This is a genomic window from Microcoleus sp. PH2017_09_SFU_O_A, from assembly GCF_020738625.1.
Lineage (GTDB): Bacteria > Cyanobacteriota > Cyanobacteriia > Cyanobacteriales > Microcoleaceae > Microcoleus.
Map to the genome: position 1 here is coordinate 1 of NZ_JAEQCF010000066.1, position 54,095 is coordinate 54,095.

The following is a 54,095-nucleotide window of genomic DNA, read 5'->3' on the forward strand; positions in this document are numbered from 1 at the left end:
TTCTCCTTTCCCTGGAACTCAAAGAAGTCCCGAACAATTTTTTTTCAATAATAAAGGAACAAATGGAGTCATATTTTAATTGGTATCTCGGTAAAAAAATGAGTAAGATTACTCATTGACAACAGTGCTTTTAGCTTAACTTGTGAGTAATGTCCCAGTTTAGGTAATAGCCTCACAAATTTAGCGATATCTTATGAATTTCAAGGAAGATATTCTGAAGCGGAAATACTATAGCCTTTCTCAAAAAGATGAGGTATGACTGACAGCTTATATAACCCTTAAACTAAGAGGGCCCAAGCCCAACAACGTACCTCATCTTTGTGAGAACCGCTATATATTTGCAAGTATTAGAAATAGACAAACGATCGCTCCAAAAATACCATTTTAGTTTGGCTATTTCTCTCAATAACTTGGCCGTACTGTATCGTTCTCAAGGTAGGTTCTCTGAAGCTGAACCGTTGTACTTACAAGCAGTAGAAATAGACAGGCGAGTGCTTGGAGAAGACCATCCTAGTTTAGCCACACGCCTCAATAATTTAGCTTTACTTTATAAATCTCAAGAAAGGTACTCGGAAGCGGAACCTCTATATGTACAAGCCTTAGAAATATACCGACTATCACTCCCTGAAGACCACCCTAGTTTAGCCATTGATCTCAACAATTTAGCCGAACTTTATAAATCCCAAGGAAGGTACTCGGAAGCGGAATCGCTGTATTTTGATGCAGCGGAAATTATTCGCACCAAATTGCCAGAAAATCATCCTAAAGTTCTCATGTGTTGGAAAAATTATGTTGGATTGTGTCGGGAAGGCATCAGCAAAGGAGATTTGACATATGAGAAATTGCAAGAACATCCTTTCGGGGAACAGTTATTAGCAGAACTTCAGGAATAACAGAAAATTGTATCACTTCCGGTAGTATCGGAATGATATCATAGCGATTGCGATTGCTTCGCTAAGAGCTCGCAATGACATACTTATGTATTTTCCCACTCATCTACTTACGGACTGTAACGAAGTATTCTGATGAAAATCTGCTTTCTGGACTCTTGCGTAAGTGCAGGTTAAGATGGTGGAGATATCAGTAGGAATTAATGCCAAATTGCTATGTTAGTCAAGTCGCTGTCAATTAAACCCCTCTCCAGATTATTAATGGTTTGTGTTTTTGCGATCGCCCTTCTCCTCCTGGGCCCCCATCCAGCCAAAGCCGAATCGCGAGAACAAGCCGTCGATCGATTGACAGACTTCCTATTCTACAGGGTAAATCCTCAACTAAACAATCGCAAACTCCAAACGGACGATCGCGAATATAGCAATCAATGGCAAAAATTACGCGAGGCGATCGATCCGCGAGTCAAGTCGGTACAAGAAGTCTGCTTTAGGCCCGCCCCAGGAGAGACAGGATGGGAATTCACCACAATTAACGGCGAAACTTACGAACAGACTTACGATCGCCTTGCAGATACAATTTTTTACAGCCGCCATCCTCAACGGACTGGACAGCAAATCCCCAAAAGCGATAAAATTGGCATCGGCGAATGGTCAGCAATTCGACGCGAGATGTTTCTTTCTAATTGTGGACTATAAGACTGGAGCGCATCACTATGCTAATTAAATCGCGATCGATCGAGTCAATCTCGAAGTTTTCCGCAGTGTGTATGTTAACTTTTGCCATGTTTCTCGGCCCAAATCTAGACTGTGCTACAGCGCGGGATTTAGAATCACGAACTCAAGCCGTGGATAATCTTACGGATTGGTTTTTCTACAAGGTTAATCCTCAATTAGGCGATCGCAAATTGCGATCGGACGATTCTCCTATCTACATCCGCGAATGGAATGCGATTCGCCGTACAGTCGATCGCGAAATGATTGCTACACCAGGAGATTGCGCCGGTGATGCTTTCTGGGACTTCGACTATCGTTCTCACGGGCGATCGCTTGTTAGCGGAGCCCTCGAAGAGGATCGCGTTGCAGATACAATTTGGACTATCCGCGATCCATCGGGTGACAAAACTCGCGCAGATGTTTCTAAACAACAATGGAAGAAGCTTCGCAACTTAATATTTAGAGAGCATTTTTGCTATTAACGTGCAAGATTTATTAGTAAAAAAAATAGGAATGAATAAAAATATTGCGCTCAATTACAAATATTGTTAAAATATAGAATATGCACCCTAGGTTGTATATTTTTCTATCAAAAATCAACGAAAACATTCTATAGCAAAACAAAAGGATAAAAAAATGGGCAGAGTTACCGCAACAATAACCGTGACCAATCACATTGATGAAATCCTGGGAGAAAGAGGGTTCATCCCCCCAGAGCAAATACGCTCTATCACCATCGATAACGTCTTAGTCGATACAGGAGCAACTCGACTCTGTTTGCCAGCAGATATTATCAGTCAGTTAGGTTTAACCCTAGTTGGTGAAATCCAAGGAAATACAGCAATAGGAGCCAGACAATTTCGTCTGTTCAAAGATGTCAGTATTGCTGTGGCTGGCAGAGAAGGCAGATATGATTGTGTAGAAATTCCCGCAGGAGAAGAACCTTTACTAGGCTTAATTCCCCTCGAAGATTTGGGTTTAGAACCGGACTTGAGAAATCAGCGGTTGATTGTTTTGCCGGCAGAGGGAATGCAAAGCTATATTCGAGTGTAGCTTTCACAGGAATTATACCAATTTCAAACATCCTTGCTACAATAATTGATGTTGAGTTTGTTTTATAAAATATTGTCTATGGTGCGTCGCTCGATAGATTTTTTGCCTCTTTTTGGATACTATCGAGGACGACACACCCTACCAATATCGTTGGTGCGTCGCTCGATCGATTTTTCGCCTCTTTTTGGATACTATCGAGGAATCCACACCCTACCAATATCTTTGCATTGGGAGCATCTCATTTTTATAAAAAGCATTTTTTTCTTATAGTGCGAGCGTCCCCGCTCGCGTATCGTATAATACGCGAGCGGGGACAGCACTATTAAATGCAAAACTGAGATGCACCCGTTGCATTGATTTCTCATTCTTGGTATTAGCTATGGATATCCGTACTGAAAAGCCAGAAGATTTAGCAACTGTTCGCAATGTCAATATTGTGGCATTCGGGCGAGAAAATGAGGCAAATTTAGTCGATCGCCTGCGGGGAATTGCATCTACATTTTCCTTGGTTGCGGTACAATCGGATCGAGTAGTCGGACACATTTTCTTCAGTCCGGTTGTCATCGCAGGAGAATGTTCTAGCACTTTGTCAATTCTGGGGTTGGCGCCAGTCGCAGTTTTACCAAACTATCAGCGGCAAGGTATCGGATCGCTGCTGATCCGCGAGGGTTTAAAACAGTGCGCCCGATCGCACTTTCAGGCAGTGGTTGTGCTGGGATCTCCTGATTTCTATTCGCGTTTCGGGTTCGTTCCTGCTAGTAGCAAGATGTTGCGATGCGAATATGATGTACCTGATGAAGCTTTTATGGTGTTGGAGTTAGAAAGAGGTGCTTTGCAGGATTGCAGCGGAACGGTGAAATATCGATCGGAGTTTAGTCTGTGCGAGTAGCCAATAATACCACTTGCCTAGGTCTTAAAATTTATTTAAACGCTGCCTTTTCCCCTCTCCACCTTTGAACCGTGCAGCACAAAAGCCGGAGTCAGAGCAGATTTGCCCTTCAAAGAAACAGATCCCAAAGCCTCGCAATCGAAGTTTAGCCCGATCGACTCAAACACCCTTTCGCCAATCAAAATTTCATTTTCCCCCGCCTTGCTCATCAGCCTAGCAGCCGTATTCACCGTATCGCCGAGGATATTAAACTCCCTGCGCCCTCGCGGTTCCCCAACCTCAGCAGCAAACACAGGGCCCCGAGACAGCCCAATTTGACAGCTTACTTTCACATTTTCACCGCCGATAACGATCGGAGGTAAACTGGCAATTAGATCCCGAATTGCGATCGCCGCACTCGCCGCGCGACGTGGATCGTCGGTATGAACGTCCGGTACACCAAAATAAATCAATATATCCGAACCGTCTAAATGCGCCGTTACTTTTTGCAAGACGCCCCCTTTCGCGGACACCACAGCATCAATTAGCGCAAACACGCGAGAACAGCCCAATACCAGATTAGCTTCCTCCGCTGGCGTTGCTTTGTCCACCAACTCCGGTAAACCGATCAAGTTGACAAACATCACCGTCGGTTCGGGAAAATCCGGCGGGATTTTCCGCCTGTCGGCATTTTCAACCAGCAGTCTCAAGATGGTTTTGGGAATATAACTAGCAAGGGGTTCAACCCGCTTCACAGCTTCCTCGATTTCGCTCACCAAACCCGATACCGTGCGATCGAGCAATATCGAACTTGGCATCCGCCGCCCAGTCAAAGTAATATCGTACTCTCCGAGTAGATCGTCCGTGAAATCATCTGCCACCAACAAATAACCGGGCTTCCACGATTCAAAACGAAATTGCTCCCCCAAAGACGAACTAGCAGTTTCAGTCAAACACACCCGCCCCACAGTCCCAGAACCCTCAGCCTGCTTGGCTTGCTGGACTGAATGCCCCAGCAGTACGTGAGCCATCCGCAGCGGTGTACCGATATCAGCACTAATATAGCGACCGCAATGGATACCCACCCGCATCCTCAAAGACAAAACACCCCGTGCCGTTTCGATATTGGCAAATTTAGCCATCGCCCGCTGCATCCGCAAACCCGCCCGCACCGCCCTAGCTGTATCCTCCTCTTGGTCAATCCCTCCCAGAAACTGCACCAGCAGCGCATCTCCTGTAAACTCCAGCAAATCCCCCCCCGACTTGCTGACGATTTCAATCATTGAGGCAAAATAGTCGTTAATCACCCCCAACAGCGTTTCAGCGCCCTTGCGCCCCTGGGCTGTGTTTGCTTCCAACAGCGACGTAAACCCAGCTAAATCTGTGAATAGCAAAGTGCCTGTTTGCCATTGGTAGCGAACCTCCCCAGGGTTGGCCGGAGATTCGGACACGGGCCTGGGCACGTAGTCGTGGAGGATGTAGCGGAGACTCCGCAGGTGCTCGAAAACCCCCATTAACGTCGCCGGCGATGGATCTACCCACGCACCAGCGTAGAGTTCAGACGAAAGGAGAGCTCGCAGTCGCAGTTCGATCGCAGCCAAGGGAGGATTGTAAGTTAATGTATTAATTTCCACCTAGTCTATTCTTAAAAAATAAGGTAAGTTCGATCGATCTCAAGCCAAAACCAATAGCTAGACCTATACCATTATCATAAGTTTCCCGTGACCCGATACCAGCCCAACTCAGAACACCGGATAGAAATTTCCCAAAGTCACAGCTTGATCGCTCCCGATTTGATCCGAGTTGCTCGATCGGCCTATGGTATGTATTTGAAAGTGCATTCCGAGCAGATGCAGCGTCCTGCCGGTGTAGTTGTCAGTCAAGGAAGCGATCGAGGTCAGCTAATTTTTGCTTCGCATCCCGTTTTGTTGCCCGGTGAACGTTTTGTTACTTTTGACGAAATTGAATCTCAAATGTATTAGGCAGTTGATAGTTGACAGTTGACAGTTGACAGTTGGTAATTGGTAATTGGTAATTGGTAATTGGTAATTGGTAATTGATAGTTGGTGATTAGTAATTGGTAATTAGTGATTGGTAACACCTTAAAATAATAACACATCGCACAATTGGAAAAATCAGGTTCGTAGTGAGGACTTTAGTCCGCATCAAAATCAGAGAATTTGGATTAGTTACTACAAAGATGATTAGTAATTTACAGGACACAATTTAACAAATAACAACTAATAAATCCCGACATTCAACAGTCAACAGACAACTTAATGGAAATAATATTTAATTCCCTTGTCACCGCGATCGTCTTTGTCATCGGCTCAGCGATCGGCAGCTTTCTAAATGTGGTAATCTATCGGTTGCCTGCGGGTTTGTCGGTGATACATCCTCCTTCTCGCTGTCCCAAATGTTTAAATCAACTCAGAACTTACGAAAATATACCCGTGTTCGGTTGGCTGTGGCTGCGGGGACGCTGCAATCACTGCCGCAGTCGGATTTCTGCCCGCTATCCCCTGGTGGAAGCAGCTATGGGTTTGCTGTTTTTGCTGATCTATTGGCGGTTTGGGGTAAGCGTCCAAACGCTGGGGTTTTGGACTTTGTTTAGCTGGCTGTTGGCTTTGTCTTTGATAGACTGCGATACAATGACTTTGCCTAATTCTTTGACTCGATCGGGTTTGATACTCGGATTGGTTTTCCAAATCGCCAAGGGTTGGTGGCCGACATTTAGCCCGATCGACTCCGTGCACTATCTGGTACTAGACGGAATTTTGGGAGCAGTTGTCGGATTGTGGCTGTTTGACGCGATCGGACTTGCAGGATCGATCGGCTTCGGGCAGACTGCTATGGGTGGCGGCGATACCAAATTAGCAGCCTTGATGGGAGCTTGGCTGGGCTGGAAACTCTTGCTGCTAGCGACATTTATCGCTTGTTTAGCCGGGGCTTTGGTTGGTGGTGGGGCGATCGCGATCGGATTGCTCGATCGTCGTCAACCCATGCCCTTCGGCCCGTTTCTGGCTCTCGGTGCAGCCATTACAGCTCTCTGGGGCGAACCGATCTTATCTATTTACTTGCAGTTCTTTTTCCCGAATTAGGGTTTGCGATCTACGGTTAGGGAGCGCGATCGAACATAATATCAGTTCAACTAAATCAGCAGGAGTCCCGCGCTCTACTTCCAGGTGAGCGTCGGGAGGAATGCGCGTGAGTGAAGAGATCCGCCCCAAACCAAATCGGTAGCTTTAGAAATCGGAGGGTTCGGGGCGGTCGACTCGCTGTACAAATTATTTCTGCCACACCACTTGCTTTTGCCGTATTCACGAGATACAATATTTTCAGAGTTAGTGAAAGTAATGCCTCAAATAATCACCGCCAAGTTAAAACTCAACCTGAATGCCGAGCAAAAAGCTTTGGTGTCTCAGATTGCTTTAGCCTACCGAGATGCTTTGAACTATACTTCACAAGTCGCTTTTGATACGGGTAAAACCAGTAACGGTCTGAAGTTGCAAAAAGCCGTCTACAACGAGTTGCGAGTTCGTTTTGGACTCGGTGCTCAGATGGCTTGCAACGTACCCAGACAAGTGTCTGGAACCTACAAAACTCTTTGGACTAAGGTAAAACAATCTAACGATGCTATTGCCAAAGGTTATACCAAGAGACGGTACAAAGGGTTGGACAAACCCCCTAAATACATTAAGCCGAACAGCAAGTGAGTATTATCACGCTGCAAGGTAGAATAGTAGTCCCGTATGATGGCTACAACAAGCATCTAGATTTGATTGCCAATGGTGCCAAGATTGGGGCAGCCAAAATCGTCTATCAGCGTTCTTCTAAGACTTACTACTTAATGGTAAGTATTGAAGTAGAAGTACCTGAAATTAACCCACTAAAAATAACCAGAGTTTCTGGTGTTGATGTGGGTATGCGCTACTTAGCAGTAGAAACAGACTTACAAAACAAGTCGAAATTCTACTCAGGAAAAGACCCGAGACACAAAGCCAACCGTTATCACAAAGCCAGACCAACTCTTCAGCGTAAAGGCACTCGTTCGGCCAAGCGCAGACTAATCGCTTTGTCAGGAAGAGAAAGACGGTTTATCGCTGACGTGAACCACCAAATTAGCAAGGAAATTGCCAAGCCTAACAGCCTGATTGGACTAGAAAACTTGACCGGAATTAGGGATAGAACTAAGTCTAAATCCGGGAAAAAGACTAGCAAGAAGCAGCGTAGAGCTAATAGAAATAAGGCGAAATGGTCCTTTGCCGAATTGCACGGCTATATTGACTACAAAGCCCATCTAAATGGTTCGTTAGCAACTAAAGTTCCGGCAAATTATACATCGAAGAGTTGTCCTAAATGTGGACATACTTCGGATGCTAATAGACCTAACAAAGGGCTATTGTTTCGCTGTGAATGCTGTGGTCACGAGTTACACGCTGATTTGGTTGGTGCACGAAACATTGCAATGAGAGCGTTGCTTGTCCGGCAAGACTGGATGAGTACGGGGAGCTTGTCAGCATCCCCTAATGTATCGGGCAGTGAAACTAAAGCTGAGATTCTATCTAGGTTTTCGGAATTGCGGTGGAGTTCAGATACAAGCCCACATCATAGCGGTACCCCGCTTGATGATGGGTAGTTGACAAATTGGTAAAATTATCCCGTGTCTTGGATTACACTCAAAACCACTAGCTTTCGTTGGGAAGCCGAATTAATGCAGCAGCTCCTGGCGGCTCATCAAATCCCGGCTCGAATTGTAGACTTGGGCATAGCCTCTTATTTTGGAGCTGGAAGTGCTACAGCTTTGCAAGTTCTTCCCCAACACCAGCGCACTGCGTCGCTGCTCATCAGTCCTGTTGAAGATGAGCCAGAATAAGAGTGATTAGTTATTAGTCATTAGTCATTAGTCATTAGTCAATAGTCAATAGTAGATAATTGATATCTTTGAGACGAGCATCGGAATAATAACCTTCAGAGTACAGCGCGAGCGTCCAGCAGGGGGAACGCGAGACATTCGTAGTTCAGCGCGATCGGGCAGTCTATAGTATAATTCCTCTGTAGTGCGGACTTGATATTATGACAAATGGCAATTCCCAATTACCAATTACCAATTCCCAATTCCCAATTACCAATTCCCAATTACCAACTACCAATTACCAATTCCTAAGTTTTAATGTCTCTATTTGATTGGTTTGCAAATCGACGAAAATCAGTACCGAATTCCCAAGAACGGCCGGAACGAGAAATTGCGGACGGACTTTGGAATAAATGCACAGCTTGCGATGCCCTTAGCTATACCAAAGACCTGCGAGCAAATCAAATGGTTTGCTTGGAATGCGGGCATCATATCAGAGTTTATAGTGACGATCGCATCGAGCAGTTGATCGACCCCAATACCTGGGTGCCCCTTAACGGAGGTCTGCACGCCACCGATCCGCTGAAATTTCGCGATCGCAAAAAGTATAGCGATCGACTGCGAGAATTTCAAGAAAAAACAGGCCACCTAGACGCAGTAGAAACAGGCATCGGCAAAATCGAAAATTTGCCCGTTGCCCTCGGAGTCATGGAATTTCAGTTCATCGGCGGCAGCATGGGCTCAGTTGTCGGAGAAAAACTGACTCGCCTCATCGAACACGCCACGCGGGAACGCTTACCCGTACTCATTGTCTGCGCTTCCGGCGGTGCGAGAATGCAGGAAGGAATGCTCAGCCTGATGCAAATGGCTAAAATTTCCGGGGCTCTAGAGCGTCACCGGGAAGCGAGACTGCTTTACATCCCAATTTTGACCCACCCGACCACCGGGGGCGTCACCGCCAGTTTTGCCATGTTAGGAGACATTATAATTGCAGAGCCAAAAGCTACTGTAGCCTTTACGGGCGGCCGGGTAATCGAGCAAACTCTGCGCGAAAAGCTGCCGGAAAATTATCAAACTTCCGAATACTCTTTCGCCCACGGTTTTGTAGACTTGATCGTACCCCGAACTCAATTAAAGAAAACTCTGGCTGGACTCATCAGCCTCCACCAGCCCCAGCCTTTCTTGGCAGACTCGGAATTCCCCGCCCACGATGCTACCGAAAGCCACCACGCTGTGGCGACACCGACTCACGCTTTCAAGCTTTCTCCCTAAGCTGCTGCGCCGGATGACTCCTGTGGCGAACCGATCAAAATTTTCGACCAAAGTTCAAGCCCCATAAGACACCTGTGGAGTAAATCTCAAATCGAAAAATGGAAAATCGCCCCGTCTGTTGGTGAGTCCGCCAAAGACGAAAATGTCAGAGGAATTCCCCAAAAACCGTGGTTTCTACGAAAAACATGAAGTTTGGTAGCGAGAAATGCACGCAGATACGGGGTTTTTAGTCCTGCGCGCCCAAGTCCTATTGATAATAAAGACGCGGCAATGGGATGATATTGGTTGGAAGTTGATGGAGTGGGAAGCTTGGCTGAGCAAAAATGCTTAGTGTTAATTAGTGATTAGTTAGCTGGCGATCGCACAAAATCTCAGAACAAACTATCAGGTCAGGAACTCAGGGAATCAACGCCACTGAGCTTGTAAGAAATTACAAGCTGTTCTGACCAGACCCCTCGATCGCGAGGAGACGTTATTCAGGTCACGACACCGGAGAATGCGACGCCAGTTTTCCGCTCTGTCATCTGCAATTAAACAGTTTTAAAGTCACTGAAACAGTGTTGCAGGTCTAACAAGCCAGAGGGGCAACCATACCCCTCTAACCCCGAAAGGGGATTCAAGGCGGTTGAAACCGCGCCCGTCGTTTTCCTCTCAGGTCTAAAGACTCTGAGTTTCCCACTTACCGAATATTTTTTATGACAGCTAACAGCGCTTTGTTAAATTGTCCAGCTTTCATTCAACAGCAGTCAACTCAATTCTGATCCGTCAGCGACCTGAAAATTATGGGTTTTGCAGACCTGTCCATCGCAGAAATAGCAGAAGACTTCAACGTCCCTGTTGAAGACGTGCTCCGCTTGTGTGATGAGCTGGAAATTGCCTACAAACACCCTCAAACCCGTTTGGCTTTGGAAGATGTTAAGGCAATTATGTCCGCTCTCGAAAAAAGGCGCGACTCAAAACGAATTGCAGATTAGATCGATCGCAAAATTCCTCTACCTTTAAAGGTATGGCTGCACAAACTTTCGCCAGTTGTCACCAAAGAAAGGAATTTTGAACAGAAATCTGTTTGCCAGCTATACTCTCTTAGCGTTCAATAATTTGCCGGATTTTTTTAAGGAGAACCATGCTTAAAAGATATTTCATTGCTCTGACCGCTGTATTCTTGACATTTCAGTTATTTGTCAGCAGCGCGATGGCTGTCGAACTGAGTGCTGAGCTTCGCACTGTAACTTTAAATGACAAGGGCACTCCAGTAGTGCTGAGCCTCAAACAAGTCCAGCAAGGCAAACGCCAGTTCCAAAATACTTGCGCTCAATGTCACGCTTCCGGCATGACAAAAACTGACCCGAACCTCAATTTGAGTCCCGAAACTCTGGCTTTGGCCAACCCACCCCGCAATAATATTGAGTCGCTGGTGGACTATATGAAAAATCCCACGACTTATGACGGGTTTCAAGAAATTTCGGAACTGCATCCGAGCATGAAGAGTGCCGATATTTTCGCTGAGATGAGAAATCTCTCCGATGAAGATTTGTACGCGATTGCCGGTCACATTCTGTTGCAGCCGAAAATTATCTCCCGCCAGTGGGCTGGTGGCAAAGGCGCTCGTTAATTAGTTTGAAATTTGAGATTTTGGATTTTGGATTGAGAGGGGCTGGGATTTGGCAAGGATTGCTGGCTCGCCGTTTTTCTATCGAAAATCTGAAATCTCAAATTTACTTCTAGTTGATTGATTCTCCCCAGTCGAACTCGCTGACTTGAGCTAGCGGACTGGTTGATACTGACGAAAGTCAGAGCGCAACAAAAAAAATTCGATTGTACGAGCAAATGTTAGTGGATTATTGACTTTTCTACGCCTTTATGATGCATCGTGGTGTTTTTCTCTGCTTTCTGTTGGGGATGTTAATTATTTTGCCGCTCCTGCTGCTGGCTCCTCAACCTGTTTTGGCTGCTGGCGATTCTTATGTAACTCGCTATTTGAAAGTTAGCGAACCTGTACCACTGGAATTGGACACGGAGGGACACACTCGGTTGTTTTCAGCTCAGGATTTGTCTGTCGGCAAGGTTTTGTTCGAGCAAAATTGCATGAATTGCCACGTCGGAGGAGCAACTTTGCCCGATCCGATGATCTCTCTGTCTTTGGCAGATCTCCAGGGGGCAACGCCTCCTCGCAGCAACATCAATGGTTTGGTGTCATATCTGAGAGAGCCCATGACTTATGACGGCAGTGAGGAAACTTTTTGGTGCCGCCAAGTACCCGAAAGCTGGATGCCACAGACTGAGGTTGAAAATTTGGCTGCTTTTGTGATCCGGGCGGCTCAGAAAGCTCCAGGCTGGGGCGTGGATAATTTTGAGAGTTGAACTGCCACTGCCAAAAAGTGGTAAATTACTCGGGAGAAAGGAATCGTGCGTGTAGTCGCGATCGCGCCTGTTAAAACAGGTAAAATAACTAAAGAATCAATCTTTGTCTGTCCATTAGAGGAGAACTGCGTTGAAAAGACTCTTATCGATCGCCTTGTTAGCGTTCACAATTTTCACTTTCGGCTTCGGCAGCCCTGCTCTGGCTGGAGATGCTGTTAAAGGATCTAAAATCTTCAGCAACAACTGTTCTGCTTGTCACATCGGTGGCGGGAACGTCGTTATGGCAATGAAAACCTTGAAAAAAGGCGCTCTTGAGAAGTATGGCATGAATTCTATCGAAGCTATTACGACTCAGGTAACTAAGGGCAAAAATGCTATGCCTGCTTTTGGTGGCCGCTTGAAGCCAGACCAAATCGAGGATGTAGCAACCTACGTGCTCGAACAATCTGAGAAAGACTGGAAAGGCTAAACTGCCTCTTTGAAGTCGGACAACCTGGGCGGACTTGATTTAATTTAAAACTTGTCTTCCCGATCGCACCCTCTCTCTCCCTTTGGTAAATAAATCTCGGTTTGCAGCGATCTTAACCTATTTGGGAAAGCCCGCCACAAATCAGATTTTTATTAGCCCAAGGGCGGGGGAGGGAATTTTATTTTAGATTTTAGATTTTAGATTTTAGATTGAAGATTTTAGATTGAAGATTTTTTAGATTGCTGATTTTGTATAAATTGTCAAGCACATGACATTAATATTTCTTACGAATGGCGACAAGAAACCCCCTTTAGGATCTCAGAGACGTAGGGTGCATCGCTACGAAGAATTCTCGCCCTCCACCGGGCTGCCAGTCAACGACGCACCCTACAATTTATAACGGGGATGAATAACCCGGATTTGGTATTACTAAATGCTGACTTTGGATAAATTGTCAAGCACTTTACATTAAGATTTATTATTGCTGTGGTTCATCAATGAAAAGTGTGTGCTAGGATGTAACACCTTATTAGAAAAGCCTTGAAATCAAAATTAAAGTCGATCGCGAAAGTGGACTCTACATCAACCATGAACGTAAAAACATCAGCAAAAGTCAAAACTCTCGGAGACGCAGCCTCTAGTGCGATCGAGAAATATTTCCGCAAAGCAGTAGCGCACGAGGCTGAAGTTCTCAAAGACAAAGATGCAGAAGAACTTCATCAAATGCGAGTCGGAATGCGGCGTTTGCGATCGGCTGTAACGGGTTTTGCTCCGGTTTTAGACTTGCCAAAAGCAGCTTCTGAACGCAAAATTGGTAAGGTGGGGCGGATTCTGGGAACGCTCAGAGATTTGGATGTGATGCTCGAAAGTCTCCAAAACCGCTATTACCCGAATTTGCCGACTGACGAACAGGAAGTTTTGGATGAGGCTTTGTTGAGTTTGCTCAAACAGCGCCGTCGGGCTTTGAAACGGGTGAGGGCTGTTTTGGAACACAAAAGTTACCAGTCGCTGAAAGAGTCGATCGAGAATTGGGTAGAAAAACCGCAGTTTCGGGCGATCGAACATTTGCCAATTGCTGAGGTTTTGCCGGATTTGCTGTTACCTCAAGTCAGCGAATTTTTCCTGCATCCGGCTTGGCTGCTGGGCACCGAATATCAGGATGGCAAAGTTAAAGTTGCTGATGATTTGACTGCTGAGGCTGTGGAAGAAAAGCTAGCAGCGGAGGGAACAATTCTGCACGATTTGCGGAAGCAAGCTAAGCGGGTTCGCTATTTGATGAATCTGTTTGGCGATTTTTACGGCCCGACTTATGAAGCTTATGTCGAAGATGTAAAAGCTGTTCAGGAATGTTTGGGCGATATTCAAGACTGTGAAGTTTTAGGGGAGTTTCTGACAGATTTTGTCGATCGCGATTTGCAAAAAGAGTTGCCGAAACTGGCTGGTTTGTTCGCAGAAAAACGCTACGGGGCTTGGCAAAAATGGCAGGTTTTGCAGCGCAAGTATTTGAAATCGGAAATTAGGCAAGATTTGCGATCGACCTTAATTCATCCTGTGGTTGATGATGCTGCTAAGGTGCATTCGCCACACCCAAATTAGGTTTTTTGCTTGCAGACAGCGGGGATTAGAAGCCGGACACGGCATTACCGTGTCCCTACAAATATGACCTAAAATAACAGATATTCGTAGGGAAACGGCACTGCCGTGTCCTTCATCGTGTAACTCAAGAAAGGGCGATCGCTCTTGCGGATGAAGTTAAAGAAAGGGCGATCGAACTTGAATGCTAACTCAGTTAAGAGGAGATATCTGTGAGGAAGCACTGTTAAGGATTACCTCAGCAATGTCTTGACGTGTAGCACCAAAGGTGAGCAAAGTGCGAACAAGAAGATCGAGGGAAGCGGAAGGATCGCCAGATTCCATTTTAGCAACCCTTGACTGGCTAGACTTAATTCTTTGGGCAAGCTCGTGCTGCGTCATCTGTTGGCTAATCCGGTTTTGCTTGATGGCTTTACTAAGTGCAAGTTTCATTTCGATGAATGCTGTTTCTTCTGGCGAAAGTCCGAGAAATTCCTCTACAGTGCCAATAGTCCATCCGGCTGCTTCTAAGCGTTGGCGTTTAGCTTGATCCATAAAAATACCTTCCCGATATCAATTCAAATTAGGTCGTATTGTTTCAATCGTTTTTTACATTTTTATATTATAAATTTCGGTGTTTTATTTGTGGTTTTGTTAAATACATCTAAGAGAATAATAGCATCTACATCAATTCGATAAATGATGCGCCAATCCTTGCTTGTCTCTGAATCGCTTATACGCAGCTCGTGACAACGCTCTCCGATACTTGGCATAGGACGAGATAATGGCATGGATAGGTTTTCGCCATCCTGTAGCTTTCGCAGCAGAAATCCGGCTTGAATACGCGCATCAGTAGAAAAGGGGGGTGTTTTTACTTCACCACTAAGCCAGACAATGGGTTTACTTTCTGAATCTACCATCTATAGTTTAGGTTGTTTTAGATTAAATGTCAAATCAGACATAGTGGCAATATACCCGATATCATCAAAGATTGTCAAAGCCGTAAAAATCGCCTATAGTGTTGGATCGACATAGTTAGGAATACTCAAAAAAAGAGCGATCGCGCTTTGGGAAGGAAAAGGGCGATCGCTTTTAGTTGGAATAGAAAAATAGCAAGTATAGCCTTTCTCAAAAAAGTGAGGTATGAATTTTGACCTGAAAAGCTTGACAATACAGGGTTTCTGCATACCTCATTTATCTGAAAACTGCTATAACTATTCCTGTCTTTGGATAGTTTGAAGGTTATCTTTTGCTTATTCTTCACCAGGATAGTGTTCTTTATAGCCATAGTGACGACCGTTAGTATCTCGGGGGCACTCTTTTACACAATACTTATTTTTCTGTCCTCCATTGCTTGCTAGGTCAAATTTCCACAGTGTTTCTATTGTATCCTTGTTCGCAAGTTCTTGGCGTTTAGTTGGTTTTGATGTTAAAATACGTTTCTCTGTGTCGCAATATTCAACTAAAACCTCATCTTCTTCTAAAAGAAAATGATTGTGTAATAGAGCGATACCAAACTTGGATAGACGACCGTGCTTTTCAAGGACTAACCTTATCTCGTCTAAGCAAGCTTCGTCTTGTTCGGAAATAGGGTCAATTTCATCAATGTTGAGAAGTTCGTTCAGTTGTAGTGGCTGAATAGAGTCTAAAGTTTTCATAAAAAAGTACAGCAATTTTTGGCTTAATTCATAATAATCTCTTTTTATGATTTTTTTGTCGGATATTGTCTGGTTTTATCTGCAATTTTATATAATTTTTCCGCTTTTACAGGTCGAAAAATATCGGAAAATGTCGGTACTATCGGAAAATGTCGGATATAATCAAAAAAAAACCGCCTACCAACCCAATAATGGACTCTGAAGAAATCTTAAAATTGGCCGACAACCTTGTTTTCACCAAAACTGGAAAACACCTCGACAACGTACAAGAGGCTATATTGCTCGGTGCTTGGCAAGGTCAAAAATACCCTAAAATCGCACAGGAAGCTCATTGCAGCGAAGGTCATGCTAGGGATGTTGCTTCGGAATTATGGAAAATACTTTCAGATGTATTAGGTGAAGCAGTTAATAAGTCTAATTTTAAGTCCACCTTGAAAAGACAGCAATTTTCCATTGTTTCATCACATTACTGGAAAGACGTTGTACAAATTGGTAACGTTAACTTTTGTCCAGAAACTTCACACTCTCCAGAAGTTCCAAAAGATCGATCGCCCTCAACCCCCACTCCAGAAAATACCCAACCCCAAACTCGCCAAGACTTAAGAGACGCACCAGATATCAGCTCATTTTACGATCGCACATCCGAACTCGCCACCCTACAACAGTGGATCGTACACGATCGCACCCGCCTAGTCGCAATATTAGGACTCAGCGGAATTGGCAAAACCAATCTCGCACTCCACCTCCTCCCACAAATCCAGCATCAATTTGAATATATAATTTGGCGAAGTCTCGGCACATCCCCAACCCTCCACAATACCCTAAAAAGCCTACTTAAATTTTTATCTAATCAATCCCCACCCTTAGCAAGGGGGGGCGAAGGGGGGGGTTTGCCAGCCAGCACCGATGAACTACTATCGCTGCTAATCGACAAATTGCGATCGCACCGCTGCCTCATCATCCTAGACGACGTACAAACAATTCTCAGCAGCCGACAAATAGCAGGAAATTATCGACCAGAATATGAAAATTACAGCACACTATTCAAACGTATCGGCGCAACTTGCCACAACAGTTGCTTAATTATAAATAGTTGGGAACCGCCTAGAGAAATTGTCGCATTAAACAGAGAAAACGCCCGCGTTCGCACCTTACCACTCAACGGTTTAGGTGCAGCAGCAGGCGAAATACTCCGAGAAAAAGGTTTACTAGAACCGGAGAAATGGGAAACTCTGATTAACACTTACCGAGGCAATCCCTTGTGGTTAAAAATAGTTGCAGCCATGATTCAAGAATTATTTAGCGGTAGAGTTGCTGAATTCTTAAAATATGATATGCTATTCTTGGGAGAGGAATTGAAAGCAAGATTGCAGCAGCAGTGCGATCGCCTATCGGAATTAGAGAAACAGGTCATGTGCTGCATCGCGAATGAAATCGAGCCTGTTTCAATTTCTAAATTGCTAGAAAATGTGCAATTATCGCCAGACGATTTATTCAATGTACTGCAATCTTTGGGAAATCGAGCATTGATTGAAAAAGAAGCACAGGATAATCACGCGCTGTTCAGTTTATCGCCAGTGGTGAGACAATATGTGAAAAGTGAATATTGTCGCGATGGAATGGCTACATAGAAATTAGCGGAACTCTTATGTAGGGAAACGGCATTGCCGTGTCCGGCAGGTAGTTATGGAAATTACAGATAATTTATAATTAATAACTCTAGTAAGACCTTTTAAAATTGGGATAAAATGTACACCAAAAAGTTAGTATTTGTAGGTACGTCGCTCTCTTTCAATCCCTAAATTTAATCGAGTTTTCGAGTGGCGACGCCCCTTACACATCGGGGAAAACAAACCCAACAATTGTTATATTGTACGATTGTTGAAAATCATTTTTTTGTTTCCCACCTTTCTAGCATACCTGGGGTTGTATTTATTTGCCAGCCCTTAAATCAAATTTTTCCAGTTTCCAAGGGTATCTTTTTCGGACAAATATCATCGTCGTACCAACCAGTCAAAGCCACGGCCAAAGCATCCGCCGCATCATCAGGTTTCGGAATATAACCCAACTCCAACTCCCGCGCCACGGCCTCTTGCACTTCCGATTTATCAGCATTGCCACGCCCTGTCAAAGCTTGCTTAATTTGAGCAGGTGTAAACTCAAACAGCGGCACTCCGCACTGAGCCAATACTAGCGTCAAAACGCCCCGTGCTTGGGCTACAAGTATAGTATTTCCCATTTTGTAAAAAAACAGTTTTTCGGCAATTGCTAAATCTGGTTTTACCTCATCAATTACCGTGTGCAAATCTTCATAAATTGTTTTTAGGCGCTGTCCCATTTCCTGCTTAGGCGTTGTTTTAATCACGCCACAATCAATCAGGGAAACGCTATTTTCGTCTTGTTTACCGGGGATAATATGACAACTAATCGCGCCGTAACCGAGATTTGCCAAGCCGGGGTCTAATCCTAAAATTCTTGTCTTCATTCACAATTATTTATTTTTTGTCTCGTGTTAAACCCGATTAATTACACCCGAAAACCTTGCGTAAAGATTCTCGGTTTCAATTATTATATCCTTCAATATAAAGTCCGGCAATCTGTTTAAATTATACAACAAAATTCTTGATTGCGACGATAGTTTTATGCTTTTATTGGACAATATATTGGATTAATATAATACGATCAATGATAGTATTCACAATTTTACTTCTTTATTTAAATACTACAAAGCAAAAATAAGCGTCGATTCATAGGAGACTTTATGGCATTATACTTACATTGTAATGCCAGAATGCAGCCGACTGCAATCTTAATCTGTAATGCTAATATATCGAGGCTGATTCTTGATTCGCTCAATCCAAGTTTTAATTGCCGGAAACCCCGTCAAATCAAATCCGCCTTCGGCAGCAACGTGAGTGTAAGCAAATAAACCTATGTCAGCAATAGAATAGCGATCGCCCACAAAAAACTCATTTTTTTCTAAATGCTGTTCCATCACCCCCAAAGCAGCATAACCCGGTGCTTGTTTCTGTTGCAGTGCTGCTTGATATTCCTCAGCTTTCCCTGTCAAATACCAAAAACGAGAAGTTGCAATAAAAGGTTCGTGACTGTACTGTTCAAAAAACAACCACTGCATGACTTGAGCGCGTTCAAATTTATCGCTGGGGAAAAACTCAGTTTCTTCGCTCAAGTAAAACATAATTGCATTCGATTCAAAGAGAAATTTACCCGGTACAATCTCTAAAACCGGAATGCGGCCATTGGGATTTTTGACCAAAAATTCGGGTGTGCGACTTTCTTTTTGGAGAATATTAATTTCTGTGCGATCGAAGGGAATATTGAGCTGAGTTAAGAGCAAGCGAACTTTATAGCAATTTCCCGAAGGGGAATATTCGTAGAGTTTGAACATAAGTATTCTTGTTTTGAACTAACCGCAGATTAGACAGACGAAGAGAAGCAGAAAAAAGAAAGAGAGAGAGATTAATATATCCGACAAGGATTGCGATATATAGCCTTTCTCAGAAAGATGAGGTATGATTATAAATGGAGTTTTTGATGCGACCTCGCTTACTATATAATAAATATAAGAGGGCTGAAGCCCAACAACGTACCTTACTTTTTTGAGAACCGCTATATCATTCATACTGCTTTCAAGCTTGATATCATATGTCGCTGGAGTAACTTACCAACAATGGCTATACCCCGTTCAATTTCTTCAGGCAAAAGAGAGAAATTCAATCGCATTGCTGGATAGCCTTTGCGATCGGGAAAAAATGCTGTACCGCAAGCAATCAAAATACCCTGAGATAAAGCCTCTTGACAAATTTTTTGCACTGACAGGCAATTCGGTAAATGCACCCATAAAAACAATCCACCTTCAGGGACTGTCCAACTGGCTTCCTGGGGAAAGTAACGCTCCAAAGCTTGCAGCATGGCATTTCGACTCTGCAAGTTTTGCATCCGAATCTGATTCAAATGTCGGCGGTAATGACCGGAAGCCAGATATTCACTAACTATAGCCTGAGAAATAGTTGATACGTGAAAATCGTGCAATAATTTTTGTCTCATAATCGCCTGATAGTTGACATCTGGAACGATAATCCAACCAACTCGCAGACCTGGGATTAGAGTTTTCGAGAAAGTCCCAATATATGTTACCAGGTTTTGCTGGTCAAAGGCTTTGATAGGCGCAGGAACAGGCTGAAAATTTAGTCCTTCGTAAGCGTTATCTTCTAAAATGGCACATTCATATTGACTGGCTAATGCTAATAACTGCTGGCGATGAGTTTGAGAAGTTGTCAGCCCAGTAGGATTGTGCAGCGTGCTGATCGTGTAAATTAATTTAGGGCGGTGAGTCTGGAGACAAGATTCTAGGATAGCTAAATTCATCCCTTCTCCAGTCATGGGAATGCCGACAATTTTAGCTCCTATATCTTCTAAAATAGCAAGTGCTCCGTGATAAGTTGGTGCTTCTACAATTACCCGATCGCCAGCTTGGACATAGTGACGCATCGCTAAAGACAATCCCTGCTGAGATCCGTTAGTCAGAATCAATTGTTCTGGAGCAATATCGAGTCCTTGTTGCACCAACATTTGAGCAATTTGTTGCTGCAAAATCGGCTGTCCCCCAGGAAAACCGTATCTGAAGAGTGTATCTCCGGCTTCGGTGACGGCTCGTCTGGCGATTTTTTGCAAGTCTTGCAATCCCCAAGGACGGGGAAAACCCGAGCTAAAGTCAGTAATTCCTGTTTGCGATTGTACCTGAATTGAAGCCAAGAAGCGATCGCAAAAACCGCCTCCATCTTTGTCTGGGACGATCGCATCTTGAAGCGACGGAAAAGCCGTTCCCAGTCTCGGCGTGGGCACTGTTTGATGGCTGACAAAGTATCCTGAGCCTTGGCGAGCATAAATCAAGCTATCTGCTTCTAAAACGCTGTAAGCTTCAATGACTGTCAATCGGGCCACTTGCAAGGTGTTAGCTAGCGATCGAATTGAAGGCAAGCGTTGTCCAGGTGGTAATGTCCCAGACTGGATCAGTCGTCTGAGGCGATCGCGAATCTGCAAGTAAATCGGTTTGGGAGATTGTCTGTCTAGGGGTATTTTCACAGCACATATTCGCTCGTGACACTACAGGGCGATCGCAATTTTCAATTCAATGAAATACAAGACACCGCTCTGCCGTGTCCTAACCGAAAACCGCTATAGCCACACTATAAGCGATTACTCTGTCCAATGGCCCAGTACAGTTTTCAGATATTTTACCAAAACAGTTGGTGGATTGAGCAACTGTACCGATCAAAGTTTCCCAAACCGTATCTTCACAGATTCCAGTTTTTTGATTAAAGTGAATTAATACTTCTATTTGAGAGCAAAATGCTTTTGTAAAAATCGTTTTTTAGGAGTGCGAGTTTAAGAGTTCGCTTGCTCATCTAGCAAGTTGGTTGTGGGAACACAACCTTAGGGATAATTTGCAGTTTTCAAGGAACTTATAGCCCTTCTCAGATAGGTGAGGTATGTTGTTGGGCTTCAGCCCTCTTTGTCTAAGCGGTTATATAAGCTGTCAGTCATACTTCATCTTTTTGAGAAAGGCTATATTTAACCCGTTCCTAGGATATTGAGGGAAAATTTGTGACTTTTTGATTGTTAATTATCAAGGAGATGCTATGCTTCAAAGATATTCCGAATGTGCAGCGCCAGATCGCATAATCCTCATGAAAAACGAGGTGTACAGGTTGCCTCAAAATCATCAAGAAATTCAAGTCTTGTCAGGAATTGCTTGGATCACACTTGACAAACAGGACATCATCTTGCACAGTCCAGAAAAATCATCGCTTCCACCGAGCAAAAACTTTGCTGTCATCTCCGCTCTCAACAATATGCCACTGATTTTGGCAGTCTGGTAAGACAGTTGACAGTTGACAGTTGACAGTTGACAGTTGACAGTTTGAGAGCGACATCTACCCTTAAGTCCGAGTATTGGAGTAATGAATAGTCTGATTTTAAGGGAGCATCCCAATTTGGTAAAAAGCGTTTTTTACACAGTGCGAGCGTCTCGCTCGTGGCAGGGTTCGCGAGCGAGACGCTCGCACTGCTGCGATCCAAATATACTATTCTGATGCAACTGTCCGCCATCTGAAAGCAAAAATGGGATGCTCCCGATTTTAATTTCTTCTTACGCCTCTGCACTTTGTTAAAAAAACAAGTCTACTTCACAGGTAAAAAATGAAACTACACTGGAAACATCTTCAATTCGATCGAGAAACAATCGGGCTAATTTACGGTTTCCTAGGCGTAGTTGGATTCAGCTTAACACTGCCAGCAACCAGAGCCGCAGTGCAGGATTTAGACCCTATTTTTGTAGGCTTAGGACGCGGATTAGTAGCAGCTATACTAGCAGCAGTTACTTTAAAAATAACACATCAGGCTATTCCCTCTAAACGGCAATTGTGGAGTTTATTAGTTGTCGGATTGGGAGTGGTTGTCGGATTTCCGCTATTATCAGCCTGGGCAATGCAGCGAGTACCTGCCGCCCACGGTGCTGTAGTATTGGGAATCTTGCCATTGACAACAGCAATAGGGGGAGTTTTGCGATCGGGCGATCGGCCATCTTCTCGGTTTTGGGTTGCTAGTATCGCCGGAAGTTTAACCGTTGTTTGTTTTGGAATTATTAGTGGTGCAGGGCAACTCCAAACCGCAGATTTAGCTTTATTTGCATCAGTCATTGCTGCTGCTTTTGGTTATGCCGAAGGTGGGCGATTAGCTAAAACTTTAGGTGGATGGCAAGTTATCTGTTGGGCATTGATAGTTATCGCTCCCTTCGAGGTTTTGCCGACAATATTTGTGGTTTTAAAACAAGGATTAGTCGCTGCACCGACGGCGTGGTTGGGTTTTGCCTATGTGAGTTTTGTCAGTCAATTTGTAGCATTTTTTGCCTGGTATGAGGGGATGGCCATTGGCGGAGTTGCCAGGGTAGGGCAAATTCAGCTATTGCAACCATTTTTGACTATTCTGGCATCCGCTATTTTGCTTGGTGAAACTGTTAAGCCGATCGCCCTAGGCAGCGCTTGTTTAGTGGTAGCCTGCGTCGCAGCGGGTAAAAAAGCATCAATTAAGCAGGCAGCAAATTTGTGATGTGCAGGAAATTTGCGTGGGGCGCGATCGTTTAACTCATAACACAAATTAGACGATTTAGGCAAGATTCGTCAACTGTTGTTTGCTAAGATGATTTTTGTTTGTTTTGGCGATCGGCAAAACCAGCAACTTCAGCCAGCGTATAAAGTGGCCTGCCCTTCACCTCCTCATAAATCCGCCCAATATACTGGCCCAAAATCCCAATACTGACCAACTGCACCGCACCCAAAAAGAAAACCGCCATAATTATAATTGTCAAACCACTTAATGCCGCACCCGGAGAGAAAAGACGCCAGTACAAAACCAGAAAAGCCATTAAAACAGACACCAAAGCCGAAAATAAACCCAAATAAATCGACAGTTGCAAAGGAACCTTTGAAAAAGAGACTAAACCGTTCATCGCCAAAGCAAAAGATTTGCTGAAGGTATACTTAACATCGCCAGCAAAACGCGGATCTCGTTCAAACTTAACCGCAGTTTGTTTGAAACCAATCCAAGCCCGCAGTCCCCGAATGTAGCGATTGCGTTCTGGCATAGCATTGAGCACATCCACTACACACCGATCCATCAAACAAAAATCCCCCGTATCTATGGGAATATCAACATCAGCAAGATTCCGCAAAATGCGATAATACATATAAGCAGGCAACCGCTTAAACCAACCTTCTTGACGGCGTTGAGTGCGCTGAGCGTAAACAACTTGATACCCGAGACGCCACTGTTCTACCATATCTAGAATTAGCTCTGGCGGGTCTTGCAAATCGCCGTCCATGATGACTACAACTTGACCGCTAGAAAAATTTAATCCAGCAGTTACAGCTATTTGGTGACCGAAATTGCGCGCCAAACTGAGGTAACAAATTCGCGAGTCTTGTTCGTGCAATTCTCGCAAAATTTCCAGAGAGCGATCGCGGCTGCCATCATTGATTAAAATTAATTCTACAGCGCCGTCCATTCGATCCATCACAGCACTAATTCGTCGGTACAATTCTGGGAGATTTTCTTCTTCATTATAGATGGGAATTATCAAGGAATACTTAGGTATATTGTTCATCTCAGTTTGTGTTGTAAAATCTGGTGTCAACGGTTAAATCAAATAAATCAAAACTTTATTTTTTCACAAACACGCTCAGCGGCTCCATCGACCATTTTTGTGCGTAAGTTTGATTTTTGAGGACTATCTCTTTTCCTTGTTTGCCGTCATTTTTTGTAGACTGGTAAATTATCGCACAAGGGATAAAACTTTTGTAAGGTTCGGAATTTAATTTTTGCTTGACAACAGGATCGATAGTAGAAATATGTTCAATGCGAGGTGCTGGTTTTCCCGGCTCTGGAAACATCACCCACAAGGGATATTCCCAGGCATTTTTAGCCCAAAAAGAAAGTCCTATATTCGTGCAGTTTTGAGCTTTAACAAAATCTACTGCTGTATTGTAAGCAACCTCGATATTCGGGCGGCTTGTAAAGTAAAGATCGTGTCTGCTGCTATTAAAAATGTTACCATCTCCCACGAGAGGTCTAAAGTTGTTGTGAAAAACCCACGGTAGCGACATTAAAATCAGAATTGCCACCAGATAATTTGCGTTTTTATGATTTGATAATTGCGATACTACCAATCCAAATATTGGCGAAAATAATACAAATATTGACAGGTGATGGCGGCTGTGCCAAGGTTGTAATTTCAGAAGGAAGCAGATAAGTAAAAATGTCATTATTACAGCAATCAAATAAGTTATCACTATTTTTGTTTTTTGCCAAATAGGATTTTTAAGTATAAGTGTAATGCTGGCAAATATCAGCCCAAAGTGAATGGGATTGGTAGCTGTATTTTCATTAAATGAGGGTGTGGCGATCGCAAATACTTGTCCGGGAGGCCAAGTGATGCGTGCGTCGTTTGTCGCTACGCCCAGTATTCGGTGCAGCACGTTAATCACTCCGACAATCGCACCGTTAATCCGGGAAATCCTCGTACCAGCTTGCATACCTAAATTTCTAATGACATTTGACAGGAAAGTTGGCAGAGTAATTGCTTCAATTTTATATTCTTTGGTAAAACTTTCTGGCGCTCCGATCGCATAACCGAACAAATCGTAATTTCGCCAAAAGTGACCGACATTCAATACAAAAGTCACACCGGCTATTATCAAAATAGGTTGCAGCATTTTCCCCCGAAAACCTTGAATTCCTCCTACAAAAAACCAAATAATAAAAGGCAAACAAAATATATAAGCTGTCGTTTTTGTCAAGAGAGCCAGACCCAAACTCGCACCGATTTTGAAAGTATTAATCCCTGTTATTCCTGCCGAGAGTCCAGCTAAACCGCAGGAAACAAAACACACTACCCAGAAACATACAGCATAATCGTTTTGAGTGCTAGAACCCTGAAGGATACCCATCGGCAAAGTCGCAGCAAAGACTGCTGCAAAAACTTGACCCCGCCCATTTGCCCCCAGTTGCTTAGCAATTAAAGAAACTGCGATCGCACTTCCCACCATACTCAACCACTGTACCAAATTAGCAAAGCGATCGCCCCCGGTTAAAATCTGAAAGTGCATAATCGCAAACTCAGCCCCAGGCGGGTGATACAACTGCGGCACGTAAGAAGTGGGATAATGCTCGACACTGCGGTTTTGCATCCAGTGAGCAACCCGACTCATGTGATAAGTCATAGAATCCCAATTGTTAGGCGGTGCAACTACAGCAACTAAACCAACCGCAGCAAAAATAAAAAATACACCGCCTAGCAACCCGACTAATACACTAGAAAATTTCTCCTCTTGACTTTTCTCAAAAATTGGCTTGACAGGTTTAAATTTTAGATAAACCATCAAGCCGAGAATATTTGCTACCAACCACAGCCCAAACACCCACTCAAAAGTCAGCAACCTAAATAAACTCAAAATTTCAGTAGACAAAGCAACTATAACTCCCCAAACAATTGCTGCGGACAAAATAGCACTGCGCCAACACTTATCTATTTTCTGAAATATAAGCCACAAAATGCCCAGAGTCACCAATGGAATCAAGCCAAATATATTTGTTATCATAGATTTTGAGGTGGACTCTAAGACAGGGTACTCAGGGCCCGGAGGCTAAAAACCTGGTTTGTGAGTAGATTCATCGTTGTCTTTCCCCAATATTTCTACGAGAAACCGAGTGATTTCTGTAAGTCATATAACAATTACCATCATAACCACCGATAAATTAAAAAATTCATGACAAGTTCTAACTATCTGTGGCAAGCAAATCAAGACTTAAGCGAAGCTTGTCTGCAACATCCCTTTCTCAGAGGCATTGCTGACGGCAGCCTCCCCCAAAATAGTTTTGCATATTATGTTGCACAAGACGCATTTTTTCTGGGAGCATTTGCTCGCGCTTACAGTATCGCTGCGGCAAAAGCACCCGACTGGGAGGGATTTGAAATCCTCCACAATCTCGGGAGTGGCGTTTTAGAAGAACTTCGCTTGCATCAAGGATATGCAGCGAAATGGGGTGTAAACTTGCAAGAGGCTAAACCGGGAATTGCTACCCGCCGCTACACGGATTTTTTATTAGCAACTGCCTGGGGAAGCGGTGTCGGTTTGACAGTAGCGGCGATGACTCCTTGCTTGCGGTTGTATGCTTTTTTGGGACAGCAGTTAGCCAAGCCTAATATACCAAAACACGCCTTGAGCGACTGGATTGTCACCTATAGCAGCCCTGAGTTTGAGATTTTAGCTTCACGGCTGGAAAGTTTGGTCGATCGCTATGCCGAATCTATACCGGAAGTAGAAGCAACCTATCGCTACGCTATGTTGTGCGAAAGAGACTTTTTTCAGGCAGCTTGGGAGGTAGATTCAACAGTTGACAGTTGACAGTTGACAGTTGACAGTTTGAGAGCGACCTCTACCCTTAAGTCCGAGGATTGGAGTAATGAATAGTCTGATTTTCATTTTTCTGGTAAATTAAGTTTTTTCAAGAGATGCTCGCCAACTATCGCCCCTAAGCTACCCACAGCCAACCTGCAAATCTGACGGAAACGTACAGCAGAAATATACCAAACAATCCCATCAACCCGTAACCCCAACGAGGCTTAGCTGCTAGCAACAAGCCGAGAGCTATTGAAAGCGGCAGCATACCGTAAGCGTAGCGGTTTACCGATCGCAAAGCTCCGGAATTAAGCAGCAGTGCTAAAGAGCAAAAACCGTAAGTCAAAACAATAGTGGTAAGCCTTTTGTGCAAAAACCATAATAAATAGCCGCTGCCAAAAATCATCACAATTCTACTGATAGCAGATACCTTCAATTTGAGAGCTTGAATCAATACCTCGAACCAACTCGGCTGAACCCATCCCTTTTGAACATGAACAAATGCTAAAGCATCTCCAAATCTAATAGCACAATATATACTAAATGAAAATATCCCAAGAGCGCTAGCCAAACCTGCAAAATAAGCAAGTGGAGGTCTTTTTTCCCTCCAAGCTGTCAGCAAAAAAGCAGGTATCAGTGCTACTCCCGGCCCCCTAGTAGCAGTTGTCAAAGCTCCCCAAACAGCAGCCCAAATATACTCGCCCCTCTCAAAAGATCGCAAAGCAGATGCTGTCAGAAACAGAAACAATCCTTCTGTATACATGACAGTGCAAAATAGCGAGAACGGACACCAAGCTAGCATAGCGGTTGTCCATTTGGCAACACCAGTATCGTATCGCTGTTCTACCCAAAAATAAATCAGCACTAATGCGCCCAAAAATGCAAAAGAGTTGATTAATACCCCTGCTGCGTCCGATCGCATTCCGAGGGTCATCAGCCCCCGAATTAGCAAGGGAAACAGCGGATAGAAGGCAACAGAATGTTGCTCTCCGTCATCGGCGTAGGAGTAGCCTAGGGTAGCGATTTTGGTGTACCATTCGCCGTCCCAATGGGAGAACAACTCCCAGCCACTTTTGGGAATAAAGCCCGCCACAAAAGGCGTTGAGTCCTGAGACTGGTAGAGCAGCGAGTGATGGTACAGGAAGGGGGCAATTAGCTGCATCCCGATCGCAATTACCGATCGGCTCAGCAACCACATAGTAATTACAAAAATTAACCCATCTCTGCTTTTAGTGCCTGCTTGACGCGGACTTACTTCTAGCCCTAAATCAGTATTTGTCATCGCTAAAACAGCGCCAGACTGTTGATTTTAAATACAGTATAGTCGGCTGCCTATCGATCGCCAAATATATACGTAAGTACAGCGGTACTGCTAATTTTAGCGTCCCAGTTTATTGGGAATACCTTCGCAGCCGCCGGGAATAGTCTCTCGCGACTTCGAGCCGCACCAAGCGCAGCAGTAATAGCGCTGCTCGTCCGACAGCCGCTTGACAGCAGTGAAATCAGCACGTTCAACCACAGCGCCGGTATATTCACCCGTTTGATAGTTGGCAAATTCCGTGCGGCTGCGGGGAGATGCCATTTCTGCCGAGCCGTAGAATAATTTGGTGGCTCTCATGTCGGCGCGAACGAGATTGGCGTCGTACAGAATAGCGCGCGAGAGGTTTGCTTTCACTAAATCGCACTTGCTGAGATTGGCTCGGACAAGGTTGGCTTCGCTCAACTCAGTCCACCGTAAATCCGTGCCAGCGAGGTCAGCACCAGCTAACATGACGTTTAAATCGATGACGCGGAGGCCGTGATCTCTGTCTTCAGCGTAGCCACCATCGCCGTCAAGGATGGGGCGGCCTAAAAGCCGATCGCGCTTCAGAGGAGTAATCAGTCTCGACTGCGACAAAAACCGCAGAATTTTCGCTTTACCTTCAGCATCCACACTGCTCATAATTGCAGCGGTGCGGCCTTCGGCGATCGCCCTTTCCTGCGGCCAATCTTCCAAAAACCCTTGCTCGTCAAGGGCTAAGTCGGAAACCCCTTGAAAATAAGCATCAATCGTTTGCTGCTGGGTAATGCGATTTTGCTGAATCGTCAAATCCTTCGAGATCACGTACTGGCGCCAAGCCACGTAAACGCCCAAAATTGCGATCAAAATTTGACCCAAAGCACCAATTAACTCGCCGAGAGCTCCGATAGCATCCCAGTTGATTTGGATGTTGCGGCTTCCCGGTTCAGTATTAGTACCGCTGAGCATCAGCAAGCCCACAATCCCAGCTAACAGCCCGAAGCAAGAGATGATCAGCGTGCGCCAAGTCGGCGGAATTACCTGCACCCAAATTTTGCCCCAACTCGGCCACATCATCCGCAGCGATATGCCGATCGCACCGACGGCGCCTATTAAGCCGATCCAAATGCTATCGTTAGCCAGTCCTACAATCATCGCTGCGATCGCCGCCAGCGTCAGCACCGAACCAGTCATCTCAGCAGTCGTTTGTGCGGGCTGCTGCGGCAATAAAACCCTGCGAGTTGGAGGAGGCGGCGGTAGCGGTTTTTCCGGTTCAGCAGTAGCAACGATTGTCGCTGATTCTGGCGGCACAGTAGGGCTTGCACCGTTAGGGCTTTCTACAGTCACGTTCGACTTAGGAGGATTGGGTTGAGGAGAGTTGGGTTCTGGTGTCATGCGTTGAGGCAAATTCTAACTTGAACAGGTCACTAAAACGATTTTAACCAACTAAGCACGATTCTAGATAGCATTACAATAGAAATATCCAGTAATTACACTCAAAGAGGTAACATAATATGACCCTGGTACTCCCCAATCTTCAAGGCAAACAAATGGGTCAAGTAATCACTACAATCACCGTCACGAATCGTATCGATCTAGTTATGGCAGAACGGGGATTCATTTCTACCGAGGAAGTTCGTTGTGCGGTACTCGACAAAGTTGTTGTCGATACCGGAGCAACTCTACTTTCCTTGCCAGCTCCCATTATTAGCCAGTTAGGCTTAATACAGGTGGGAGAAAGAGATGTAGAAACATCGGCTGGTATCAAAAAAGGTCGAATTTTTGCCGACGCTCAAATTATTGTAGAAGGGAGAGAAGGTAGATTTGATTGTTTAGAATTGCCCGAAGGCGTTGCTGCTGTTTTGCTGGGCGTGATTCCCATGGAAGAACTAGGGTTAGAACCAGATTTGAAAAATCGACGGTTGCGAGTATTGCCGATGAACAACCAGCAAACATATCTAATGGCTTAATTAAAAGGTTTGTATTCAGGACTTTAGTCCTTTCTTTAATGCGGACTAAAGTTCTCACTACAAACCTTTTTGTGTGAAAGTTTGTAGTCAGGACTTTAGTCCTTTCTTTGATGCGGACTAAAGTCCTCACTACAAACCTTTTTATGTGAAAGTTTGTAGTCAGGACTTTAGTCCTTTCTTTGATGCGGACTAAAGTCCTCACTACAAACCTTTTTATGTGAAAGTTTTTGCCTACAGCTAGCGAGCTAAATAAGCCCTCCCCAAATAGACCCCAACCGTCGCAAATATCAAAAAAGTCATCCCGAAAACCAACTCTATACTAAACCTTTGAGCATTTCCCAAAGCCACAATAATTTGCTGCCGCACTATAAAAGCAAATAGCCAACAAATCTCCGCCTTCAGCCAAACCAAAAGGCCTCGCCCCAAGAGATATTGTCGGCGCGCATTTTCCTGAGTAATCCGTACCGGATAGTTAAAAGTATGCGGATAGCGCGATACCGCAGTTAAAACCACAAAAATAATAGCAGCCACTGCTGGCAGCATCCAAATCATCACCTTGTCGCCCAAAGCATCAGGCTGCCCCCCCAAGCCGAAGTGAATTGGAATACGATCGGGCAAAACGGCCCAAAACTGTACGATCGGCAAAATCGACACTAAAATCGCGATCGCCCCCGCAAGCTCTACCGCCAATAAAACAGGCGAAAGCCCCAGAGAAATCACCGGCCGTTGGTTTGGTGCATTTCCAGTCATAGCTACTTAAAATTAGATTAATATTGAAAATAATAGTATTGGTTCCCATGTAATCCCCCAACCGCTTTCGTTGGGGGTTTCCAAACATCTCGCGAGGTTTTATGACGGTTCAGGTTTTGGTTGAAAAGAAAAAGTTAGAAAAACCGCCCCTAACAATACACACTTTAGGCGATCGCGTCCTGCGGCAGCCAGCAAAGCGCGTCAGCAGCATCGATGCAGAAATTCGGCAGCTAGTCCGAGAAATGCTGCAAACCATGTACAGTGCCGACGGCATCGGTTTGGCAGCCCCCCAAGTCGGAGTTAACAAACAAGTAATCGTACTCGACTGCGAACCCGACAATCCCGCCACACCCCCATTGGTTTTGATCAACCCCACCATCAAAAGTAGCAGCGGCGATATCTGCATCTTGCAAGAAGGCTGTTTAAGCATTCCGGGAGTTTATTTAGAAGTCAAACGCCCAGAAGCTATTGAAGTGTCCTACCGCGACGAATTTGGCCGCCCGCAAACCCTGAAAGCGACAGATTTATTGTCGAGGGCAATTCAGCACGAAATGGATCACCTCAACGGAGTGCTGTTTGTAGATAGAGTAGAAAACAAGCTCGCACTCAATGAAGAATTAGTCAAGAACAAATTTTCGCCAAAGGCCGTAAAATCAGTATGATGGCAGGAACTCCAAAAAGTGGTTTATTGTTAGCTCTTTCGTGCATCACTGCGATCGCCGCAGTCGGCTCAATCTTTGAGCTGTCTTCGGGAGAAGCTCAACTCGGCAACGTAGTTACCGGCATCATCCTCGCCCTCAGCATACCGCTCACAGGCATATTTTTCTATGCAGCCGTTCAGGATGCCAGAGCAAATTTATGATTAGTCATTAGTCAGCAGTCATTAGTCAGTAGTCAGTTGTTATTTGTTATTTGTTATTGGTGAGTTGTCCTATATTACTTGTTATTGATTCCTAGTTGTTAGGTGTTAGTGGTGAGTTATTGATTGTTACTAATAACTAATAACTGCTCCCCAACCATCAATCACAAATAACTAATAACAAATAACTAATAACTAATAACTGCCAACTGCCAACTGCCAACTGCCAACTGCCAACTGCCAACTGACTGATGACTAATGAAATCGGATTTCTGCGACAAGTGCCCGCCAAAGGCGCTGCGTCCGGGCTAGCGTCCAAGTACCAACTTTCTGAATATGGAGAAGTGGCGATCGGGCGCGATCGCAATTGTCAAATAGCTTTAGAGTCGATCGCCCACGGCATGGTTTCCCGCCGCCATGCCGCAGTCCGTCCCTTAACTCATGGTAATTGGACGAGATGGCAAATTTGCGACCTCAACAGCGCTAACGGAACTTATATCAACGGCCAAAAGCTCGAAGGCTGCCAAACTTTAGAAACAGGCGATCGCATCAGTCTCGGTATTGACGGCCCTGAATTCATATTTGAATCTCCCGCAACCCCAAACCAAACTAAACCCGCATACCCAGCCACAAAAACGGGCAATTTTCCAGTCAGTGAAAAAGACGCTCTCACTTTAACTCAATTATTCCCGATCGCCTCCACGGGCAAACAATTAAGTCAAAAAGCCTATTTATATCCAGGTATTGCCACAGTTATCTTTGTCGTGTCGATGTTTGTCGCCGTCGGAAATTCCGTAGCATTCAACTTTCTGCTGTCAGCCTACCTCGCCGGTGCGGCTTACTACTTTATCTATCAACTGTGCGGCAAACACAAGCCGTGGTGGGTATTGCTTGGTACCGCTTTAGCTACAGTTCTGATATTGCTCAGCCCCTTACTGATTGGATTTATATTAGTATTTAGAGAAATTTTGCCCGGTCGCTTGCCCGCAGAAGGCGAATAAATCAGTTTTTTGCCTTTTTTAATCAGAATGTTCTTCGGGGCGGGTCTGATGGAAGAATTGCTGAAAGCCTTGCCCGTTTTGGGAGCTTTGATCCTGGGCAATTTGCTAAAAAATCCGTGGCGCGATCGCATCGGCGTTTGGGAACCATTAGACGGAATTTTATTAGGAAGTGCCTCAGCAGTCAGCTTTACACTATTAGAAACCCTGGGACAGTACGTCCCCCATATCATCCAAAATGTCACCCTGCAAGCAGGCCCCGAAGCCGGACAATTAGTAGGATTGCAATTGCTAATTCCCCGAATTTTGGGTTCCGCCGCCGGACACATGGCTTACAGCGGCTATTTGGGATATTTCATCGGTTTGAGCGCACTCAAACCCACGAAGCGCTGGCAAATTTTAGGCGTAGGTTATTTCAGCGCTTCCGCACTTCACGCCTTGTGGAATGCGTCAGGTGCAGTCAGCGTACTTTTGCTAGCATTAGTCGGAGTTTTGTCCTATGCGTTTTTAGTAGCCGCAATTTTGAAAGCCCGGGCTTTGTCTCCCAATCGATCGCAAAATTTTGCAACTCGAATATTTTCCGAAAAATGATTGCTGAGAGCTTAATTGTTAACAGTCGCGCGCGTCAAGCTGCCATTTTTTTCTTGTGTTTCAACCAGCTTAAACCTGCCAGTGCTAAACCTGTCCCTGCAAATGTTATCGGTTCGGGAACTGGTTCGGCTGCGGTATCCACTAGGGAGTAAGAAACCCGCGCACTGCTGATAATTGTACGACCTCTGCCCAAATAACCCTGCCTGTTGCTAACTATTGTCTCACCATACCCCCAGAAATAAGATGCCCACGTACTGATCGCCTCCTCGGTACCCATATACCAGGTTGCCCTGCTCTCAAACTTGATGTAATCAGTCCCTCCTCGTGCCTCTTCTCTCGTCGCATACTCCACACCCGATGCTTGCAGTCCGCGAAAATTCCCTTGATTAAATAAAGCTATAGCCCCTGCTAAATCATAGTCATTTTTATAGACCCTGATAGGGGTGTTAAATCTTCCCTCACCCACTGCAATTTTTTCAGATCCTATTCCTGTCAGTGAGGAATCACTAAACTTAAAAAAACCACTACCTCCACCCTTTTCCACTTGAAAATTGTAGGTAAGGACGGCTGCTTGTGCTTTCTCAACTGCTGCCACTGACACCGCTGCAAAACCTAGAATTGTGCTGGCGATCGCACTTCCGAATCTCTGCCGTTGTTTCCGATTCATAATTTGCCTCTTCGCTACATTAAATTGGCGTGATTTTCTGTGATTGTTGGTCTGATTTTTCTTCTTAAAACCGCCCTTCACTGTTTGTTGTTAAGAGCGATCGCACCCATCATACCGCCCTTTTTTTCTGGGATTTAAACCAACTCAAACCAGCCAGTGCTAAAGCTGTACCCGCAAATGTTAAGGGTTCGGGAACCGGTTCGGCTGCCGTATCCACTAGGGTGTAAGACATAGGCACGTAGTTAAGCTGTTGACCCGCACCTCGGTCTATTATTTGTCTTAATTGACCGCCACTTAAGTATGTAATTAGGATACTACTGTATCCCCAAAACAAAGGTTTCCCATTGCCCATAGCAGGATACATACGCCAAACTGCCGAGCCCTCATATCTAGTATAAACAGGCCCTCCTTCTGCATCCGGAATGTTAGTTTCTGAAATCGAGTAGTCGCCACCGCTTGCTATCAGTCCCTGAAATTCCCCACCCTTGAACTCAGCTTTTGCCCCTGCTAAATCGTGGTATTTTTGAGGTGGCTTTTCTTCATATAGGCCCCTGCCAGAGGGAGCTGTAAAACCATTAAATTGTCCCTCAGAAACTGCTATTTGTTCAGTTTCTCCGCCTGTAAGCGAGGAGTTACTCAATTTAAAAAAACCGCTCGATCCGGCCACTTGAAAATTGTAGGTGAGGACGGCTGCTTGTGCTTTGTCAACTCCTACCAATGAGACGGCTGCCAAACTTAAAATTGTGCTGGCGATCGCACTTCCTAATCTCTGCCTTTGTTTTTGATTCATAGTCGGCCTCATCAGATTTTACTTAAGTTTAGTTTGTTGCTGACAGCGATCGCCAGTAAGTATGCCCATTCTTAACATAAATTCTTTTCAATTCAAAGATTGCCCAATCTAAATATCGAATTACTACGGATGGCATTTTTCCGAAATTTGTATTATTTGTTACTTGTTGACTGGGAATTTTTTGCCCAAACAAGAGAAATGTTCGATCGTCCTGGAAAAATATGCCGATCGGTTTGTATTGTGGCGATGTGTCGGGCGATTCACGATCGGGATAACTAGGCTTCACAGATTCAATTTCATATCTTAGCGATTTTGTCAATACGCCATTCCCTGAAAAGGGATCGGGTTCCTACTGCCTTTGGCCGTCTGCCTTCTGGCTTCTGTCGCCTGCCTTCTTCCCTGTTTCTTCTTCACCTGTCTTAGAAATTCTTCACCGAAAAACCGGCGGGAAGCCCCTGGCTACCGACTTGGAGAGGAACGCTGCTGCGCCGACCGCCGCCTTGAGCTATCTTTAGTCATATGTGATATAATTAGCGGTATGGAACAAGTTTTGACAGTAGCTTGCAAGATTGAAGTGTCTCCCGAAGTTGCCCCTAAGTTGGAGGCAACGCTTCAGGCGTTTTCTGATGCTTGCACCTACATCAATCAAACTGTTGACCCTAAGCTGACAAATAAACCCCGCATTCAAGGCTTGGTTTATGAGCAGGTGAGGGAGCAATTTGGGCTGTCTGCCAACTTAGCGATTCGGGCAATCGCCCGTGTCTCTAGCAACCGTAAAACCGCCAAACAAAAAGGCAATCCCGTCCGAGCATTTAAGCCAACTAGCGTTGACTATGACGCTCGAATCTTTGCTTTTAGAGAGAAGGATTGGACGGTTAGCCTGACGTTGGTGGGCGGTCGGGAACGCTTCAAACTTGCCATTGGTAATTACCAGGTTGGACTGCTTAAGGGAGCGAATCCTAGCAGTGCGACCTTGTGCAAGCGTCAGGATGGAAGCTACTACGTCAACATCCAGATTAAGTCTGAGGCGACCGATCCCATCCCATCCAAACGAGTGATTGGCGTAGATCTCGGTCGCAGAGATATTGCAGTTACCAGCCTTGGCGATCAGTGGGATGGAAAGCAGATAACGGACGTTAGAGACAAATTTGCCAGAGTCAGAGCATCGCTCCAACAAAAAGCCTCGAAAGGCACAAGATCTACTCGCCGCAGGGCAAGACAGATTTTGCAACGGCTGTCGGGACGTGAACGTCGCTATCAAACTTGGCTAAACCATAACATCAGCAAATTGATTGTGCTGTCTGCACTTCAACACAATGCCATCATTGCGATTGAAGATCTGACAGGAATTAGAGAACGCACCAATCAGCAACCTCGAAGCAAGACGGAACGTAGACGCTCGCTTCTGTTGGGCATTCTTTCAACTGCGATGGTTTCTGAGCTACAAAGCCGTGAAATACGGGGTGGAAGTGGTGGCTGTCAATCCTGCCTACACCAGCCAAACTTGCCACAAGTGCTTGCACATTCATCCGATAAAAGGCAAGTCTTATCGAAGTGGCAAAGTGTTTAAGTGTGGACACTGTGGCAATCATTGTGATGCTGATGAGAATGGTTCAAAGGTGATTTCAATCGTTGGAGCATCCGTAAACATGCTCGGAGGTTCGGTGTTGTCTTGCAACCTTGCAGACTACATCAGGGCTACAGAAAGCCCCCGGCTTAAGGTCGTGGGGTAGTTTACAAATAGTTTGACTGTGGTACTATCTGGATGGCTGTGAGTCGATCGGGAAGCCAACGGGCTTGATTCCTGTGGTGGAGGAGAATCCAGGAGTGCTAGATAGGATGTCATTGGGATACGGAAATGTTTTCGGTCAGCGAAGTCAACTCGAACCCCTCCGCATTGGGGTTATTGGAGTTGGCAATATGGGTCAGCACCACACGCGAGTTCTGAGCTTGCTCAAAGATATCGAACTCGTAGGTGTTGCAGATATAAATGTAGAGCGGGGAATTGATGTAGCAAGCAAATACCGGGTTCGCTTCTTTGAAGACTACCGGGATTTGCTTGCCCACGTAGACGCAGTTTGCGTCGCCGTTCCAACTCGCCTGCACCACCCTGTGGGGATGTCTTGTCTCCAAGCAGGGGTTCACGTTTTAATTGAAAAGCCGATCGCGGCTAGCATTGCTGAAGCCGAATCTTTGGTCAATGCGGCTGCTGAAGCCCACCGGATTTTACAAGTGGGTCACATCGAGCGCTTCAATCCAGCTTTTCAGGAACTCGGCAAAGTGCTGAAAACTGAAGAATTACTGGCATTGGAAGCTCACCGGATGAGTCCCTATTCCGATCGGGCCAACGACGTATCGGTAGTTTTGGATTTAATGATCCACGACATCGACTTGCTCTTGGAATTGGCAGATTCTTCAGTGGTGAAGCTGACGGCAACTGGCAGCAGGGCCTCAGATTCAGGTTATTTAGACTACGTGACAGCGACGCTGAACTTTGCTAACGGCATTGTCGCCACTCTGACTGCGAGCAAGGTAACGCACCGCAAACTACGTTCAATCGCCGCTCACTGCAAAAATTCTTTGACAGAGGCAGATTTTCTCAACAACGAAATCTTGATTCACCGACAAACAACCGCCAATTACGTGACGGATTACGGTCAGGTGCTTTACCGTCAAGATGGGTTGATCGAGAAAGTCTACACCAGCAATATTGAACCGCTCCATGCAGAATTGGAGCATTTTATTAATTGCGTGCGGGGTGGCAATCAGCCTTCTGTCGGAGGAGAACAAGCTCTCAAAGCTCTTCGGCTTGCAAGTTCGATCGAGCAAATGGCTCTCGACGGTCAAGCTTGGTATCCCAAAGAGCTAGAGTCTACTTTGCAAGTTAGCTAAATCGACAAAAATTGTGTCGTTTCCGGGTGCTTCTACAGTTTGGGTTGGTTGTTCGTTGAAAAGGGTAACTGTTCGGGCGCAACCGGATTCGATGTAAGTCGATTTGAGATTTTCAATTTGAGATTGACTTGCAGTATTGAATCTGAGGGCTTAAACAGTCGATTTGAGATTTTCAATTTTCAATTTGAGATTGACTCCTATCCTCTATAGGGGGATTCAACAGTCGATTTGAAATCTGAGATTTGAGATGAAAGAATTGACTCCAAAGATGAATCTGAGGGCTTGAACTAAAATTGAAATTTTGGGTTCTCTACAATCTAAGTATGGCAAGTATCTGTTTTTGACTCAAATTACAATTTAGGTAAAAAAACAGCGACTATTTGACGGCTGATGGTTTTGCTAACTAACTGATTTCCTTGAGGACTGAGGTGAATGCTGTCTCTATACAAAGTTGAAATTTGAGCCGCACAATTGGCTGCACAATTGAAAATGGGAAGAAAATCTATGTAAGTAATTTTCTCACGTTCGACGAGTTCGGCGAGACGCTCTCTAGCCTTGATTTCCCAGTCGCGAGAGCCAGAGTCGCCGAATTCGCCCCGCTTCGGCGTCAGGGCTAGCAAAAACTTGACGTTGGCCGATACTGCTATTTTCTGGATTTGGTGAATAGCTTCTAAGTTGCAGCCGACTACATCGCTTTCGGCTGCTGGTGGTGCTAATTGGCGAGCCGGCACTTTTGGTAGCAGGTAGCGGCTCAATAACTCTAGTGTCGCCGATCGAGGTTGGCGATCGGGATAAGATCGATCGCGCCCCACAACTTCAGCACAGGGAGCCGATGCAAACAAATCGTCCGTATTCAGCAGCAAAACCAAAACCTTTGCTCCAAAAACACCAAACCGCTTCGCATAAGCAAGTTGATTCCTCGGCCCCCAAGAATTGGCTGAAGCGTTGAGAACTTCAACATCCGAATAGTTGACTTTTGCACCTGATTGTGAATCGCTCGTCAGATTCTGTACTTGCAGGCTCAACTGCCGAGCCATAATTTCCGAGATGGTATCTGTCTGATCTGTCCACCAACCGCCGTTGGCGACAGAATCACCCAACAGCAAGATACGCAGAGTTTCGGGAGTGGGAGTTGGGGCGATCGATCCAGTACGCATCGAATACTCGTTAATCTCGATCCGGTTGCCCAAACGGCGCACCCTCTGGTTGGGCGCCAACAAATAGCCACACTCGGCATCGGCAATGTAAATCAAGGGATTGCCAAAACCCAGCAGCACGCGCAGCAGCACTTCGATTGTGGCCCACAATCCGGAGGTGAGGGCCAAAACGAGCAGAACAACTTTCAAGAATTAACCTCGATCGAAAACGGATACTTGCTTGGGCACAAAAGTCGGGGAGATGCCAAAATTTTAAACCAAAGTTCAAGCCCCCAGATTCATGTCTGGAGTAAATCGACAGACTGCAAGTAAATCTAAAATCTAAAATCTAAAATCTAAAATCTAAAATCTGAAATCGACTAACCGCTGCTAAATTCCGGCTTTTACCGACAGTCCCCGCACAATTGAGTCATCCGAATCGCCCCCGTGGATATAGAATTCTAGAATATACCGTCAAAACCCGCCGTCAGCCGTCAGTGAAATTGGTGGTTTCAGGAAACCCGTGGACTTAAAACAAATATTCAAAACGCCGAATCCCATAATCGGTGTCGTACATTTACAGCCTTTGCCAACTTCTCCCCGCTGGGGCGGGAACCTCAAAGCTATTATCTCAAGAGCCGAGCAAGAGGCTACTGCGCTGGCTTCTGGCGGCGCAAACGGTATCATAGTCGAGAACTTTTTCGACGCTCCTTTTGCCAAAGACAGCGTAGATCCGGCTGTGGTAAGTGCCATGACTCTAGTAGTCGAGCGGCTAACTAATCTGGTGACGCTGCCGATCGGCATTAACGTGCTGCGAAACGATGCCCACAGCGCGATCGCCATCGCCTCCTGCACGGGAGCCCAATTCATCCGCGTCAACGTCCTCAACGGCATCATGGCTACAGATCAAGGCTTAATTGAAGGCCAAGCTCACCAGCTACTGCGCTACCGTCGGGAATTGGGCAGCGATGTCAAAATATTCGCAGACGTGCTAGTCAAGCACGGACGCCCCCTGGGCAGCCCCAACTTGACCACAGCCGTCCAAGAGACAATCGGGCGCGCCTTAGCCGACGCCGTAATTCTTTCTGGCTGGACAACCGGCAGCCCTCCCAATCTCCAAGACTTAGAACTCGCGAGTGCAGCAGCGGGGGAAATTCCAGTTTTTATCGGCAGCGGCGCCTCGTGGGAAAACGTTTCCACGCTCATGCAAGCCGCCGATGGTGTAATTGTATCGAGTTCCCTGAAGCGAAACGGCCGCATCGAGCAGCCGATCGATCCGATCCGCGTCAGTCAGTTTGTCGAAGCCGCCCGCCGCAGCTTTTCCCAGAAAGAGCTCGAACAACAAAACATTGAGACAAATGGTTCAAGAGGGTCAACACCGGAACCGGGCAAAGTCAGTCAATTTTAGATTTTAGATTTTAGATTTTAGATTTGAGTCCACAGATTCATCTGGGAACTCGAACAAAAGTCTAAAATTTTAGTATCGACTCTGACCCTCGTGTCGGAAACCAAATACCCGTTTTGGGGTGGGTCGGAAGTAAAATGTAAAATAGGAATGGGCCAAAGAGGGAATCGGCCAAAGAGGGCATCGGGAATCGGCCAAAGAGGGAATCGGCCAAAGAGGGCATCGGCCAAAGAGGGCATTAGTTAGTTGTTGGTGCTTCTATAGCGGTTTTCAGAAAGATGAGGTATGACTGACAGCTTATATAAGCACTAAACTGGGCACAAGCCCAACTACGTCCGCGAACCTTTTTGAGAAGTGCTATATGTTATTTATCGTATGTATGTTTGTTGTTAGTTGTTGGTTCTAATGCCCAATGCCCTGTTTGCCCAATTCTCAATTCTCAATTCTCAATTCTCAATTTTCAATTCCCCATTCCCCATTCCCCATTCCCCATTCCCCATTCCCCATTCCCCATTCCCCATTAGCAATTACCAAATCAAAAAAATGATTCGCCGACGTTCAACCCCTTGGATTCATCGCTGGTCTAGAACTGCGATCGCAGCCATCGCAGCCATCGGCGTCGTAGAAACGGCCTATCTGACGATCGCTAAATTCACGACAGGCTCAGTCATTTGTCCCACCAGCGGCTGCGACAAAGTTCTCAACAGTCCCTACGCTACAGTTTTTGGCACAGTGCCTTTAAGTTTATTAGGTTGTCTGGCTTACCTGAGCATCGCAATTTTGGCATTAGCTCCCAAAGCCGTCAATCCAGACACCAATAAAGGTCTGCACTCTCAACTAGAAAATCAAACTTGGCAAGCGCTATTTATCATCACCGCTGCGATGGTAATTTTCAGCAGCTATTTGATGTATTTGATGTCTTTTGAAATTAAGGAACTGTGCATTTACTGCATCAGTTCCGCCGTATTTGCGCTGTCGCTGTTTGTGCTGGTGCTAGTCGGCCGCGAGTGGGAAGATATCGGACAGTTGGTGTTTACAGGTATTTTGGTAATGATGGTAAGTTCGATCGGCGCCTTGGGACTGTATAACAGCGTCAGTTCACCTGCTCCTTTTGTTTCTTCTACCCCCGGAATTCTACCCCCAGCCGTGACTACAACCTCCGGCCCTGCACAAATTGCTTTAGCCCGCCACCTCCGACAAATTGACGCCAAAGAATACGGTGCTTACTGGTGTCCCCACTGCCACGACCAAAAAATGCTATTCGGCAAAGAAGCAGCCAAAATAATTGATTATTTTGAATGCGATCCGAAAGGGCAAAATTCCCGTGCTGAAATTTGCCAAGCTGCTGCTACGAATATTAAAGGTTTCCCGACTTGGGAGATTCAAGGTCAGTTTTATTCGGGGACGCAAACTTTGGATAAACTCGCCGATTTATCCGGTTACACGGGCCCGCGCAACTTTCAAAACTGACAGAATAGTTAGAAATTTTAGATGACAGATTTTAGATGGTGAAGCAGTAAATATCCGTAGGCAAGTTATTTGCTCGTTTCCTAGTGCTGCGAAATTAATCTCAAATCTGCCATCTAGGATTAATATTTATAAATTAGTAAAAATTAGTCAGGTCGAAATTTGCCAAAAAGTGGTGACTATCTACTAGGCTGTCTGCGAATAAATACTATAAATTTTACACAAAAACTCCAGAAACCGGGTTTCTGCTGCCAGAGTCATTACACTCAAATGGCACTCATTCGATCGCTATTCTGAAAATTATCTGCGTTGATATAGCGGTTCGATCGAAAGATTAGCGGACGCTTTGTTCAGTTGACAGTTGACAGTTGACAGTTGACCGCACGGGTAGCACTTGACAAAAAAAGTAAGAGGATTGGAGTAATGAATAGTCGGATTTTAATTTATCCCGAAAAAGGTTCCGGCTTTAAACCAATTTTTTATGGTAATCGGTAAGTGGTTCAACAGTTGACAGTTGACAGTTGACAGTTGACAGTTTGAGAGGATCTCTACCTAGAAGGAAGAGGATTGGAGTAATGAATAGTCTGATTTTCATTTCTCCCTCAAAGGTTCCGGCTTTAAACCAATTCTTTCTGGTAAAAGGTAATCGGTAATCGGTAGAAAGGGTCTCTTGGGTTTATGGTGGATATGGTATCAAACACAACTCTTCGCAATTCTGTGATGCCCTCATAGTAAGGATGTCCGGTTTACCGACCGCCACAAACTTATAAAAAATATCAGAAAAAAGGTGGCGTTTTAAAAGCTTAGAATCCAATTACCAATTACCATCACCAATTACCAATTACCAACCAGCATAGCGCACCGAAAAACTAAACAATTCGACAATCAAAAATCAACAATCCACGCATCTGCCACACCGCACAACCGAAAAATTGCGATCGTCTAAAATCAAAAATATAAAATCGACTGAGCAGAACCCCGTGAAGACGTAAAAACGATATGTAGTAATAGCTGATAAAAGTATAGTCATTTATAGACATGGGAGGCTTCAAGTCCCTCCCCCTTCACTTTCACTTTAAGCGGATTGACCCGCCTCGGCTGAACTACGCAGCTCCCTATCCCATCGCTGAACGCATTTGGGATTGCTTTTCTGAGAATATTGTAAGAAGCATTCACGTCAGAATTAATCAACTGACCAGTCGATGTTTTGTACAAACCTCGCTTAATTCGTTTTCCGGTAAATACAGGTTCTGTTTTTGTTTTTCCGTAAACAGGAATTGGATCTAAGCCCAAGAAATTGGCTTTGGAGGTAAAAGATTCCTCCTGCACGATTACCTTGATTCCAACCAAAAAACCTTTGTATTCTAGCATCTCAATTAATCGAGCGTGAGGAATGCTGACAAAGTTTTGGTTAGTCTGTTTTCCAAGGTTGATATCGGTTTTCCACTGTGCGTTTTTGCCAATTACTAACGTTCCAATTCGTTGCGCGACCAAAATATCAACAATCGTGCGACTCGTATGATGCAAATAATTGTCTACTTTTTGATTGCGACAGCGAGTTAGTCGTTGAATCCGAGGTGAAGTTTTGCGCCTCCCTTTCAATTGGGATTGTAATCGCGATGAGCGCTTGTTATAGAACTGATTGATCGATTTCAATGTCCGCCCGTTAATCAACAGCGGGATAAATCCCGGTTGATTTGAAGTTAGCGCCACTAAATTATTCAGCCCCAAATCAACACCGGCTGCAAAGTCGTTATCTTTAGCGGTGGACTCCGGTTCATCATAAATTACCTCAATTACATAAGAATCACATTTCGGAACCAACCTAACTTGACAAATTCGATCGGGATCGACTTTGGTTTTGATTAAAAGTTCAGTACCCGAAAGTTTAACGATTCCTTTCTTCAACTGTTTACTACTAATCGCTTGAATCGTGTAGACGAGAAGGTTTCGCCCTTTGGTCTTGTCTTTGTAATTTGGCAATTTCGGGCGACCCGTGAATTTTGAAGAATCGGCTTTATAAGCTTTAACGGCTTCAAAAAACGATTTCCAATTCTTATCTAGCACCATCAAGATTTGCTGACTTACTTTGGCTGGTAAAGCCTTGTAGGCTTTATGAGACTTCATCAATCGGTTCATTTCGTTATAACTGACATAGCCCCATCCATAGATAAAGTTCTGACGAATGACATAATTGGCGGCATTGTACAGATTTTTGGACTTGAATGCTAGTTCGTCAATTTGGGCGAAACGAGGTTCCGTTGATTTAATGATATGCCTCTCGGCTAGTTGCACTCTGTACCTCCATCTTTCAGTTCGGCAATTATTTTTTCGGTTTTTCTGCTAGCACGTCGTTGTCCGTAAAGTCGGGCAGCAAAGCTAGTAACTATAGCCACCAAGTCTTGCATTAGCTCATCTTTTCCATTCTCCGCTAAATTAACTATTTCTAGCTTAATTCCCAATCTCAGAAGTAGAACGTCTAGATAATTTGTACCAAATCGAGCCAAACGGTCTTTATGTTCAACTAGCAAGATGTCGTAGTCATCTTGCTGCAACAATGCTTCTAACTGTTTTCTATGATCGTTTAATCCGCTGCCAATTTCTTTGACATTTTTAACAATTTGATAACCGTTAGCAATGGCGTACTCCGTTAATCTCTGCGATTGACGGTTGAGGTTATCCTTGTTTTCTGAAGATGAAACTCGACTGTAAATAGCGACTCGGTTCTGTTTGCTCTGGTTTGATGGCGACTGCGGTAAGTAGTCAACTATAATCAGACCGCTTTCTGCCTGCCGTGCCGGATGTGGCAGCTTATTTGCCTTCCACCAGCGCCACGCGGTTGTGTAACTTATGCCTATTGCTTTAGCGTAGTCAGGTAGTTTCATTTCGACCTCCTGATTACAGGATACCATCATCGCCTACCAATGCTTATAAATTTAATAAAGTTTTACAATACCTTATATGCTCTTCAGGCGAGGCGAACATCCCCAGAATATGCTAAAAACTATCAAAAAATGGCTCGATCGAGAACGCCGAGTATTAATTACTGCGAGTGCCGTTGGCGGTACGGTGATTCTACTGCGCTGGTTAGGATTTTTGCAGGCGTTGGAATGGGCTGCTTCCGATCGCTTTGTACGCTGGCGGCCCCCCGAACCAATGGACTCGCGCATCGTCATTATCGAAATTAACGAAGCTGACTTGCAAAAATACGGCTACCCCATGTCCGATGCTGTATTGGCCCAATTGCTGCAAAAATTGCACGCTGGGAAGCCGCGGGCGATTGGCCTCGACGTTTACCGAGATTTGCCGACTCAACCGGGTAATGCCGAATTGGTCAAAACTTTTAAAACTATTCCCAATTTAATTGGGATTGAGTTAATGCCAGACGAAACCAGATTTGGAGTGCGCCCGCCTCCGGTACTGGAAAAGCTCGATCGCATCGGTTTCAACAACGTTGTCCTCGACGCTGACTCAAAAGTGCGCCGAACTTTGCTCTACGCTTGGCCTGGAAACGGCAAAACCCATCAAAGTTTAGCGCTGAGACTGGCTTTGCTTTACCTCGAAACCGAAGGGATTTCCCCTGAACCTGCAACAGTCAATCCTAAATACTTGCAGTTAGGCAAGGGGGTGTTTCAGCGTTTTAAACCGAATGATGGTGCTTACGTGCGATCGGACAGTCGCGGCTATCAAATTCTCACCAACCTGCGCCACCCACGAGGCAGTTTTCGCACGGTATCGATGAGCGACGTGCTTTCTGGCAAAGTACCGGTTGATTTTGTGCGATCGCGCGCTGTCTTGATCGGCTCAACTGCCCCCAGCCTCAAAGACTTTCACCAAAACGCTTACAGTTCTGGTTTGTTTGCTCCTCCCCAGCCAATACCCGGAGTTGAGCTTCAGGCTAATTTCTTGAGCCAAATTTTGAGTGCGGCCCTCGACGGGCGCGAGGGTATTAAAGTTTGGCCAGAGGCGGCGGAGTGGCTGTGGATTTTACTGTGGTCGTGGGCGGGAGCTAGTGTGAGCTGGAAGTTGCGATCGCTCGGGCGATCGGCTTGGTCTTTATCAAGTATCTGTGTAGGATTAAGTGCTAGTTTATACATAGCATGGTTGGCCGGTTGGTGGCTGCCGTTAATTCCTTCCATCCTCAGTCTGTTGGGTTCTGGCTGTGCAGTTGTAGCTTATCTGGCTCACATACAAGAAGAACTCAAACGGTCTAAAGAATTTTTACAATGGCTAATCGATACAATTCCCGACCCAATTTTTGTCAAAGATAGAAATCACCGCTGGGTTGTTTTGAATCAGTCATATTGTCGGTTTATTAGCTATCCTTTGGAAATTTTAATTTCTCGCACCGATTACGAGTTATTTCCCCAAGCCGAAGCGGATATATTTTGGCAGCAAGACGAATTAGTATTGCAAACTCAGCAGCCACTAGAAAATGAAGAATATTTTACTGATGCTCACGGAATTACCCATCTGATTTCGACTAAAAGATCCCTGCATAAAGATGCTGCGGGGAACCTATTTTTAGTTGGAGCGATCAGAGATATTACCGAACGCAAGCGCCTGGAAGATGCCCTCAAGCAAAAAAATGCTGAACTCAGCCACCAAGCCTATCACGATGCTCTCACCGGTTTGCCGAACCGCAAAATGTTTCACGAATCCTTGCATCTGTCCCTGGAAAGAGCCTCCAGCAATCAGGAATTGGTAGCTTTACTGTTTTTAGATTTAGATGGATTTAAGTCAATCAATGATACTCTCGGACATCATGCGGGTGATTTGCTCTTACAAGCAGTGGCCGGGAGGCTCAAAAAATGCTTGCGCGGTAGCGATATTATATCGAGGTTGGGTGGCGACGAATTCACTGTCATCTTGCCGGGAATTCCTGGTAGCGAAGAAGCTGCGAAAGTAGCTCAAAAAATTTGTGACACCATTATGCAGCCTTTTACTTTAGAAGAACATACAGTTTCTGTAACTACAAGTATTGGCATTAGTTTGTATCCAATTGACGGTCAAGAGTCAGATATTTTAGTTAACAATGCTGATGCTGCGATGTATCGTGCTAAGGAAGGCGGGAAAAATCAATATCAATTTTCGTAATTAATCTCAGTTCAAAAACACAATCCAACTGTAAGTCAGTGGTGCCAACTTTTATGCTTAAGTTATTTTCAATTCTTCGACTTACAATCTTATTATAAAACATTGTATAAGATGTCATCTATCATTAGATAGATTTATAAAAATATGCAGCTTAAGACAGCAAATAGCCGTCTCATTTAAATGTTAAGAAATATAAAAAAATTGGGATTAGTTTCAAAAAAGACGGCAACGGCAAGCCCGCGCTCCAAACGGTTATGGAGTAAGTCATTCCCATAATAAATCGCAAATTGTAGCAGACTGGAGACCCAATTCAAATCGCCAAACAGCATTGATTAAAAAAAATTTAAGTAAACTTACAAAAATTAATTAAAGGAAATGTAAAGACATAAGTGGAACTACGTAAATTCATAGATATAATAGGTTGTAGGGACGTGCATCTATTTGAGTGATTTGGATAAGACTATGAACACTATGCGTACTTTGATTGGGATCACAACAACGGCAATTCTGGCTGTCAGTATGCAAGTCAGTACGATCGGCATTGCAAATGCCGCCTTACTTGCTGGCAACTCAACCAGCTACTCAGCAAAAGACCCATCGACCTCCACAGTCTTGACAGAGGCGCGCACATCTGAGGCGCCCAATAACCCCAAAAAATACGAACCAGATCCCAATGGAAGTCCTAAAAGTGACGGTACAGGGACGCGCTGAACCCAATTTTTCAAAATTCTATGGGCCCAGATTTGTACCAATGCGATTGGTTAATTAAAGTGTGACTGCACCAATCTCGATCGGTCAGGGGATAGTCCAGCCGGTAGTGACCGCCGCGACTTTCCGTGCGAAACGCAGCACTTTTGAGAATTAAGTAGCCAATATCCAATAAATTGCCAACTTCCCCCCAATTTCGCAAAACCGAGCTATTTTCGGCATCAGCGGGCGAAAAATCGATCGCTTGTCCGGGCCGTAAATTATCAAGTGCTTGACTCAAAGCCAAAGAGGAAAATTCTTGCCGCCACATCTCAACTTGGACGATCGCACTTTCCAAATCCCTTTGTCCCCGACAAATTCCCGCACTCTGCCACACCAAACTCGGCAATTGGATTCGCAATTTTTCGATCGCCTCAATATCCTGTTGTGAAACCGATTTTTCCAAGATTTCCCCTGCATCTTCCTCCTCTGGTAAGGCTTCGGACTTTTTACCTTCTAACTGCAAAAGTCCCATTTGCGCGCCAAAAACCAGACATTCCAGCAGTGAATTGCTCGCCAACCGGTTAGCGCCGTGTACCCCCGTACTCGCAGTTTCTCCCACCGCATACAAACCCGGAATCGAAGTTTGGTTGAACTTGTCAGCCACAATTCCCCCCATCCAGTAATGGGCGGCGGGCGTCACCGGCACAGGTTCGGCAAAAATATCAATTCCCCAATCAGCGCACACTTGAATAATATTCGGAAACCTGTAGCGCAGTCGATCGCAGTCGATCGGGCGCAAATCCAGCCAAACATGAGGTTCCCCCGTCTTCTGCAAGTGGCGGAAAATAGCGCGGCTGACAACATCCCGAGGCGCGAGTTCCCCGCTGGGGTGAGAGTCAAAAGCAAAGCGATATCCCTTGCTGTCAACTAAATGAGCCCCTTCTCCCCGCACCGCTTCGCTAATCAGAAACCGAGGCGCGCCCGCTTTGCTGAGGGCTGTCGGGTGAAACTGCACAAATTCTAAATCTCGCAGCAGCGCCCCGGCGCGCCACGCAATGGCTACCCCGTCCCCGGTACTTACCGACGGGTTGGTTGTTTGAGCAAAAACCTGTCCGCCGCCGCCTGTAGCCAGCACTACGGCGCTAGCCCGCAGCCATTTGACTTGGGAGTCGCAAATTGAGCTAATTCCCTGACACCGCCCGGTTTTGTCTAGCCACAGACTCAAAGCAAAGGCTGGGGATACGAGTTGAATGTTTTTGCGGTTTAATACTTTTGCTGTCAGGGTACTGACAACGGCTTTTCCTGTGGTGTCGGCGGAGTGGAGCACTCGGCGGCGGGAGTGGGCGGCTTCTAGGGTGAGGGCTAAATCTGGGCCAGTGCGATCGAATGCAACGCCCATTTTTACCAGGGAGTCTATGCAAGCAGCAGCTTCTTCGACTAAAAATTGCACTGCTTCTAAATCGCAAAGACCTGCTCCCGCAGCCAGTGTATCCTGAACGTGGAGTGCTGCGGAATCTTCTGGGGCGATCGCTGCGGCAATGCCTCCTTGAGCCCAATCGCTTGCAGAAACAGGCATAATATTTTTATTAATCAAGCCTACGTGCAAATGTTCTGGTAGACAAAGCGCCGTGTACAAACCGGCTGCGCCAGCACCTATCACCAATACGTCAAATTTGTCAGTCATAAGTCAGCCGATTTTAGATTTTAGATTTTAGATTTTAGATTTTAAAATTAACTTTACAGATGAATCAGGGGAAAATAAATTTCGATTTTATATTTCATATTTTAGATTTTATATTGAAATCTACAGATGATTCAAGGAGCTATAACTGTCAAGTTTAGCTTGAATAATTGAATTTTAATCTACAGATAAATCTCGATTTAAACTAATATCTACTAATTTTTTCTTTTTACCAAAAATAATTGGTTGAAAGCCTCTCCCCGATCGGGAGAAATAAAAATCAGACTATTCATTACTCCAATCCTCTTCCTTCTAGGTAGAGGTCGCTCTCAAACTGTCAACTGTCAACTGTCAACTATCAACTGTTGAAAACATCGGAGGCTGGTATGTGTCTTTTGGTGCGAGCCTTTGTGAAGGCATTCGTCAGCCGGAACAGAAGCCATGAGCCATGAACCATAAGCCAAAATTCATGAATTAACAAACCATAGTTCCGACTCATGACTAATGACTCATGGACTCATGAGGGCGGGCACGGGGGCACCGCCCCTACTGACTAATAACTCATGGCCTCAAAAGAGGCTCACTGCTATCTAGTCGTAGAGACCATTATTCAACCTGGTGTCTCCTTCAATAAAGACTGATTCGACATCAGTTACGGTGAATTTGTCCAAATTAGCTTGCAGCACCTTTTTTTGAGCTTCCGTCAAGCCTGAAATGTTGAGTACGTCCTCAACTTTTTCGTAAGGAGCATTCTTAATAATTTGTCCAGCTAAAGTGGGATACAACCCTCGAAAGTCGCGAAAGTCCCGGACGGCGCTGTTGTTCAAATCAAGTTTTTTGCCGTATTCTGTGGCAAGCTTGTCATCGGCGCGATTGGTTCTAGCCGGAACATCAACTGCTATGAGCGAGGCTGATGGCAAGGCGATACGGCTCAGGTTCGCCGCGATCGCGCTCATGTCTCCAGCCCATGCAAAGCAGCCCAGCACTAAGCCCAATACTGCCAATAGACGACCCAATCGTTTCATGAAGTTTTGTCTCCCAATTTCATACACAGCATTTATGTAGAGACTACCATTTTGCTTATGCAGTTTTTCAGATAAATCCCCAGCAGGCCGAGGACTGTTAACAAAATTTACATCCAAGAATTGACATTGCTCTCAATATATGCTATGCAACGTAGTTGAGACGATCGATTAATTTTTGGCTGCACACCCAATTTTCTAGCTATCAAGAACTCTTTCCTTTCCTTTTGAGAAAAGCGTTCAAGTCAGTATAATTACTGCCGTAAGTCACGCTGGGAGTGTCGTAACCCTTCAAAGTAACGATGTGCTGCTCGAAAGCTTCTTGGGCGCCCAATTCCGTCAGGTATTTGTAGGTTGTTTCTCCCACGGCAATATCCTTGCCGATATCCTTGGTGCAAGACTCTAGGCGAAATGCGGCGTTTACAGTGTCTCCCAAGGCGGTGTAGTCCGATCGATCGCTGCTGCCGGAATTTCCCACCATTGCATAGCCAGTATTGATTCCAGCCCCAACTCGCAACGGAAAAGGCAGGGGGTAACGGCTGCTGAGTAAATCAGTTGCCTTGTGCAGTTGGCTTAAAGCTTGGCAAATCCGCATCATTTCTTCGCTGCTGACGCCGCTTGGTTTGTGGAACCAGACAGCCATGATGGCATCGCCGATGTATTTGTCCACCCAACTGCCATGTTCGCGAATGATGTGTCCGGCTTTGCGGAACCAATTGCCGATGACTTCCGAGAGGATGGTTTCGTCTAGCTGTCTAGTCAAAACTGTAAAGTCTCGGATGTCCATTACCATGACAGTAATCAGGCTGCGTACCGTCAAAGTAGCTGTAAAATCTTCAGAGTCTGTGTCGTGCAGGCGATCGAGCCGGCGCCCTCCGGTTGGGTTATGGAAGTCCAACTCGGTTTGACCGAAAATAATTCGATCGCCATTTCTGAGAGTGACAGGAATACTCACCCGCCGCCCGTTGACAAAGGAACCGTTGCGGCTGCCCAAGTCGATCAGGTAAAACTCTCCGGTCTCCATTTGCTGTAACATCGCGTGATTTCGGGAAATCCAGCGATCGGTCAATACAAAATTATTGTCATCATTTCGCCCTACTGTCCAGCAATTGCTGCCGGAGAGCGGCAAGTAGCGATTGCCGCTTTCTGTACGAAGTAACAAATGTGGATTGGCTTGCAAAGTCACCACAGCCCTAGAAACAACATCAAGTCAACCGATTTGAGGTTTTCAACTTTAAATTTTAACTTTAGTACGCGGCTCATAACTAAGATTGCCACTAAAAACCTGAAATCGGCTGTTCTAAAAATTTAAAATAGTTTAGTCGATCGATGCACCGAACCCATAAAGCATTGCCAAATTACCGCCTGATAACCACCGAAGGTAGTTACCGCTCGATCATAGGCCAAAGCGTAATATTTTGCACGCCAAAGATGTACCTAGGCAGTTGCATTGGCTGCTTTTTGGCAAAATATAACTTAATTTCTGCTTCTGTTGCCAAAAAAAAAGCTGGACAATGGTTCTCGTCTCAGACAACCCTGTGGTTACACACAAGCTATCTTTGAGATTTGTTGCTACACTTCCACTTTTTGAAGAGTCCAACAAAACCTTTTCCTCGCTGCGGCGCTGAATCAATTAGAAACACGAGAATTTTATGTTGTCGAAAAGAATTTTGCCTTGTTTGGATGTGAAAGCTGGCCGTGTGGTCAAAGGTGTGAATTTTGTCAACCTTAAGGATGCTGGGGATCCGGTGGAAATGGCTCAGGTATACAATGATGCGGGTGCTGATGAGTTGGTGTTTCTGGACATTACGGCGACTCACGAAGACCGGAACATTATGATTGATGTGGTGTACCGGACTGCCGATCGAGTATTTATCCCTTTGACGGTGGGTGGCGGCATCCAATCCTTGGACACCATTAAAAGTTTGTTGAGGGCGGGCGCTGATAAGGTAAGTATTAATTCAGCGGCAGTGCGCGATCCGAGTTTGATTGACAAAGCGAGCGATCGATTTGGCAATCAATGTATTGTATTGGCGATCGACGCTCGCAAACGCCAAGATGCGGACAATCCCGGTTGGGACGTGTACGTGCGCGGAGGGCGTGAAAATACAGGCTTAGATGCGATCGTCTGGGCCAAGGAAGCCGAAAAGCGCGGCGCCGGCGAAATTCTAGTGACAAGCATGGACTCTGACGGCACTCAAGCCGGTTACGACTTATCATTAACCCGCAGCATCGCCGAAGTTGTAGAAATTCCCGTGATTGCTTCCGGCGGCGCCGGCAACTGTCACCACATCTACGAAGCCGTGACGGAAGGCAAAGCAGAAGCAGCCTTACTGGCTTCCCTGCTGCACTACGGGCAACTTAGCGTCGGAGAAATTAAGACTTATCTAGCAAAATGTCAAGTTCCCGTGCGGCAACAGTAGTTCTTTGCATCAGCAAGATTGGTAACAGGCTTTCTGGCCTGTTCCACATCAGCAATAGGCTTTCTCGCCTGTTCCGCGATAATTAGATTTTCCTGTGGGGTGGGCGAGAGGACTCACCCAAAGGCGATCGTTACTGCTGCAAATAGTGCCTGATGCCAGGTGCATTAAACAGCAGAATTTTGTTGATTTTACCTTCAGATAACAGTTTAAGAAAAGCATACAACCAAAGACAAGCTGAAAACTCATAAAAATAATACGGGATGCGGGAAACGAGCGAGACTTTAGTCCTGAGAGGGAAGTGGCACGAGGGAATGAGAGTCCCCGTCTTCTTTCTTTCTTTCTTTCTTTTTAAATATTTTGTTGATTGACCTTGAGATATCTAGTATAATAACTGAAAGTAGACAAATCAACCAATATTCAGGAAAACAGAGGTGACTAAAACCCAAAAAACAATGGGAGTTCAGCAAGTATTACTGTCTCCAACCAAAGAAATTAAAGCATTGTTGGAGTATCTCTGCCAACAATCAGGTAAACTGTACAACAGTGGGGTTTATTTGGCTCGTCAAACTTTTTTTAAGACCGGAAAACTGTTGACGGGAAAATTCGACTTATCTTTTGAATCGTCAGTTGCCAAATCAATGGTTGCTAAGTCGTTGCCATCAACACCAATGCAGCAAACATTGATGTCAGTCACAGAAGCCTTCAAATCTTTTAAAGAAGTAAGAGATTTGTACATCAAAGGTCAATTGCATTTCAAGCCCAAGCCACCGGGATACCTGACAGGTTCTAAGTTGTTCAAAGTTGTTTATCCTAATTCGGGAGGGTTAAGACCGAAACTTGTTGGCAATCAGTTAAGATTTTCCTTGGGTTTAACAGTAAGGCGATGGTTTGGAGTTTCTGAATTCTTTTTACCTATGCCATCGAATCTGGATTTTTCCAAAGTGAAAGAGTTTACGATTCTCCCTAAGAATGGTGCTTTTTATCTGGAAATATCCTACGAGGTTGAAAAACAACAACATAATCTGGACATTGGTCAAGCATTATCAATTGACTTGGGAACTGCTGATAATAAAGCCAGCTTGTGTCGATACATTAGGAAATTCTTTTTTGATTGATTCTCGTGCAATGAAAGCGATGAATCAATTGTGGAACAAGAAAGTAGCAACTAGACAAGAAGGAAAGCCAGAAGGTTATTGGGATAATTGGTTAGACCGTGTTACCCGAAAACGTAATCACCAAATGCGTGATGGTATCAATAAGGCTGCCAAGTTGATTGCTAACCATTGCCTTAAATCTGGAATTGGCACACTGATAGTTGGGTGGAATGAAGGTTTTAAGTCTAACAGTAATCTAGGTAAAGTGAACAATCAAAAGTTTGTTCAAATGCCTTTAGGTAAACTCAAAAATAGATTAAAAGAACTGTGCGATTTGCACGGTATCAGGTTTGTTGAAACAGAAGAAGCATATACATCGAAAGCTAGTTTTTAAGGGTGGTGACTCCCTACCCAAATATGGTGAAAAGCCATCTGGGTGGAAAGCATCTGGAAAACGAATTAAACGTGGCTTGTATCGATCAGCAAATGCTTCGATTGTGAATGCAGACTTAAATGGTGCTGCCAAGTGCGATTCGTTCAGTCGAAACCGAGAAATCGGGGGATGACTGGCTTCTACAGGGTAATCCATCAGG

General features: G+C 45.1%; 59 protein-coding genes. 36 read left to right on the top strand and 23 right to left on the bottom strand.

Annotated elements, in window-relative coordinates; translation table 11 throughout:
• The first annotated feature begins 320 nt into the window (after window positions 1-320).
• The 5 genes from JGK16_RS22755 to JGK16_RS22775 all read left to right on the top strand — a co-directional run bounded on the left by JGK16_RS22755 (window position 321) and on the right by JGK16_RS22775 (window position 3,546).
• Window positions 321-893: a tetratricopeptide repeat protein gene (locus tag JGK16_RS22755; protein WP_293192703.1), complete on the top strand. Its 573-nt coding sequence runs from the start codon at window positions 321-323 to the stop codon at window positions 891-893.
• A 213-nt stretch (window positions 894-1,106) separates the two neighbouring features.
• Window positions 1,107-1,586 (top strand): hypothetical protein, encoded by a 480-nt coding sequence (locus tag JGK16_RS22760; RefSeq protein ID WP_293192700.1) that lies wholly within the window; start codon window positions 1,107-1,109, stop codon window positions 1,584-1,586.
• A 17-nt stretch (window positions 1,587-1,603) separates the two neighbouring features.
• Window positions 1,604-2,086 (top strand): hypothetical protein, encoded by a 483-nt coding sequence (locus JGK16_RS22765; RefSeq protein ID WP_293192698.1) that lies wholly within the window; start codon window positions 1,604-1,606, stop codon window positions 2,084-2,086.
• 154 nt (window positions 2,087-2,240) lie between these two features.
• On the top strand, window positions 2,241-2,657 hold the full coding sequence (locus tag JGK16_RS22770; RefSeq protein WP_293192696.1) for an aspartyl protease family protein: 417 nt from the start codon (window positions 2,241-2,243) through the stop codon (window positions 2,655-2,657).
• A gap of 379 nt (window positions 2,658-3,036) precedes the next feature.
• The gene (locus JGK16_RS22775; protein WP_293192693.1) at window positions 3,037-3,546 is read left to right on the top strand and encodes an N-acetyltransferase; all 510 of its coding nucleotides are present in this window, start codon (window positions 3,037-3,039) and stop codon (window positions 3,544-3,546) included.
• A gap of 35 nt (window positions 3,547-3,581) precedes the next feature.
• On the opposite strand, the gene JGK16_RS22780 is transcribed toward JGK16_RS22775, so the two are convergent.
• Window positions 3,582-5,159 carry an adenylate/guanylate cyclase domain-containing protein gene (locus tag JGK16_RS22780; RefSeq protein ID WP_293192690.1) on the bottom strand — a complete coding sequence of 526 codons (1,578 nt, stop codon included), beginning with the start codon at window positions 5,157-5,159 and terminating at the stop codon, window positions 3,582-3,584.
• Between the two features lie 87 nt (window positions 5,160-5,246).
• Between JGK16_RS22780 and JGK16_RS22785 the strand changes: the two genes are divergently transcribed.
• Window positions 5,247-5,507 carry a hypothetical protein gene (locus tag JGK16_RS22785; protein WP_293186221.1) on the top strand — a complete coding sequence of 87 codons (261 nt, stop codon included), beginning with the start codon at window positions 5,247-5,249 and terminating at the stop codon, window positions 5,505-5,507.
• Here JGK16_RS22785 and JGK16_RS22790 read toward each other — a convergent pair.
• Window positions 5,504-5,644, bottom strand: a complete 141-nt coding sequence (locus tag JGK16_RS22790; RefSeq protein ID WP_293192687.1) for a hypothetical protein — start codon at window positions 5,642-5,644, stop codon at window positions 5,504-5,506. The genes JGK16_RS22785 and JGK16_RS22790 overlap by 4 nt on opposite strands.
• A 160-nt stretch (window positions 5,645-5,804) precedes the next feature.
• On the opposite strand from JGK16_RS22790, the gene JGK16_RS22795 reads away from it, so the two are divergent.
• The 11 genes from JGK16_RS22795 (at window position 5,805) to JGK16_RS22845 (ending at window position 14,078) form a co-directional block, all read left to right on the top strand.
• Window positions 5,805-6,626, top strand: a complete 822-nt coding sequence (locus JGK16_RS22795) for an A24 family peptidase (protein ID WP_293192684.1) — start codon at window positions 5,805-5,807, stop codon at window positions 6,624-6,626.
• Between the two features lie 255 nt (window positions 6,627-6,881).
• Window positions 6,882-7,241: a hypothetical protein gene (locus tag JGK16_RS22800; protein WP_293203418.1), complete on the top strand. Its 360-nt coding sequence runs from the start codon at window positions 6,882-6,884 to the stop codon at window positions 7,239-7,241.
• Entirely contained in the window at window positions 7,238-8,164 is a 927-nt protein-coding gene (locus JGK16_RS22805) for a transposase (RefSeq protein ID WP_293203420.1), read from the top strand. The genes JGK16_RS22800 and JGK16_RS22805 overlap by 4 nt, the downstream gene beginning before the upstream one ends.
• 24 nt (window positions 8,165-8,188) lie before the next feature.
• On the top strand, window positions 8,189-8,401 hold the full coding sequence (locus tag JGK16_RS22810) for a hypothetical protein (RefSeq protein WP_293186213.1): 213 nt from the start codon (window positions 8,189-8,191) through the stop codon (window positions 8,399-8,401).
• 297 nt (window positions 8,402-8,698) lie between these two features.
• Window positions 8,699-9,652: an acetyl-CoA carboxylase, carboxyltransferase subunit beta gene (accD, locus tag JGK16_RS22815; protein WP_293186211.1), complete on the top strand. Its 954-nt coding sequence runs from the start codon at window positions 8,699-8,701 to the stop codon at window positions 9,650-9,652.
• A gap of 205 nt (window positions 9,653-9,857) precedes the next feature.
• Window positions 9,858-9,983, top strand: a complete 126-nt coding sequence (locus tag JGK16_RS22820) for a hypothetical protein (protein ID WP_293198911.1) — start codon at window positions 9,858-9,860, stop codon at window positions 9,981-9,983.
• 451 nt (window positions 9,984-10,434) lie between these two features.
• Window positions 10,435-10,626 (top strand): translation initiation factor IF-2, encoded by a 192-nt coding sequence (locus JGK16_RS22825; RefSeq protein WP_293156461.1) that lies wholly within the window; start codon window positions 10,435-10,437, stop codon window positions 10,624-10,626.
• A 149-nt stretch (window positions 10,627-10,775) separates the two neighbouring features.
• Complete coding sequence (psbV, locus tag JGK16_RS22830; protein WP_293186209.1) at window positions 10,776-11,264, top strand: photosystem II cytochrome c-550; 489 nt, start codon at window positions 10,776-10,778, stop codon at window positions 11,262-11,264.
• 248 nt (window positions 11,265-11,512) lie between these two features.
• Entirely contained in the window at window positions 11,513-12,013 is a 501-nt protein-coding gene (gene psbV2 / locus JGK16_RS22835) for a photosystem II cytochrome PsbV2 (protein WP_293186207.1), read from the top strand.
• A 130-nt stretch (window positions 12,014-12,143) separates the two neighbouring features.
• Complete coding sequence (gene petJ / locus JGK16_RS22840; protein ID WP_293186205.1) at window positions 12,144-12,482, top strand: cytochrome c6 PetJ; 339 nt, start codon at window positions 12,144-12,146, stop codon at window positions 12,480-12,482.
• 588 nt (window positions 12,483-13,070) lie between these two features.
• On the top strand, window positions 13,071-14,078 hold the full coding sequence (locus tag JGK16_RS22845) for a CHAD domain-containing protein (RefSeq protein WP_293192706.1): 1,008 nt from the start codon (window positions 13,071-13,073) through the stop codon (window positions 14,076-14,078).
• Window positions 14,079-14,146: 68 nt separating this feature from the next.
• On the opposite strand, the gene JGK16_RS22850 is transcribed toward JGK16_RS22845, so the two are convergent.
• From JGK16_RS22850 to JGK16_RS22865, 4 genes are all read right to left on the bottom strand, one after another.
• Window positions 14,147-14,299, bottom strand: coding sequence for a hypothetical protein (locus JGK16_RS22850; RefSeq protein ID WP_293186203.1), 153 nt, complete (start codon window positions 14,297-14,299; stop codon window positions 14,147-14,149).
• The gene (locus tag JGK16_RS22855; RefSeq protein WP_293186201.1) at window positions 14,268-14,609 is read right to left on the bottom strand and encodes a helix-turn-helix transcriptional regulator; all 342 of its coding nucleotides are present in this window, start codon (window positions 14,607-14,609) and stop codon (window positions 14,268-14,270) included. The genes JGK16_RS22850 and JGK16_RS22855 overlap by 32 nt, the downstream gene beginning before the upstream one ends.
• Window positions 14,610-14,671: 62 nt before the next feature.
• Window positions 14,672-14,974, bottom strand: a complete 303-nt coding sequence (locus tag JGK16_RS22860; protein WP_293192681.1) for a type II toxin-antitoxin system RelE/ParE family toxin — start codon at window positions 14,972-14,974, stop codon at window positions 14,672-14,674.
• Between the two features lie 333 nt (window positions 14,975-15,307).
• Entirely contained in the window at window positions 15,308-15,712 is a 405-nt protein-coding gene (locus tag JGK16_RS22865; protein ID WP_293192678.1) for a hypothetical protein, read from the bottom strand.
• Window positions 15,713-15,903: 191 nt separating this feature from the next.
• Here JGK16_RS22865 and JGK16_RS22870 point away from each other — a divergent pair, with 191 nt between their 5' ends.
• Window positions 15,904-17,343 (top strand): NB-ARC domain-containing protein, encoded by a 1,440-nt coding sequence (locus JGK16_RS22870; RefSeq protein WP_293192675.1) that lies wholly within the window; start codon window positions 15,904-15,906, stop codon window positions 17,341-17,343.
• A gap of 320 nt (window positions 17,344-17,663) precedes the next feature.
• Here the strand turns inward: JGK16_RS22870 and ruvC are convergent, their stop codons facing one another.
• The 3 genes from ruvC to JGK16_RS22885 form a co-directional block, all read right to left on the bottom strand.
• Window positions 17,664-18,197, bottom strand: a complete 534-nt coding sequence (gene ruvC, locus JGK16_RS22875) for a crossover junction endodeoxyribonuclease RuvC (RefSeq protein WP_293186193.1) — start codon at window positions 18,195-18,197, stop codon at window positions 17,664-17,666.
• 324 nt (window positions 18,198-18,521) lie between these two features.
• Window positions 18,522-19,121: a glutathione S-transferase family protein gene (locus tag JGK16_RS22880; protein WP_293192672.1), complete on the bottom strand. Its 600-nt coding sequence runs from the start codon at window positions 19,119-19,121 to the stop codon at window positions 18,522-18,524.
• Between the two features lie 230 nt (window positions 19,122-19,351).
• A complete protein-coding gene (locus tag JGK16_RS22885; RefSeq protein WP_293192669.1) occupies window positions 19,352-20,818 on the bottom strand; it encodes a PLP-dependent aminotransferase family protein in 1,467 nt (488 codons plus the stop codon).
• 557 nt (window positions 20,819-21,375) lie between these two features.
• Between JGK16_RS22885 and JGK16_RS22890 the strand changes: the two genes are divergently transcribed.
• Both JGK16_RS22890 and JGK16_RS22895 read left to right on the top strand, forming a co-directional pair.
• Window positions 21,376-21,615 (top strand): hypothetical protein, encoded by a 240-nt coding sequence (locus JGK16_RS22890; RefSeq protein ID WP_293186188.1) that lies wholly within the window; start codon window positions 21,376-21,378, stop codon window positions 21,613-21,615.
• 319 nt (window positions 21,616-21,934) lie between these two features.
• Window positions 21,935-22,843 carry a DMT family transporter gene (locus tag JGK16_RS22895; protein ID WP_293186187.1) on the top strand — a complete coding sequence of 303 codons (909 nt, stop codon included), beginning with the start codon at window positions 21,935-21,937 and terminating at the stop codon, window positions 22,841-22,843.
• A gap of 85 nt (window positions 22,844-22,928) precedes the next feature.
• On the opposite strand, the gene JGK16_RS22900 is transcribed toward JGK16_RS22895, so the two are convergent.
• A complete protein-coding gene (locus tag JGK16_RS22900) occupies window positions 22,929-23,897 on the bottom strand; it encodes a glycosyltransferase family 2 protein (protein WP_293186186.1) in 969 nt (322 codons plus the stop codon).
• Window positions 23,898-23,952: 55 nt separating this feature from the next.
• Window positions 23,953-25,890 (bottom strand): hypothetical protein, encoded by a 1,938-nt coding sequence (locus JGK16_RS22905; protein WP_293186185.1) that lies wholly within the window; start codon window positions 25,888-25,890, stop codon window positions 23,953-23,955.
• Between the two features lie 168 nt (window positions 25,891-26,058).
• On the opposite strand from JGK16_RS22905, the gene JGK16_RS22910 reads away from it, so the two are divergent.
• Window positions 26,059-26,697 carry a TenA family protein gene (locus tag JGK16_RS22910; RefSeq protein WP_293203422.1) on the top strand — a complete coding sequence of 213 codons (639 nt, stop codon included), beginning with the start codon at window positions 26,059-26,061 and terminating at the stop codon, window positions 26,695-26,697.
• Window positions 26,698-26,824: 127 nt separating this feature from the next.
• Here JGK16_RS22910 and JGK16_RS22915 read toward each other — a convergent pair whose 3' ends face one another.
• On the bottom strand, window positions 26,825-27,973 hold the full coding sequence (locus JGK16_RS22915; RefSeq protein WP_293192663.1) for a mannosyltransferase family protein: 1,149 nt from the start codon (window positions 27,971-27,973) through the stop codon (window positions 26,825-26,827).
• A gap of 96 nt (window positions 27,974-28,069) precedes the next feature.
• Window positions 28,070-29,365: a pentapeptide repeat-containing protein gene (locus tag JGK16_RS22920; RefSeq protein WP_293187109.1), complete on the bottom strand. Its 1,296-nt coding sequence runs from the start codon at window positions 29,363-29,365 to the stop codon at window positions 28,070-28,072.
• 119 nt (window positions 29,366-29,484) lie between these two features.
• Between JGK16_RS22920 and JGK16_RS22925 the strand changes: the two genes are divergently transcribed.
• Window positions 29,485-29,940: an aspartyl protease gene (locus JGK16_RS22925; protein WP_293192661.1), complete on the top strand. Its 456-nt coding sequence runs from the start codon at window positions 29,485-29,487 to the stop codon at window positions 29,938-29,940.
• A 237-nt stretch (window positions 29,941-30,177) separates the two neighbouring features.
• On the opposite strand, the gene JGK16_RS22930 is transcribed toward JGK16_RS22925, so the two are convergent.
• Complete coding sequence (locus tag JGK16_RS22930; RefSeq protein WP_293187111.1) at window positions 30,178-30,690, bottom strand: DUF1648 domain-containing protein; 513 nt, start codon at window positions 30,688-30,690, stop codon at window positions 30,178-30,180.
• A 101-nt stretch (window positions 30,691-30,791) separates the two neighbouring features.
• Here JGK16_RS22930 and def point away from each other — a divergent pair, with 101 nt between their 5' ends.
• The 4 genes from def (at window position 30,792) to JGK16_RS32800 (ending at window position 33,138) form a co-directional block, all read left to right on the top strand.
• Complete coding sequence (def, locus tag JGK16_RS22935; RefSeq protein ID WP_293187112.1) at window positions 30,792-31,352, top strand: peptide deformylase; 561 nt, start codon at window positions 30,792-30,794, stop codon at window positions 31,350-31,352.
• Window positions 31,352-31,552, top strand: a complete 201-nt coding sequence (locus JGK16_RS22940; protein ID WP_293187114.1) for a hypothetical protein — start codon at window positions 31,352-31,354, stop codon at window positions 31,550-31,552. The genes def and JGK16_RS22940 overlap by 1 nt, the downstream gene beginning before the upstream one ends.
• 248 nt (window positions 31,553-31,800) lie before the next feature.
• A complete protein-coding gene (locus tag JGK16_RS32795; protein ID WP_366517171.1) occupies window positions 31,801-32,550 on the top strand; it encodes an FHA domain-containing protein in 750 nt (249 codons plus the stop codon).
• A 9-nt stretch (window positions 32,551-32,559) separates the two neighbouring features.
• Window positions 32,560-33,138 carry a PrsW family intramembrane metalloprotease gene (locus JGK16_RS32800; RefSeq protein ID WP_366517172.1) on the top strand — a complete coding sequence of 193 codons (579 nt, stop codon included), beginning with the start codon at window positions 32,560-32,562 and terminating at the stop codon, window positions 33,136-33,138.
• A gap of 34 nt (window positions 33,139-33,172) precedes the next feature.
• On the opposite strand, the gene JGK16_RS22950 is transcribed toward JGK16_RS32800, so the two are convergent.
• From JGK16_RS22950 to JGK16_RS22960, 3 genes are all read right to left on the bottom strand, one after another.
• Window positions 33,173-33,805 carry a PEP-CTERM sorting domain-containing protein gene (locus tag JGK16_RS22950; RefSeq protein WP_293192659.1) on the bottom strand — a complete coding sequence of 211 codons (633 nt, stop codon included), beginning with the start codon at window positions 33,803-33,805 and terminating at the stop codon, window positions 33,173-33,175.
• Window positions 33,806-33,914: 109 nt separating this feature from the next.
• A complete protein-coding gene (locus tag JGK16_RS22955; RefSeq protein WP_293192657.1) occupies window positions 33,915-34,595 on the bottom strand; it encodes a PEP-CTERM sorting domain-containing protein in 681 nt (226 codons plus the stop codon).
• 28 nt (window positions 34,596-34,623) lie between these two features.
• Window positions 34,624-34,914 (bottom strand): hypothetical protein, encoded by a 291-nt coding sequence (locus tag JGK16_RS22960; RefSeq protein WP_293192654.1) that lies wholly within the window; start codon window positions 34,912-34,914, stop codon window positions 34,624-34,626.
• Between the two features lie 219 nt (window positions 34,915-35,133).
• Here JGK16_RS22960 and JGK16_RS22965 point away from each other — a divergent pair, with 219 nt between their 5' ends.
• From JGK16_RS22965 to JGK16_RS22970, 3 genes are all read left to right on the top strand, one after another.
• On the top strand, window positions 35,134-36,165 hold the full coding sequence (locus JGK16_RS22965) for a transposase (RefSeq protein ID WP_366039026.1): 1,032 nt from the start codon (window positions 35,134-35,136) through the stop codon (window positions 36,163-36,165).
• A complete protein-coding gene (locus tag JGK16_RS32805; RefSeq protein ID WP_366516892.1) occupies window positions 36,068-36,328 on the top strand; it encodes a zinc ribbon domain-containing protein in 261 nt (86 codons plus the stop codon). Before JGK16_RS22965 ends, JGK16_RS32805 begins: the two co-directional genes overlap by 98 nt.
• 106 nt (window positions 36,329-36,434) lie before the next feature.
• Entirely contained in the window at window positions 36,435-37,487 is a 1,053-nt protein-coding gene (locus JGK16_RS22970) for a Gfo/Idh/MocA family oxidoreductase (protein ID WP_293192652.1), read from the top strand.
• A 350-nt stretch (window positions 37,488-37,837) separates the two neighbouring features.
• On the opposite strand, the gene JGK16_RS22975 is transcribed toward JGK16_RS22970, so the two are convergent.
• Window positions 37,838-38,833, bottom strand: a complete 996-nt coding sequence (locus tag JGK16_RS22975; protein ID WP_293192650.1) for an SGNH/GDSL hydrolase family protein — start codon at window positions 38,831-38,833, stop codon at window positions 37,838-37,840.
• Between the two features lie 313 nt (window positions 38,834-39,146).
• On the opposite strand from JGK16_RS22975, the gene btpA reads away from it, so the two are divergent.
• Together btpA and JGK16_RS22985 are read left to right on the top strand one after the other, a co-directional pair.
• Window positions 39,147-40,031 carry a photosystem I biogenesis protein BtpA gene (gene btpA, locus JGK16_RS22980; protein ID WP_293185306.1) on the top strand — a complete coding sequence of 295 codons (885 nt, stop codon included), beginning with the start codon at window positions 39,147-39,149 and terminating at the stop codon, window positions 40,029-40,031.
• A gap of 540 nt (window positions 40,032-40,571) precedes the next feature.
• Window positions 40,572-41,498, top strand: a complete 927-nt coding sequence (locus JGK16_RS22985; protein ID WP_293185307.1) for a vitamin K epoxide reductase family protein — start codon at window positions 40,572-40,574, stop codon at window positions 41,496-41,498.
• A gap of 1,023 nt (window positions 41,499-42,521) precedes the next feature.
• Here the strand turns inward: JGK16_RS22985 and JGK16_RS22990 are convergent.
• Together JGK16_RS22990 and JGK16_RS22995 are read right to left on the bottom strand one after the other, a co-directional pair.
• Entirely contained in the window at window positions 42,522-43,790 is a 1,269-nt protein-coding gene (locus JGK16_RS22990) for a transposase (RefSeq protein WP_293192648.1), read from the bottom strand.
• Complete coding sequence (locus JGK16_RS22995; protein WP_293185309.1) at window positions 43,781-44,380, bottom strand: IS607 family transposase; 600 nt, start codon at window positions 44,378-44,380, stop codon at window positions 43,781-43,783. The genes JGK16_RS22990 and JGK16_RS22995 overlap by 10 nt, the downstream gene beginning before the upstream one ends.
• Window positions 44,381-44,456: 76 nt before the next feature.
• On the opposite strand from JGK16_RS22995, the gene JGK16_RS23000 reads away from it, so the two are divergent.
• Window positions 44,457-46,592, top strand: coding sequence for a CHASE2 domain-containing protein (locus JGK16_RS23000; protein WP_293192645.1), 2,136 nt, complete (start codon window positions 44,457-44,459; stop codon window positions 46,590-46,592).
• Between the two features lie 462 nt (window positions 46,593-47,054).
• Window positions 47,055-47,303 carry a hypothetical protein gene (locus JGK16_RS23005; protein WP_293192643.1) on the top strand — a complete coding sequence of 83 codons (249 nt, stop codon included), beginning with the start codon at window positions 47,055-47,057 and terminating at the stop codon, window positions 47,301-47,303.
• A 10-nt stretch (window positions 47,304-47,313) separates the two neighbouring features.
• Here the strand turns inward: JGK16_RS23005 and nadB are convergent, their stop codons facing one another.
• The 3 genes from nadB to JGK16_RS23020 form a co-directional block, all read right to left on the bottom strand.
• Window positions 47,314-48,966, bottom strand: a complete 1,653-nt coding sequence (nadB, locus tag JGK16_RS23010) for an L-aspartate oxidase (protein ID WP_293203423.1) — start codon at window positions 48,964-48,966, stop codon at window positions 47,314-47,316.
• Window positions 48,967-49,553: 587 nt separating this feature from the next.
• Window positions 49,554-49,988 carry a photosystem II complex extrinsic protein PsbU gene (gene psbU, locus JGK16_RS23015; protein WP_293185315.1) on the bottom strand — a complete coding sequence of 145 codons (435 nt, stop codon included), beginning with the start codon at window positions 49,986-49,988 and terminating at the stop codon, window positions 49,554-49,556.
• A gap of 202 nt (window positions 49,989-50,190) precedes the next feature.
• On the bottom strand, window positions 50,191-51,174 hold the full coding sequence (locus tag JGK16_RS23020) for an adenylate/guanylate cyclase domain-containing protein (protein ID WP_293185317.1): 984 nt from the start codon (window positions 51,172-51,174) through the stop codon (window positions 50,191-50,193).
• Between the two features lie 463 nt (window positions 51,175-51,637).
• Between JGK16_RS23020 and hisF the strand changes: the two genes are divergently transcribed.
• From hisF to JGK16_RS23035, 3 genes are all read left to right on the top strand, one after another.
• Window positions 51,638-52,408: an imidazole glycerol phosphate synthase subunit HisF gene (hisF, locus tag JGK16_RS23025; protein ID WP_293185318.1), complete on the top strand. Its 771-nt coding sequence runs from the start codon at window positions 51,638-51,640 to the stop codon at window positions 52,406-52,408.
• A 452-nt stretch (window positions 52,409-52,860) separates the two neighbouring features.
• Window positions 52,861-53,523, top strand: a complete 663-nt coding sequence (locus JGK16_RS23030; protein WP_293203424.1) for a transposase — start codon at window positions 52,861-52,863, stop codon at window positions 53,521-53,523.
• The gene (locus JGK16_RS23035; RefSeq protein WP_293185320.1) at window positions 53,516-53,896 is read left to right on the top strand and encodes an IS200/IS605 family accessory protein TnpB-related protein; all 381 of its coding nucleotides are present in this window, start codon (window positions 53,516-53,518) and stop codon (window positions 53,894-53,896) included. The genes JGK16_RS23030 and JGK16_RS23035 overlap by 8 nt, the downstream gene beginning before the upstream one ends.
• Window positions 53,897-54,095: the final 199 nt, after the last annotated feature.

What these genes read in the sequence shown, in the direction of transcription:
- JGK16_RS22995 (WP_293185309.1), bottom strand. Translation starts at nt 44,380, where the DNA reads ATGAAACTACCTGACTACGCTAAAGCAATAGGCATAAGTTACACAACC.
- JGK16_RS23005 (WP_293192643.1), top strand. Translation starts at nt 47,055, where the DNA reads ATGAACACTATGCGTACTTTGATTGGGATCACAACAACGGCAATTCTG.
- hisF (WP_293185318.1), top strand. Translation starts at nt 51,638, where the DNA reads ATGTTGTCGAAAAGAATTTTGCCTTGTTTGGATGTGAAAGCTGGCCGT.
- JGK16_RS22870 (WP_293192675.1), top strand. Translation starts at nt 15,904, where the DNA reads ATGGACTCTGAAGAAATCTTAAAATTGGCCGACAACCTTGTTTTCACC.
- JGK16_RS22890 (WP_293186188.1), top strand. Translation starts at nt 21,376, where the DNA reads ATGCTTCAAAGATATTCCGAATGTGCAGCGCCAGATCGCATAATCCTC.
- JGK16_RS22915 (WP_293192663.1), bottom strand. Translation starts at nt 27,973, where the DNA reads ATGACAAATACTGATTTAGGGCTAGAAGTAAGTCCGCGTCAAGCAGGC.
- JGK16_RS22845 (WP_293192706.1), top strand. Translation starts at nt 13,071, where the DNA reads ATGAACGTAAAAACATCAGCAAAAGTCAAAACTCTCGGAGACGCAGCC.
- JGK16_RS22800 (WP_293203418.1), top strand. Translation starts at nt 6,882, where the DNA reads ATGCCTCAAATAATCACCGCCAAGTTAAAACTCAACCTGAATGCCGAG.
- JGK16_RS22880 (WP_293192672.1), bottom strand. Translation starts at nt 19,121, where the DNA reads ATGTTCAAACTCTACGAATATTCCCCTTCGGGAAATTGCTATAAAGTT.
- JGK16_RS22825 (WP_293156461.1), top strand. Translation starts at nt 10,435, where the DNA reads ATGGGTTTTGCAGACCTGTCCATCGCAGAAATAGCAGAAGACTTCAAC.
- JGK16_RS22775 (WP_293192693.1), top strand. Translation starts at nt 3,037, where the DNA reads ATGGATATCCGTACTGAAAAGCCAGAAGATTTAGCAACTGTTCGCAAT.
- JGK16_RS22970 (WP_293192652.1), top strand. Translation starts at nt 36,435, where the DNA reads ATGTCATTGGGATACGGAAATGTTTTCGGTCAGCGAAGTCAACTCGAA.
- JGK16_RS22925 (WP_293192661.1), top strand. Translation starts at nt 29,485, where the DNA reads ATGACCCTGGTACTCCCCAATCTTCAAGGCAAACAAATGGGTCAAGTA.
- JGK16_RS32795 (WP_366517171.1), top strand. Translation starts at nt 31,801, where the DNA reads ATGACTAATGAAATCGGATTTCTGCGACAAGTGCCCGCCAAAGGCGCT.
- JGK16_RS22770 (WP_293192696.1), top strand. Translation starts at nt 2,241, where the DNA reads ATGGGCAGAGTTACCGCAACAATAACCGTGACCAATCACATTGATGAA.
- JGK16_RS22820 (WP_293198911.1), top strand. Translation starts at nt 9,858, where the DNA reads ATGCACGCAGATACGGGGTTTTTAGTCCTGCGCGCCCAAGTCCTATTG.
- psbV (WP_293186209.1), top strand. Translation starts at nt 10,776, where the DNA reads ATGCTTAAAAGATATTTCATTGCTCTGACCGCTGTATTCTTGACATTT.
- JGK16_RS23030 (WP_293203424.1), top strand. Translation starts at nt 52,861, where the DNA reads ATGGGAGTTCAGCAAGTATTACTGTCTCCAACCAAAGAAATTAAAGCA.
- JGK16_RS22895 (WP_293186187.1), top strand. Translation starts at nt 21,935, where the DNA reads ATGAAACTACACTGGAAACATCTTCAATTCGATCGAGAAACAATCGGG.
- JGK16_RS22900 (WP_293186186.1), bottom strand. Translation starts at nt 23,897, where the DNA reads ATGAACAATATACCTAAGTATTCCTTGATAATTCCCATCTATAATGAA.
- JGK16_RS22955 (WP_293192657.1), bottom strand. Translation starts at nt 34,595, where the DNA reads ATGAATCAAAAACAAAGGCAGAGATTAGGAAGTGCGATCGCCAGCACA.
- def (WP_293187112.1), top strand. Translation starts at nt 30,792, where the DNA reads ATGACGGTTCAGGTTTTGGTTGAAAAGAAAAAGTTAGAAAAACCGCCC.
- nadB (WP_293203423.1), bottom strand. Translation starts at nt 48,966, where the DNA reads ATGACTGACAAATTTGACGTATTGGTGATAGGTGCTGGCGCAGCCGGT.
- JGK16_RS22920 (WP_293187109.1), bottom strand. Translation starts at nt 29,365, where the DNA reads ATGACACCAGAACCCAACTCTCCTCAACCCAATCCTCCTAAGTCGAAC.
- JGK16_RS22905 (WP_293186185.1), bottom strand. Translation starts at nt 25,890, where the DNA reads ATGATAACAAATATATTTGGCTTGATTCCATTGGTGACTCTGGGCATT.
- JGK16_RS23000 (WP_293192645.1), top strand. Translation starts at nt 44,457, where the DNA reads ATGCTCTTCAGGCGAGGCGAACATCCCCAGAATATGCTAAAAACTATC.
- JGK16_RS22865 (WP_293192678.1), bottom strand. Translation starts at nt 15,712, where the DNA reads ATGAAAACTTTAGACTCTATTCAGCCACTACAACTGAACGAACTTCTC.
- JGK16_RS22795 (WP_293192684.1), top strand. Translation starts at nt 5,805, where the DNA reads ATGGAAATAATATTTAATTCCCTTGTCACCGCGATCGTCTTTGTCATC.
- JGK16_RS22965 (WP_366039026.1), top strand. Translation starts at nt 35,134, where the DNA reads ATGGAACAAGTTTTGACAGTAGCTTGCAAGATTGAAGTGTCTCCCGAA.
- JGK16_RS22760 (WP_293192700.1), top strand. Translation starts at nt 1,107, where the DNA reads ATGTTAGTCAAGTCGCTGTCAATTAAACCCCTCTCCAGATTATTAATG.
- JGK16_RS22950 (WP_293192659.1), bottom strand. Translation starts at nt 33,805, where the DNA reads ATGAATCGGAAACAACGGCAGAGATTCGGAAGTGCGATCGCCAGCACA.
- JGK16_RS22765 (WP_293192698.1), top strand. Translation starts at nt 1,604, where the DNA reads ATGCTAATTAAATCGCGATCGATCGAGTCAATCTCGAAGTTTTCCGCA.
- JGK16_RS22790 (WP_293192687.1), bottom strand. Translation starts at nt 5,644, where the DNA reads ATGTGTTATTATTTTAAGGTGTTACCAATCACTAATTACCAATTACTA.
- JGK16_RS22855 (WP_293186201.1), bottom strand. Translation starts at nt 14,609, where the DNA reads ATGGATCAAGCTAAACGCCAACGCTTAGAAGCAGCCGGATGGACTATT.
- accD (WP_293186211.1), top strand. Translation starts at nt 8,699, where the DNA reads ATGTCTCTATTTGATTGGTTTGCAAATCGACGAAAATCAGTACCGAAT.
- JGK16_RS22940 (WP_293187114.1), top strand. Translation starts at nt 31,352, where the DNA reads ATGGCAGGAACTCCAAAAAGTGGTTTATTGTTAGCTCTTTCGTGCATC.
- psbU (WP_293185315.1), bottom strand. Translation starts at nt 49,988, where the DNA reads ATGAAACGATTGGGTCGTCTATTGGCAGTATTGGGCTTAGTGCTGGGC.
- JGK16_RS22860 (WP_293192681.1), bottom strand. Translation starts at nt 14,974, where the DNA reads ATGGTAGATTCAGAAAGTAAACCCATTGTCTGGCTTAGTGGTGAAGTA.
- psbV2 (WP_293186207.1), top strand. Translation starts at nt 11,513, where the DNA reads ATGATGCATCGTGGTGTTTTTCTCTGCTTTCTGTTGGGGATGTTAATT.
- JGK16_RS22985 (WP_293185307.1), top strand. Translation starts at nt 40,572, where the DNA reads ATGATTCGCCGACGTTCAACCCCTTGGATTCATCGCTGGTCTAGAACT.
- JGK16_RS22910 (WP_293203422.1), top strand. Translation starts at nt 26,059, where the DNA reads ATGACAAGTTCTAACTATCTGTGGCAAGCAAATCAAGACTTAAGCGAA.
- JGK16_RS22930 (WP_293187111.1), bottom strand. Translation starts at nt 30,690, where the DNA reads ATGACTGGAAATGCACCAAACCAACGGCCGGTGATTTCTCTGGGGCTT.
- ruvC (WP_293186193.1), bottom strand. Translation starts at nt 18,197, where the DNA reads ATGAAGACAAGAATTTTAGGATTAGACCCCGGCTTGGCAAATCTCGGT.